The organism is Nonomuraea sp. NPDC049607 (genome assembly GCF_040675375.1).
Classification (GTDB): Bacteria; Actinomycetota; Actinomycetes; order Streptosporangiales; family Streptosporangiaceae; genus Nonomuraea.
The window spans coordinates 1-54,624 of record NZ_JBFAOV010000043.1 but is presented as its reverse complement, the minus strand read 5'-3'; the positions used below and the strand labels follow the sequence as shown (position 1 = coordinate 54,624).

60 protein-coding genes (1 of these 60 only partly in view) are annotated in these 54,624 nt (G+C 72.0%); 28 read left to right on the top strand and 32 right to left on the bottom strand.

Translation table 11 applies throughout. The features are described 5' to 3' along the window. The 11 genes from AB0J97_RS45110 to AB0J97_RS45060 all read right to left on the bottom strand — a co-directional run. Positions 1-721, bottom strand: partial view of a UbiA family prenyltransferase gene (locus AB0J97_RS45110; RefSeq protein ID WP_364101669.1) — the 5' portion only. Its footprint begins 206 nt before the window's first position; only the first 721 of its 927 coding nucleotides appear in the window; its start codon is at positions 719-721; its stop codon lies beyond the left edge, outside the window. Beyond that, positions 718-1,857: a DegT/DnrJ/EryC1/StrS family aminotransferase gene (locus AB0J97_RS45105; protein WP_364101666.1), complete on the bottom strand. Its 1,140-nt coding sequence runs from the start codon at positions 1,855-1,857 to the stop codon at positions 718-720. The genes AB0J97_RS45110 and AB0J97_RS45105 overlap by 4 nt, the downstream gene beginning before the upstream one ends. Continuing rightward, positions 1,854-3,056 carry a DegT/DnrJ/EryC1/StrS family aminotransferase gene (locus AB0J97_RS45100; RefSeq protein ID WP_357696128.1) on the bottom strand — a complete coding sequence of 401 codons (1,203 nt, stop codon included), beginning with the start codon at positions 3,054-3,056 and terminating at the stop codon, positions 1,854-1,856. Before AB0J97_RS45100 ends, AB0J97_RS45105 begins: the two co-directional genes overlap by 4 nt. Positions 3,057-3,224: 168 nt before the next feature. Next, the gene (locus tag AB0J97_RS45095; RefSeq protein ID WP_357696130.1) at positions 3,225-3,752 is read right to left on the bottom strand and encodes an EF-hand domain-containing protein; all 528 of its coding nucleotides are present in this window, start codon (positions 3,750-3,752) and stop codon (positions 3,225-3,227) included. A gap of 172 nt (positions 3,753-3,924) precedes the next feature. Then, entirely contained in the window at positions 3,925-4,383 is a 459-nt protein-coding gene (locus AB0J97_RS45090) for a hypothetical protein (protein WP_364101662.1), read from the bottom strand. Beyond that, on the bottom strand, positions 4,380-5,300 hold the full coding sequence (locus AB0J97_RS45085) for a Gfo/Idh/MocA family oxidoreductase (protein ID WP_364101659.1): 921 nt from the start codon (positions 5,298-5,300) through the stop codon (positions 4,380-4,382). The genes AB0J97_RS45090 and AB0J97_RS45085 overlap by 4 nt, the downstream gene beginning before the upstream one ends. Further along, positions 5,297-6,475 (bottom strand): Ldh family oxidoreductase, encoded by a 1,179-nt coding sequence (locus tag AB0J97_RS45080; protein ID WP_357696135.1) that lies wholly within the window; start codon positions 6,473-6,475, stop codon positions 5,297-5,299. The genes AB0J97_RS45085 and AB0J97_RS45080 overlap by 4 nt, the downstream gene beginning before the upstream one ends. After that, the gene (locus AB0J97_RS45075) at positions 6,472-7,758 is read right to left on the bottom strand and encodes a M20/M25/M40 family metallo-hydrolase (RefSeq protein ID WP_364101655.1); all 1,287 of its coding nucleotides are present in this window, start codon (positions 7,756-7,758) and stop codon (positions 6,472-6,474) included. Before AB0J97_RS45075 ends, AB0J97_RS45080 begins: the two co-directional genes overlap by 4 nt. Then, positions 7,748-8,593 (bottom strand): sugar phosphate isomerase/epimerase family protein, encoded by an 846-nt coding sequence (locus AB0J97_RS45070; RefSeq protein WP_357696139.1) that lies wholly within the window; start codon positions 8,591-8,593, stop codon positions 7,748-7,750. The genes AB0J97_RS45075 and AB0J97_RS45070 overlap by 11 nt, the downstream gene beginning before the upstream one ends. Then, positions 8,577-9,596, bottom strand: a complete 1,020-nt coding sequence (locus AB0J97_RS45065) for an oxidoreductase (RefSeq protein ID WP_357696141.1) — start codon at positions 9,594-9,596, stop codon at positions 8,577-8,579. The genes AB0J97_RS45070 and AB0J97_RS45065 overlap by 17 nt, the downstream gene beginning before the upstream one ends. Positions 9,597-9,754: 158 nt before the next feature. Then, entirely contained in the window at positions 9,755-10,627 is an 873-nt protein-coding gene (locus tag AB0J97_RS45060; RefSeq protein ID WP_364101651.1) for an alpha/beta hydrolase, read from the bottom strand. 78 nt (positions 10,628-10,705) lie between these two features. Between AB0J97_RS45060 and AB0J97_RS45055 the strand changes: the two genes are divergently transcribed. Both AB0J97_RS45055 and AB0J97_RS45050 read left to right on the top strand, forming a co-directional pair. Continuing rightward, positions 10,706-12,640, top strand: a complete 1,935-nt coding sequence (locus AB0J97_RS45055) for a BTAD domain-containing putative transcriptional regulator (RefSeq protein ID WP_364101648.1) — start codon at positions 10,706-10,708, stop codon at positions 12,638-12,640. A gap of 61 nt (positions 12,641-12,701) precedes the next feature. Next, complete coding sequence (locus AB0J97_RS45050; protein WP_364101645.1) at positions 12,702-13,139, top strand: PaaI family thioesterase; 438 nt, start codon at positions 12,702-12,704, stop codon at positions 13,137-13,139. A gap of 25 nt (positions 13,140-13,164) precedes the next feature. Here AB0J97_RS45050 and AB0J97_RS45045 read toward each other — a convergent pair whose 3' ends face one another. From AB0J97_RS45045 to AB0J97_RS45020, 6 genes are all read right to left on the bottom strand, one after another. Next, positions 13,165-13,659 carry a hypothetical protein gene (locus AB0J97_RS45045; RefSeq protein ID WP_364101642.1) on the bottom strand — a complete coding sequence of 165 codons (495 nt, stop codon included), beginning with the start codon at positions 13,657-13,659 and terminating at the stop codon, positions 13,165-13,167. Between the two features lie 52 nt (positions 13,660-13,711). Next, positions 13,712-15,034 carry an SMI1/KNR4 family protein gene (locus tag AB0J97_RS45040; protein ID WP_364101639.1) on the bottom strand — a complete coding sequence of 441 codons (1,323 nt, stop codon included), beginning with the start codon at positions 15,032-15,034 and terminating at the stop codon, positions 13,712-13,714. A gap of 144 nt (positions 15,035-15,178) precedes the next feature. Beyond that, entirely contained in the window at positions 15,179-16,147 is a 969-nt protein-coding gene (locus AB0J97_RS45035; protein ID WP_364101636.1) for a TIGR04500 family putative peptide maturation system protein, read from the bottom strand. Then, positions 16,144-17,121 (bottom strand): MvdC/MvdD family ATP grasp protein, encoded by a 978-nt coding sequence (locus AB0J97_RS45030; RefSeq protein ID WP_364101633.1) that lies wholly within the window; start codon positions 17,119-17,121, stop codon positions 16,144-16,146. The genes AB0J97_RS45035 and AB0J97_RS45030 overlap by 4 nt, the downstream gene beginning before the upstream one ends. 63 nt (positions 17,122-17,184) lie before the next feature. Beyond that, positions 17,185-17,337, bottom strand: coding sequence for a hypothetical protein (locus AB0J97_RS45025; protein ID WP_357696154.1), 153 nt, complete (start codon positions 17,335-17,337; stop codon positions 17,185-17,187). Between the two features lie 140 nt (positions 17,338-17,477). After that, entirely contained in the window at positions 17,478-18,197 is a 720-nt protein-coding gene (locus AB0J97_RS45020) for an amino acid racemase (protein ID WP_357696156.1), read from the bottom strand. Positions 18,198-18,308: 111 nt separating this feature from the next. Between AB0J97_RS45020 and AB0J97_RS45015 the strand changes: the two genes are divergently transcribed. Then, positions 18,309-19,349 (top strand): AsnC family transcriptional regulator, encoded by a 1,041-nt coding sequence (locus AB0J97_RS45015; RefSeq protein WP_364101628.1) that lies wholly within the window; start codon positions 18,309-18,311, stop codon positions 19,347-19,349. On the opposite strand, the gene AB0J97_RS45010 is transcribed toward AB0J97_RS45015, so the two are convergent. Beyond that, positions 19,350-20,525, bottom strand: a complete 1,176-nt coding sequence (locus tag AB0J97_RS45010; protein WP_364101625.1) for an amidase — start codon at positions 20,523-20,525, stop codon at positions 19,350-19,352. A 110-nt stretch (positions 20,526-20,635) separates the two neighbouring features. Continuing rightward, complete coding sequence (locus AB0J97_RS45005; RefSeq protein WP_357696162.1) at positions 20,636-21,511, bottom strand: LysR family transcriptional regulator; 876 nt, start codon at positions 21,509-21,511, stop codon at positions 20,636-20,638. A gap of 117 nt (positions 21,512-21,628) precedes the next feature. Between AB0J97_RS45005 and AB0J97_RS45000 the strand changes: the two genes are divergently transcribed. From AB0J97_RS45000 to AB0J97_RS44985, 4 genes are read left to right on the top strand one after another with little or no spacing between them, the layout of a single operon-like run. Next, positions 21,629-23,191: an amidohydrolase gene (locus AB0J97_RS45000; protein ID WP_357696164.1), complete on the top strand. Its 1,563-nt coding sequence runs from the start codon at positions 21,629-21,631 to the stop codon at positions 23,189-23,191. A gap of 14 nt (positions 23,192-23,205) precedes the next feature. Next, positions 23,206-24,165, top strand: a complete 960-nt coding sequence (locus tag AB0J97_RS44995) for an ABC transporter substrate-binding protein (protein ID WP_364101622.1) — start codon at positions 23,206-23,208, stop codon at positions 24,163-24,165. 2 nt (positions 24,166-24,167) lie between these two features. Continuing rightward, entirely contained in the window at positions 24,168-25,076 is a 909-nt protein-coding gene (locus AB0J97_RS44990; RefSeq protein WP_364101619.1) for an amino acid ABC transporter permease, read from the top strand. A gap of 29 nt (positions 25,077-25,105) precedes the next feature. Next, positions 25,106-25,852, top strand: a complete 747-nt coding sequence (locus AB0J97_RS44985) for an amino acid ABC transporter ATP-binding protein (protein WP_357696658.1) — start codon at positions 25,106-25,108, stop codon at positions 25,850-25,852. Positions 25,853-25,892: 40 nt separating this feature from the next. On the opposite strand, the gene AB0J97_RS44980 is transcribed toward AB0J97_RS44985, so the two are convergent. From AB0J97_RS44980 to AB0J97_RS44970, 3 genes are all read right to left on the bottom strand, one after another. Then, positions 25,893-26,135 (bottom strand): hypothetical protein, encoded by a 243-nt coding sequence (locus tag AB0J97_RS44980; protein WP_364101616.1) that lies wholly within the window; start codon positions 26,133-26,135, stop codon positions 25,893-25,895. Further along, positions 26,093-26,965 (bottom strand): polysaccharide biosynthesis C-terminal domain-containing protein, encoded by an 873-nt coding sequence (locus AB0J97_RS44975; protein WP_364101613.1) that lies wholly within the window; start codon positions 26,963-26,965, stop codon positions 26,093-26,095. Before AB0J97_RS44975 ends, AB0J97_RS44980 begins: the two co-directional genes overlap by 43 nt. 130 nt (positions 26,966-27,095) lie before the next feature. Beyond that, entirely contained in the window at positions 27,096-27,881 is a 786-nt protein-coding gene (locus AB0J97_RS44970; protein ID WP_364101610.1) for a hypothetical protein, read from the bottom strand. Positions 27,882-28,117: 236 nt separating this feature from the next. Here AB0J97_RS44970 and AB0J97_RS44965 point away from each other — a divergent pair, with 236 nt between their 5' ends. From AB0J97_RS44965 to AB0J97_RS44955, 3 genes are read left to right on the top strand one after another with little or no spacing between them, the layout of a single operon-like run. Next, entirely contained in the window at positions 28,118-29,758 is a 1,641-nt protein-coding gene (locus tag AB0J97_RS44965) for a PP2C family protein-serine/threonine phosphatase (protein ID WP_364101607.1), read from the top strand. Beyond that, entirely contained in the window at positions 29,755-30,858 is a 1,104-nt protein-coding gene (locus AB0J97_RS44960) for a cobalamin B12-binding domain-containing protein (protein WP_364101604.1), read from the top strand. The genes AB0J97_RS44965 and AB0J97_RS44960 overlap by 4 nt, the downstream gene beginning before the upstream one ends. Continuing rightward, on the top strand, positions 30,855-31,223 hold the full coding sequence (locus tag AB0J97_RS44955; protein WP_357696177.1) for an STAS domain-containing protein: 369 nt from the start codon (positions 30,855-30,857) through the stop codon (positions 31,221-31,223). The genes AB0J97_RS44960 and AB0J97_RS44955 overlap by 4 nt, the downstream gene beginning before the upstream one ends. Before the next feature lie 58 nt (positions 31,224-31,281). Here the strand turns inward: AB0J97_RS44955 and AB0J97_RS44950 are convergent, their stop codons facing one another. Continuing rightward, positions 31,282-31,767 (bottom strand): STAS domain-containing protein, encoded by a 486-nt coding sequence (locus AB0J97_RS44950; protein WP_364101601.1) that lies wholly within the window; start codon positions 31,765-31,767, stop codon positions 31,282-31,284. Positions 31,768-31,917: 150 nt separating this feature from the next. Between AB0J97_RS44950 and AB0J97_RS44945 the strand changes: the two genes are divergently transcribed. After that, positions 31,918-32,892 (top strand): transglycosylase SLT domain-containing protein, encoded by a 975-nt coding sequence (locus AB0J97_RS44945; RefSeq protein WP_364101599.1) that lies wholly within the window; start codon positions 31,918-31,920, stop codon positions 32,890-32,892. Between the two features lie 167 nt (positions 32,893-33,059). On the opposite strand, the gene AB0J97_RS44940 is transcribed toward AB0J97_RS44945, so the two are convergent. Continuing rightward, positions 33,060-34,229, bottom strand: a complete 1,170-nt coding sequence (locus AB0J97_RS44940; protein WP_364101596.1) for an FAD-dependent monooxygenase — start codon at positions 34,227-34,229, stop codon at positions 33,060-33,062. Positions 34,230-34,280: 51 nt separating this feature from the next. Between AB0J97_RS44940 and AB0J97_RS44935 the strand changes: the two genes are divergently transcribed. Next, positions 34,281-34,868: a helix-turn-helix domain-containing protein gene (locus AB0J97_RS44935; protein WP_364101593.1), complete on the top strand. Its 588-nt coding sequence runs from the start codon at positions 34,281-34,283 to the stop codon at positions 34,866-34,868. Between the two features lie 15 nt (positions 34,869-34,883). Here AB0J97_RS44935 and AB0J97_RS44930 read toward each other — a convergent pair whose 3' ends face one another. After that, on the bottom strand, positions 34,884-35,414 hold the full coding sequence (locus AB0J97_RS44930) for an NUDIX domain-containing protein (RefSeq protein ID WP_364101590.1): 531 nt from the start codon (positions 35,412-35,414) through the stop codon (positions 34,884-34,886). Positions 35,415-35,461: 47 nt separating this feature from the next. Here AB0J97_RS44930 and AB0J97_RS44925 point away from each other — a divergent pair, with 47 nt between their 5' ends. The 6 genes from AB0J97_RS44925 to AB0J97_RS44900 all read left to right on the top strand — a co-directional run bounded on the left by AB0J97_RS44925 (position 35,462) and on the right by AB0J97_RS44900 (position 41,792). Further along, positions 35,462-36,430 (top strand): ankyrin repeat domain-containing protein, encoded by a 969-nt coding sequence (locus AB0J97_RS44925; RefSeq protein WP_364101587.1) that lies wholly within the window; start codon positions 35,462-35,464, stop codon positions 36,428-36,430. Positions 36,431-36,583: 153 nt separating this feature from the next. Beyond that, complete coding sequence (locus AB0J97_RS44920) at positions 36,584-36,823, top strand: hypothetical protein (RefSeq protein WP_364101584.1); 240 nt, start codon at positions 36,584-36,586, stop codon at positions 36,821-36,823. Positions 36,824-37,073: 250 nt separating this feature from the next. Further along, the gene (locus AB0J97_RS44915; protein WP_364101581.1) at positions 37,074-37,673 is read left to right on the top strand and encodes an FAD-dependent oxidoreductase; all 600 of its coding nucleotides are present in this window, start codon (positions 37,074-37,076) and stop codon (positions 37,671-37,673) included. 162 nt (positions 37,674-37,835) lie between these two features. Then, positions 37,836-38,786, top strand: a complete 951-nt coding sequence (bla, locus tag AB0J97_RS44910; RefSeq protein ID WP_364101578.1) for a class A beta-lactamase — start codon at positions 37,836-37,838, stop codon at positions 38,784-38,786. A gap of 150 nt (positions 38,787-38,936) precedes the next feature. Beyond that, positions 38,937-40,193 (top strand): SigE family RNA polymerase sigma factor, encoded by a 1,257-nt coding sequence (locus AB0J97_RS44905; RefSeq protein ID WP_364101575.1) that lies wholly within the window; start codon positions 38,937-38,939, stop codon positions 40,191-40,193. Between the two features lie 90 nt (positions 40,194-40,283). Continuing rightward, positions 40,284-41,792, top strand: coding sequence for an MFS transporter (locus AB0J97_RS44900; RefSeq protein ID WP_364101572.1), 1,509 nt, complete (start codon positions 40,284-40,286; stop codon positions 41,790-41,792). 61 nt (positions 41,793-41,853) lie between these two features. Here the strand turns inward: AB0J97_RS44900 and AB0J97_RS44895 are convergent, their stop codons facing one another. Beyond that, positions 41,854-42,243, bottom strand: coding sequence for a MerR family transcriptional regulator (locus tag AB0J97_RS44895; protein ID WP_364101569.1), 390 nt, complete (start codon positions 42,241-42,243; stop codon positions 41,854-41,856). 80 nt (positions 42,244-42,323) lie between these two features. On the opposite strand from AB0J97_RS44895, the gene AB0J97_RS44890 reads away from it, so the two are divergent. After that, the gene (locus AB0J97_RS44890; RefSeq protein ID WP_364101566.1) at positions 42,324-43,514 is read left to right on the top strand and encodes an MFS transporter; all 1,191 of its coding nucleotides are present in this window, start codon (positions 42,324-42,326) and stop codon (positions 43,512-43,514) included. A 68-nt stretch (positions 43,515-43,582) separates the two neighbouring features. Here AB0J97_RS44890 and AB0J97_RS44885 read toward each other — a convergent pair whose 3' ends face one another. Continuing rightward, positions 43,583-44,746: an MFS transporter gene (locus tag AB0J97_RS44885; protein ID WP_364101563.1), complete on the bottom strand. Its 1,164-nt coding sequence runs from the start codon at positions 44,744-44,746 to the stop codon at positions 43,583-43,585. Beyond that, positions 44,743-45,207 carry a GNAT family N-acetyltransferase gene (locus AB0J97_RS44880; RefSeq protein WP_364101560.1) on the bottom strand — a complete coding sequence of 155 codons (465 nt, stop codon included), beginning with the start codon at positions 45,205-45,207 and terminating at the stop codon, positions 44,743-44,745. The genes AB0J97_RS44885 and AB0J97_RS44880 overlap by 4 nt, the downstream gene beginning before the upstream one ends. Before the next feature lie 26 nt (positions 45,208-45,233). Between AB0J97_RS44880 and AB0J97_RS44875 the strand changes: the two genes are divergently transcribed. Together AB0J97_RS44875 and AB0J97_RS44870 are read left to right on the top strand one after the other, a co-directional pair. Then, entirely contained in the window at positions 45,234-45,764 is a 531-nt protein-coding gene (locus tag AB0J97_RS44875) for a CGNR zinc finger domain-containing protein (protein WP_364101557.1), read from the top strand. Between the two features lie 479 nt (positions 45,765-46,243). Next, positions 46,244-46,729: a hypothetical protein gene (locus AB0J97_RS44870; protein WP_364101554.1), complete on the top strand. Its 486-nt coding sequence runs from the start codon at positions 46,244-46,246 to the stop codon at positions 46,727-46,729. An 82-nt stretch (positions 46,730-46,811) separates the two neighbouring features. On the opposite strand, the gene AB0J97_RS44865 is transcribed toward AB0J97_RS44870, so the two are convergent. Then, complete coding sequence (locus AB0J97_RS44865) at positions 46,812-47,225, bottom strand: nuclear transport factor 2 family protein (RefSeq protein WP_364101551.1); 414 nt, start codon at positions 47,223-47,225, stop codon at positions 46,812-46,814. A gap of 764 nt (positions 47,226-47,989) precedes the next feature. Here AB0J97_RS44865 and AB0J97_RS44860 point away from each other — a divergent pair. Both AB0J97_RS44860 and AB0J97_RS44855 read left to right on the top strand, forming a co-directional pair. Next, positions 47,990-48,487: a SigE family RNA polymerase sigma factor gene (locus AB0J97_RS44860; protein ID WP_364101548.1), complete on the top strand. Its 498-nt coding sequence runs from the start codon at positions 47,990-47,992 to the stop codon at positions 48,485-48,487. Positions 48,488-48,491: 4 nt separating this feature from the next. Next, positions 48,492-49,475, top strand: a complete 984-nt coding sequence (locus AB0J97_RS44855) for a hypothetical protein (protein WP_364101545.1) — start codon at positions 48,492-48,494, stop codon at positions 49,473-49,475. A 346-nt stretch (positions 49,476-49,821) separates the two neighbouring features. Here AB0J97_RS44855 and AB0J97_RS44850 read toward each other — a convergent pair whose 3' ends face one another. Together AB0J97_RS44850 and AB0J97_RS44845 are read right to left on the bottom strand one after the other, a co-directional pair. Further along, positions 49,822-50,247, bottom strand: a complete 426-nt coding sequence (locus AB0J97_RS44850; protein WP_364101542.1) for an SRPBCC family protein — start codon at positions 50,245-50,247, stop codon at positions 49,822-49,824. After that, positions 50,244-50,582, bottom strand: a complete 339-nt coding sequence (locus AB0J97_RS44845) for a metalloregulator ArsR/SmtB family transcription factor (RefSeq protein WP_364101539.1) — start codon at positions 50,580-50,582, stop codon at positions 50,244-50,246. Before AB0J97_RS44845 ends, AB0J97_RS44850 begins: the two co-directional genes overlap by 4 nt. Positions 50,583-50,669: 87 nt before the next feature. Here AB0J97_RS44845 and AB0J97_RS44840 point away from each other — a divergent pair, with 87 nt between their 5' ends. Both AB0J97_RS44840 and AB0J97_RS44835 read left to right on the top strand, forming a co-directional pair. After that, positions 50,670-51,158 carry a DUF1579 family protein gene (locus AB0J97_RS44840; RefSeq protein ID WP_364101536.1) on the top strand — a complete coding sequence of 163 codons (489 nt, stop codon included), beginning with the start codon at positions 50,670-50,672 and terminating at the stop codon, positions 51,156-51,158. A 245-nt stretch (positions 51,159-51,403) separates the two neighbouring features. Next, a complete protein-coding gene (locus AB0J97_RS44835) occupies positions 51,404-51,604 on the top strand; it encodes a hypothetical protein (RefSeq protein WP_364101533.1) in 201 nt (66 codons plus the stop codon). Positions 51,605-51,777: 173 nt separating this feature from the next. Here the strand turns inward: AB0J97_RS44835 and AB0J97_RS44830 are convergent, their stop codons facing one another. Beyond that, complete coding sequence (locus AB0J97_RS44830; RefSeq protein ID WP_364101530.1) at positions 51,778-52,179, bottom strand: nuclear transport factor 2 family protein; 402 nt, start codon at positions 52,177-52,179, stop codon at positions 51,778-51,780. 145 nt (positions 52,180-52,324) lie between these two features. On the opposite strand from AB0J97_RS44830, the gene AB0J97_RS44825 reads away from it, so the two are divergent. The 3 genes from AB0J97_RS44825 to AB0J97_RS44815 all read left to right on the top strand — a co-directional run bounded on the left by AB0J97_RS44825 (position 52,325) and on the right by AB0J97_RS44815 (position 54,183). Next, positions 52,325-52,939: a TetR/AcrR family transcriptional regulator gene (locus tag AB0J97_RS44825; protein WP_364101527.1), complete on the top strand. Its 615-nt coding sequence runs from the start codon at positions 52,325-52,327 to the stop codon at positions 52,937-52,939. 120 nt (positions 52,940-53,059) lie between these two features. Beyond that, positions 53,060-53,743: a hypothetical protein gene (locus tag AB0J97_RS44820; protein ID WP_364101524.1), complete on the top strand. Its 684-nt coding sequence runs from the start codon at positions 53,060-53,062 to the stop codon at positions 53,741-53,743. After that, complete coding sequence (locus tag AB0J97_RS44815; RefSeq protein ID WP_364101521.1) at positions 53,662-54,183, top strand: hypothetical protein; 522 nt, start codon at positions 53,662-53,664, stop codon at positions 54,181-54,183. Before AB0J97_RS44820 ends, AB0J97_RS44815 begins: the two co-directional genes overlap by 82 nt. Positions 54,184-54,624: the final 441 nt, after the last annotated feature.

The following is a 54,624-nucleotide window of genomic DNA, read 5'->3' as shown; positions in this document are numbered from 1 at the left end:
CGGCCGCGGTCACCGCGGTGACGAAGGCCGCGTTGACCCGCGGGGACGTCCGGGCCGCGACGGTGAACCGCCCGGCCTCCCGGTCCCCCCGGGCGTCGTTGGTGTTGGAGTACAGACCGAAGATCATCGGCCCGAGGCCGAACAGCACCGCTTGCACCGCCACGAACCCGCCGGCCTGCCCCGTCAGCAGCCCGTACGGCACCAGCACCCACCCCACGCCGAGCCCGACGAGGAACAGCTCCTGGAACCCCCGGTAGCTGAGCTTGAGCCCCCACGAGTACTGCACGGCCGCGACCACGCACGCCGCCGCCGTCACGACCACCCACGCGGGCCGGTACGGGGCGGCGGCCACCACCGCGGCCCAGAGCACGACGCTGATCGCGGTGGCCGTCCAGGCGAACCGCAGCGCCTGCGGCTCGGTGAGCGTGCCGGCGACCAGCGGTTTGCGGGCCAGCCTGCGCCGGGCCGCGTCGGAGGAGTAGTTGGCCGCGTCGCTGCCGTCGCGGTGGCCGGTGATGTCGTCGAACCCGACCATCGCGGCCACCACGACCGCCTCGGCGATGAGCACGGCCAGCAGCAGGCCGACCGCGTACGGCTGCCACCGCCCGGCCGCCGGCAGCAGCGACCACACCAGCGGCAGGCCCAGGTAGTAGTCGTAGATGTCGAGCTTGGCCAGCCGCGCGTAGGGCCCGAGGCCGCGGGTGACCACCTGGTCGGTCATGGGTTCTCCTGCGGGGAGCCGTGGGCGAAGGCGCAGACCGCGTCGGCGATCCGTTCGACCTCGGCGTCGGCGAGCCGCGGATGCAGCGGCAGCGACAGGTTGCGCCGGGCGGCCGACTCGGCCACCGGCCAGGACGCGCCGGGCGGCGCGAACCGGGTGAAGGCCGGCTGGGCGGGCAGCGGGCGCGGGTAGTAGACGTGGGTCGCGATGTCGCGGGCGGCCAGGTGGGCCGCCAGCGCGTCCCGGCGCTCGGTGAGCACGGTGTAGACGTAGTGGAACCGCCCGTCCCCTCCGACGGGCGGTGCCACGATCCCGCGTTCCACCAGGGGCGCGAAACGGCGGGAGTAATAGGAGGCGATCTCGGCCCGGCGCGACAGGCGGTCGTCCAGGCCGGTGAGCCGGTGGAGCTGGAAGGCCGCCATCACCTCGTCGAAGCGGCTGTTGTAGCCGACACGGTGGTGGTGGAAGCGCCGCGCGGCGTCCTGCCCGTGGTTGCGCAGCACCCGTACGTGCGCCGCCAGCGCCGGGTCGTCGGTGATCACCACGCCGCCCTCCCCCGGCATGCCGAACGTCTTGACCTGCACGAACGAGTAGACGCCCGCGTCCCCCCACCGCCCGGCCGGCCGCCCGCCCAGCGTGCCGCCCTGGGCCAGCGCGGAGTCCTCGACCAGCCGCAGGCCGTGCCGGTCGGCCAGGTCGCGGAAGCGCGGCATGTCGGCCATCACGGAGAACATGTGGGCGGGCATCACCGCCTTGGTGCGCACGGTGACCAGCGACTCGGCCGCGGCGGGGTCGGCGGTCAGCGTCACGGGGTCGATGTCGGCGAAGACCGGCCGCGCTCCGGCGCCGACGACGGTGGCGGCCAGCGGGGCGCAGCCGAAGGCGGGCACCACGACCTCGTCGCCGGGGCCCACGTCCATGGCGGCGAGCAGCAGGGTGAGCGCGGAGGTGCCGCTGGAGCAGGCCACGACGTCGGCCGCGCCGAGCCGGCCGCGCAGCTCGCGTTCCAGGCGGGCGGTGTGCTCGCCCAGGATGAACTTCTGGGCGTCGCCGGTGCCGACGGCGTAGACCGTCCTGAGCAGGGTCGCGCGGTCGTCCTCGAAGAGGTCGGCGGCGAAGAAGGGCACCCGGCTCATGCGCGCCGTCCTCGGTAGAAGCCCACGATCTCGTCGCACACCCGGTCGGCCTCGGCGTCGGACAGATCGGGGTAGAGCGGCAGGGCGAGCGCGCGCTCGCAGGCCGCCTCCGCCCTCGGGAAGTCGCCCCGGACGTGGCCGAGGTGGGAGAAGCAGGGCTGCAGGTGCAGTGGGAGCGGGTAGTAGATCTCGGTGCCGATGCCCGCGGCGGCCAGGTGCGCCGCCAGGGCGTCGCGGGACTCGACCTCGACGAGGTAGACGTAGCAGACCCGGTTGCCGCCCGGGTGCGGCGGCACCGCGCCCGGCACGGCCAGCACGCCGGGCAGGTCGCGCAGCCGGACGTCGTAGCGGGTGGCCAGCTCGGACCTGCGGGCGATGTCGGCGTCGAGCCTGGCGAGCTTGGCCAGCAGGACGGCGGCCTGGAGGTCGTCCATCTTGCTGTTGCAGCCGGGCAGGACGGTGGGGTTGGCGATGCCCGGGAAGTGGTCGAGGGTGCGGCCGCCGCGGCCGTGGTGGCGCAGCGCCCGCGCGGTGTCGGCGATGTCGTCGTCGTCGGTGAGCAGCGCTCCGGCGTCGCCGATGGCCCCGAGGGTCTTGGAGGGGAAGAACGACAGGACGCCGCCCGCCCCGACGAGCCCGGCGTGCGTGCCGTCGAGGCGCATGCCGATGGCCTCGGCGCTGTCCTCCAGCACGGTCAGGCCGCGCCGCCGGGCCACCTCGCACACGCCCCGCAGGTCGGCCAGGCGGTCGAACAGATGCGCCGGCATGACCATGCGGGTGCGCGGCCCGGCCACGGCGTCGACGGAGGCCGGGTCGACGCCGTGGCCGCGCTCCTCGATGTCGGCGAAGACCGGCACGCCGCCGGCCAGCACGACGGAACTGGCGGTGGCGATGAAGCTGTAGGCGGGCACCACGACCTCGTCACCGGGACGCAGACCGGCCGCGCGCAGCAGCAGCACCAGCGCGTCGGTGCCGGAGTTGACGCCGACGACGTGCGTGGCGCCGGTCCACAGGGCGAGCCGTCGTTCGAGCTCGGCGACCTTCGCGCCGTGGGAGAACTTGCCGCGGTCCAGCACGTCGACGCAGCCGGTGCGGATCTCCTTCCACAGCCGGTCGAACGTCGCCGCCTGGGAGAAGAAGGGGATGGGAGCGGCGGCGCGGGGCGGTGATCCCCCGGGCGGAGAGAGTGTTGTCTCCAAGGTTCCCGTCCTGGTGCGGTGGTGGGCGGGGCCGCCCGGGGATGCGGCCCCGGACGGCCCCCTTCGGGCGGAGCCGCCCGGGGACACACGGCCCCCGGACGGCCCTCTCGGCAGAGCCGCCCCGGAGACAGCGGCTCTGGGCGACCCTTCGGCCTGCTCCGGCCTAGGTCACCTGCCGAGCAGAGGGATGTCGTTCTTGCCGAGGTGGTAGTCGCGGACGGCGTCGACCAGCTCGGAGACGGACAGTCTGCCGGTGCCGTCGGTGTCCATCTGCCGGAACGCCTCGTCGGCGACGTGGCCGTCGAGGCCGATGGCCGAGAACCACTTGGCCATCTCGGAGGAGTCGACCTCCCCGTCGTCGTCGCGGTCGAGGACGTTGACGATCGCCTGGATGGTCGGGCGCACGACCTGGGCGAAGCCGGCGTCGCCGCGGCTGATGATCTCCTGTTCGGCAGCCCGGACGAACTGCTCCTGGTTGAGCCTGGACGCGCCCACCGCCCCGGCGAGGTGGTCGAACATGGCCAGGTACGCCTGCTTCAGCTGCTGCGCCTGTGGCGTCCCCTGCACGCCCAGGCCCTCGATGATGCCGTCGGCCTCGTTCTCGAAGTCGGAGCGCTCGATCGCGCCGGAGCCGTCGTTGTCCCAGAGGCGGAAGCGCTCTTCCAGCCGGCTGGTCGTCTTGGTGCCCGCAGCCATTGTCTGTCCTTTCGTGACACGCGCCCGCCCGCCGTCGTGGGGATCATCGGGGGGAGGGACGCGACCTCTAGTGGGAGTCCGAAACGAGCGATTCCCACTACTGTGCGCAATCAACAGATTACCCTGTGTGACTATTGGTAAACCAGAGGTCACGGAAAGTAATCGAAACTCTCTAGAGCAGCGGCCAGCGGAACACGCGGGCCCCACCCTCCTCAGGGTCGCCGGGCAGGGGCTGGCTGAACACCAGCGGCTCGCCCGGCATGAGGCCCAGCTCGCGGCCGGTGGCCGCGGGGTCGGCATGGATCAGCACGTTGTAGTGGTTGGGCAGGTGGCAGCCGTCGAAGCCGAGCAGCACCCCGACCCGGCGTCCGCCGATCCACACCTCGTCGCCGCGGTCCAGCACGCCGGCCGCGACGATCTCGGCGAACCCCAGGAAGGCGACCCGGTCGATCCTGGCCCCCGCGTCGGTCTCGGTGTGGTCGGTGGCCACCAGCTCGTGCACCTCGCCGGCGCGCACGCACCGGCTGGCGTGCGGTTCGAGCAGCATGCCGCGGTCCTGCCTGCGGTGCACCAGCACCTTCAGCAGCGTCCCGGTGACCGCGATCTTGGGGCCGTCCTCGTCGGGGTTCACGCGGCCCCCCGTCCGGCGCCGGCCTTCTCCAGGCGGTAGACGTCCTCGACGAAGCGCAGGGCGGGCAGGCCGCCCTCGCCGTCGGGGGTGCCGTAGCGCACGCAGCGTTCGAACGCGGCCAGCACGCCCTCGTACTCGTGCCACAGGGAGTTCTTGAAGCCCGCGTGGCCGGCCAGCATGTCGGCGTACAGGGCGCGGCCGTCGGCCAGGCGCAGCTCCAGGTCCTTGCGCTCGCCCGGGTAGGACCAGTCGAGCAGGATCCGGGCGCGGGCCGCGCCCGCGCGCAGCTCGACGTCCGCCTGCCGGTCGACCCCCGCGGCGTCCCGGTCGACGTGCGCGGAGACGACGTGCGCCGGGCCGAGCAGCAGGTCGACCAGGTCGAACGCGTTGGGCCCGTTGTCGGCGACGCAGCCGCCGCCGCAGCGCCGTGCGTCCAGGTACCAGGAGTCGCCGCCCGCGTGGTCCTCGATGCGTTCCAGGTAGCGCACGGTCAGCTCCTCGACGCGGGCGCCCGCGCACGCGGCGCGCAGCCGTCCGACGGCGGAGTTGTAGCGGCGGTGGAAGGCGGTGAACAGCGGCACGTCCGAGCCGGTGGCCAGGTCCGTGAGCCGCCTGCCCTGCGCGGCGTCGAGGGCGAGCGGCTTCTCCACGCAGACCGGGATCCGCCGCGCCAGCGCGTCGGCGCAGACCCGGGCGTGCAGGTCGTTGGGGACGGTGACCACGACGGCGTCGGGCCGTTCCTCGTCGAGCAGCCGCAGATGGTCGCGGTAGGCGGGGACGCGGTGACCCTCCAGGGCGCGCGGGTCGGTGTCGCAGACCGCGACCAGCCGCAGGCCGGGCGAGGCGTGCAGGGCCGCCAGGTAGAACCGCGAGATCACGCCGAGCCCGATGACGGCGACCCGCAGCCGGGCGCTCACCGCTCCACCACCAGGGCGGGGGCGTCGAGTCCGGTGGCGGCGGCGAGGGCGGCCAGCTCGTCGTACAGGTCGGCGCCGAGCGGGACGCCCGAGCGCCGGTGCTCCTCGGCCCGGCGATGCTCGTGCCAGCCGGGATAGCTCACCGGCAGGCCGGAGCCGGCGGGCGGGCAGCCGAGCAACGCGCCGAACAGCGTGGCCGCGTCGCCCTCCAGGCCCTCGCGCAGCACCCCCGGCGCGATCGCCAGGGCGAGGAAGCCGATGTCGTCGTCGCGCCCGCTCGGGCCGCCGTCGCCGTCGTACGCGTCGGGGTGGGCGCCGAGGCCCGCGCCCGGCACCAGCGCGGCCAGCACCTCGACCGCCACCCCCAGCCCGAAGCCCTTGTACTGCCCCGCCTCGCCGCCGAGCCAGAGCAGGTGAGCCCGTCCCTCGTCGAAGGCCGCGGCGTCGGTCACGGGAGCGCCGTCCTCGTCGGCCAGCACCCCTTCGGGCAGCTCGTCGCCGTGCCGCGCGGCCTGCCTGACCCGTCCGGTGGGCATGGCGGTGGTGCTCATGTCCAGCACGAACGGCGGATGCCCGCCGGCGGGGGCGGCGACGCTGATCGGGTTGGTGCCCAGCATCGCCACCGCGCCCCCCGGCGGTCTGGCGATGCGCTGGCGGCCGCAGTTGCTGGCGATGACGCCGACCATGCCGTACTCGACCGCGCGCAGCGCGTGGTGGCCGGCGCAGCCCAGGTGGGTGCCCCCGCGTACGGAGACCAGGCCGACGCCGTACGTCGAGGCCCGCCCGGCGGCGATCTCCATGGCCAGGCCGGCGGCCCACAGGCCCAGCGCGCGACCGGCGTCGAGGAGCACGGCCGCGCCCCGGTCGGCCAGCACGGACGGCTCGGCCAGCGGGTCGACCCGCCCCTCGTCGAGCAGCGGCAGGTAGAGCCGGGTCAGGTTGGCCAGCCCGTGGGAGGTCATGCCGACGAGGTCGCCGTAACACAGTGCGGCGGCGGCCTCGCGGGCGCGTTCGGGGGCCAGGCCGCGGGTGGTGAACACGGCGGCGACGAAGTCCAGCAGGTCGTCGTGGCGCACCCGTACGGCCGCCCGCTCCTGTCGCGGTGCGGCCCTCGGGACCGGCGGGTACGGATGCGCGGGCGGTGCGTCCGTCGCGGGTGAGGCAGTGGGGTTCATGCTCCTCGTCCAATCCTGTCGTCGGTGAAGGCGATCATCAGGCGGGCCACGGCGGCGGCGAACCCGGCGAGTTCGTCGGCCCGCGCGAACTCCCCTTCGGCATGGGCGTTGTTGCCGGCCAGGTCGCCCGGCCCCAGGACGACCGTGCAGGCGTCCTCGACGCCCGCCATCCAGATGGCGTCGCAGGTGAACGCCGGCTCGCCGGCGGGCCAGGGCGGGATCCCGGCCCGGTCGCGCAGGAGCGCGTGCCCCCACGCGTCGCGGTCGTCGAGCACGGGCAGGCCGCGCTTGCGCCACTCCAGCCGGGTGACGGCCCTGGCGTCGCGGGCGGTCCTGGCGAACAGGGCGGTGCCGCCGAAGGCCGCCGTGAAGGCCGCGAGGCCGTCGTCCAGGGCGCGGGTGAGGTCCTGTTCCAGGCGCCGTCCGGTGGCGGGGGTGGCGTAGGGCAGGTTGAGCAGGAGGGAGCCGCGGCCGTACACCTGGTTGTGGCGGGTGCCGGTGTGCAGGCCCGCCACACACACGGTGTCCGGGTCGAGCGCCCTGGCCAGGTGCTGGGCCAGGAAGCCGAGCAGGACCGTGGCGTTGTGCCCGGCGGCCGGCCGGTCGTCCACGGCGTGCTCGCCGTCCACCACGATCCGGGCGGTGGCGGCGGCCGTGCTGCGCGGCAGGAACCGTACGCCGGTGGGCTCGCAGAAGACGTTGAGCCGCCCGACGTAGCCGCGTTCGACGAGCGGGCGGGTGCCGAGCACGCCCATGGCCCCGCCCTCCTCGCCCGCCACGGCCTGGATCAGCACGCCGACCTCGCGCCCGATGGCCGGCCGGCGGGCGCGCGCCGCCCGCAGCCCGGCCAGCAGCGCGACGGCCGGGCCCTTGGCGTCGATCGCGCCGCGGCCGTGGAACCGCTCGCCGTCGAACCTGGCCGCCTGAAGGCCGGCGACCGTGTCGAGATGCACGTTGAACATCACCGTGCGGGACGTCGGCAGGCCGGGGCCCAGCCGGAGCACCAGGCTGGGCTGGGCGTCCAGGAAGCCGGGCAGGTCCAGGGCCTCGCGCACGGGCGCGGGGACGTCGGCGCGGTGCAGCTCGGCCGGGCGCACGCAGGTGTGCCGTACGGTGCGGAAACCGAGCGGCGCGGCGGCCCGCGCGTACTCGTCCTGGGCCTGGCGCAGCCGCGGGCGCGGACCGGCCGGCCCGGTCTCCAGCGGGCCCGCCGTGGGCAGCCGCAGCAGCCTCAGCAGCAGGTCGCGCTCCGCCGCGTCGAGGGGCACGGCGTCAACGTCCATCGACCTGCCCCACCAGCCGTTCCAGCGCCCGCCCGTACCGGACGAACGCGGCCTGGTCGCCGCGGCCCGGGTCGTCGAGGTGGGGGCGCAGCCGCAGGTGCGGCTCGATGGACAGGGCGCCGGTGTAGCCGTGGGCGGACAGCAGGCGCAGGCACTCGGCGACGCCCGCGCGTCCCTCGCCGGGCAGCACGTAGACGACCTCGCCGCCGGGGCCGGTGACGGCGTCCTTGACGTGGACGTGCGCGACGTACGGGACGACCTCCCGCAACATCGGGGCCGCCGGGTAGCCGTGGGCGACGCCGTTGCCGATGTCGAACAGCAGCCGCAGCGCCGGGCTGCCGATCCCGGTCACCAGGTCCAGCATGCGGTCGGCGCGGTCGCCCGCCCAGCCGGCGCAGTTCTCGTGGACCAGCAGCAGGCCGGCGTCCTCGGCCCGGCGGGCCAGCTCGCGCAGCCGGTCGCGGACCCGCCGCCCCCACTCGGGCTCGGCCAGCCCGCCCGAGGGGAAGGACATGATCCGCACCAGCCGCGTCCCCAGCGCCGGGCAGCGGCGTGCCAGCACGTCGAGCTCGGCGAGGTCGAGCGCGAAGTCGCCGGTCACGGGCCGCGACCAGTCGCCGATCTTCGAGGCGACCGCGACGACCTCGGCCCGCGCATCGCGCAGCCGCCGCGCCGCGCGCAGGAACGCCGCCTCGCCGAGCCCGGCCACCGGCACGCCGTCGATCGTGCGCAGCTCCAGCCGGTTCCAGCCCAGCTCCCCCACGGCGGCCAGCTGGCCGTCGAGGTCGGGGGCGGCCTCGTCGCCGATGCCGGCCAGCTCAGGTGGTGCCTGCACGCGGCGCCTCCTCAGGCCCGGGCTCGTGCGCCGCGCACAGGTGCTTGGCCTCGGTGAGCAGCCGCACGGCGTCGACCTGGACGGGCAGCGCGCCGGGCGAGCAGCGGGCGCGGGCGTAGCGCCGGTAGGCGGCCAGCAGGAAGGCGGGCAGGGCGTCGTCGGCGAACACCGAACGGCGCTCGCCCTCGGCCGTGGCCACCCTGAGCTGGGCGGTGTGGTCGGCGTCGCTGCACGGGTAGTGGCCGGTGAGCGTGCCCCGCTCGAAGTGCAGAGTGATGCGCCGCTCCCGTACGGGTGAGGTCAGGTCGGAGTCGATCTCCGTGCGCACGCCGGAATAGTGGTCGAGCCGCAGCCTGGCCCGTCCGAGCCGGGGCAGGCGGTGGCGTTCGGTGACCATGTCCTCCCAGGACGCCTCGGAGATCCGGGCGCCGCCGGCCAGGCTGAGCACCACGGCGAGCGCGTGCGGCACCTCGATGTCGAAGGCCGTGGTGGCGTCGGGACGCGCGGCGCTCCGGGTGAACCTGGGCTTGTTCTGCACGACCCGGATCTGCCTCAGCGGGCCGAACTCCTCGGCGTGCATCGCCGCCCGGAGCCGGCCGGTGAGCGTGCTGTCGAGCCAGTGGGTGGCGACCGTGAGGTCGAGGTTCCAGCGCCGGCGCACCCGGGCCACGGCCGCCAGCCCGACCAGGTCGAGGGCGAGCGGCTTCTCCACGATGAACTTGCGGTAGCCGAGCGGCGCCAGCCGGGCCAGCATCCCGGCTCTGACGTGCGGCGGGGTGCACAGGTGCACGACGGTCCGGTCGGGGGGCGCGAGCGCGGCGGCCTCCTCGGGCGACCCGGCCGGCACGGCTCCCCGTACGCCGCCGGGCGGCAGGAGGGGGTCGAGGACGACGACCGGGCCGGGCGCCAGCAGCCCGGGGGCCGCCTCGCGCACCTTGGCCAGGGAGGGCAGATGCAGCCCTGCGCCGGATCTGCCCATCCCGACGATGAATGCGTGCAACATGCTGGAGAGCGCCTCTACTCCGTCGCGTGCTCGGCTTTCCGGCCCGTACTTTTCTCACTGGAAGGACGACCTCATTTGGCGCTGCCATTGTCGAATAACTTACCGTGACATGTCAATTACTTTAAGTTACGACTATCGGCTCTGACCAGCACGACCGGCTACCGGGACACGAGGTCGCGCAGCGCCCGCGCGATCTCGGCGGGAGACTCCTCGGCCATGAAATGTCCGCAGGTGACCGTGTCGTGCCGCAGGTCGGGTGCCCAGGCCCGCCACAGCGCCGCGGCGTCGTAGCCCAGGGCGGCGCCCCAGTCCTGCTGGAGCACGGTCACCGGCATGCGCAGCCGGTTGCCCGCCGCCAGGTCGGCGCGGTCGTGCTCGACGTCGATCCCGGCCGAGGCCCGGCAGTCGGCCACGATCGACGGGACGGCGGCCCGGCAGGCGTCCAGGTACACGGCCCGTACCTCGGCCGGGACGGCCGCCGGGTCGTTGATCCACAGGTCGAGGAAGTGGCCGAAGAAGGCGTCCGGGCTCGCGCCGATGAGCTGCTCGGGCAGGCCGGGCGGCTGGGCCATGAGGTAGAGGTGGAAGCCGACGGCGGCGGTGACGCCGCGCATGACGTCCCACATGTCGAGGGTCGGCAGCACGTCGAGGCAGGCCAGGTGGGTGATCGCGGCCGGGTGGTCGAGGCCGGCGCGGAAGGCGACCAGGGCGCCGCGGTCGTGCCCGGCCAGGGCGAAGCGCTCGTGACCGAGCGCCCCGGCCAGGGCCACGACGTCGGCGGCCATGGTCCGCTTGGAGTAGACGGACGGGCCGGTCTCGGCCGGTTTGTCGCTGGCGCCGTAACCGCGCAGGTCGGGGCAGATGACGGTATGGTCGGCGGCGAGGTCGGCGGCGACGTGCCGCCACATCAGGTGGGTCTGCGGGAAGCCGTGCAGCAGGACGATCGGGCTGCCCGAGCCGCCGACGGCCGCGTGGATCGTGACGCCGTCGGCGACGGCGACACGGCGGTGGTCGAATCCGGGGATGTTCATGATGGTGCCCTCCTTCGTGGGTGACCGGGTCGGTTCCCAGCGTGCCGGGGGCGGATGAGCATCCGGTGAGCAGAAAGGATGGGGGGCGTGTTCGGGGTGCTGGGGCCCGTGGTGGCCTGGGACGACGAGGGCGAGCCGATCCCGCTGAAGGGGCCGCGGCATCGCGCCGTGCTGGCCCGCCTGATCGTCGCCCGGCGCCGCGTCGTCCCGGTGACGCGGCTGGTCGAGGACCTGTGGGACGATCCGCCGCCGGACGCGGTGGGCGCGGTGCGCACGTTCGTGGCCGCCCTGCGCCGGGCGCTCGAACCTGGACGCCCGCCGCGCGCCCCCGCCCGGCTGCTGGTCACCGAGGGCCCCGGGTACGCCCTGCGCGCCGCCCCCGACGCCGTGGACGCCTGGCGCTTCGAGCAGGCCGTGACCGGCGGCCCCCCGGAACCGGCCCGGCTGGAGGAGGCGCTCGGCTGGTGGCGCGGCCCCGCCTACGCCGAGTTCGCCGACGAGGACTGGGCGCGCGCCGAACGTGCCCGCCTGACCGAGCTGCGGCTGCACGCCGTCGAACGCCGGGCCGAGGCGCAACTGGCACTGGGCCGGGCCGCGGAGGCGGTCCCCGACCTGGACTCGCACGTCGCTGAGCACCCCTGGCGCGAGGACGCCTGGCGGCTGCTCGCCCTCGCCCTCTACCGCACCGGGCGCCAGGGGGACGCGCTGGCCGTGCTGCGCCGGGCGCGGACGCTCCTCGTCGAGCAGCTCGGCGTGGACCCCGGGCCCCGGCTGCGCCGCCTGGAGTCGGACATCCTGCACCAGGACCGCGGGCTCGCGGCCCCCGCCGACGCCACGGCCCGGGTGTGGGCGCAGGCGGCCGAGGCGTACGACCGCACGGTGGGGGCCGGGGCCCGGGCGCGGCTGGAGTCGACGGTCGGCCTGCTGCGCAACCTCGCGGTGACCGGGGGCGGCGGCCTGGAGGCGGCGCGCGGGCATCGTACGGCGGCCATCGAGGCGGCCGAGGAACTGGGCGATCCGGAGCTGACGGCCCGGGTGATCGGCACCTACGACGTGCCGGCCGTCTGGACCCGGTCGGACGACCCCGAGCAGGCGTCCCAGGTCGTCGTCGCGGCCGAACGCGCCCTGGACGCCCTGCCGCCCGGCGCCCCCGAGGCGGCCCGGGCGCGGCTGCTGGCCACGATCGCCGTCGAGTCGCGCGGCACCCGTTCGGCCCGGGGACGGCGGGCCGCCGCCGAGGCCGAGCGGATCGCCCGCCGCCTGGACGACCCGGCGCTGCTGGCGTTCGCGCTCAACGGGGTGTTCATGCAGGCGTTCGAGCGGGCGGGGCTGGCCCCCTACCGGGACGGGATCGGGGCCGAGCTGGTCGCCTTGTCGTCGCGGCACGGGCTGGTCACGTTCGAGGTGCTGGGGCATCTCGTCCGCGTCCAGGCGCGTGGGGCGCTCGGCGACTTCGGGACCGCCGACCGGCACGCGGACGCCGCCGACCGGCTGGCGGAACGGAACGAGCTGCCGCTGGTCAGCGTGTTCACCGAGTGGTACCGGGTGTTGCGGGGGGCGGCCTCCGGGCGGGTTCCCGCGGCCGAGGAGGAGGCGGCCTACCGGGTGGCCGCCGCGCGGCTGGACGACGTCGGGATGCCGGGGTTGCGACAGGGGCTGCTGCCGCTGGCGCTGCTGTCCGTACGGGTGCGGCACGGCCTGCCCGTCCTCGGCGGGGAACCCGTGGAGTGGGGGCCGTACGAGCCGTGGGTGCGGCCGCTCGTCCTGCTGGACGAGGGGCGGGGCGCCCAGGCTGCCGAGGCGGTCGGCCTGGTCCCGGAGCCGCCCCGGGACCTGCTGTTCGAGGCCATGTGGTGCCTGGTCGCGCGGGCCGCGGTCGCGGTCGGCGACCGGCGGACGGCGGCCCGCGCCCGCGAGGCCCTCACCCCCGCCGCGGCGGAGCTGGCCGGAGCCGGCAGCGGCCTGATCACGCTGGGCCCGGTCGCCGACTTCCTCACCGCCCTCGGCACCTGATTTCCTGCCTCACCACGCCATGGCCGCCGGTCTGTCGGTGGCGGGCTGTTCAATGGAAGGCATGACGGCGGACGCGGGCAGGCGTGGGATGTTCTGGGACATGCTGGCGGGCAAGGTTCCGCCGCCGCCCGCGGCGGCGCTGCTCGGCTGGGAGCTCGTCGAGGTCGATCCGGAGGCGGGCACGATCGAGGTGGCGTTCCAGGCGGGCGAGCGGTTCGCCAACCCGGTCGGCGTGGTTCAGGGCGGCTTCCTGGCCGCGATGCTCGACGACACGATGGGGCCCGCGCTGGTGGCGACGCTGCCGGAGGATCAGTTCGCGCTGACCCTCGACCTGCAGGTGCAGTTCCTGCGTCCCGCGCGGCCCGGGCGGCTCGTCGGGCGGGGGCGCGTGGTCAGGCGCGGCAAGGACGTGTGCTTCCTCGCCGGCGAGCTCCTCGACCCCGACGGCAGGACCGTCGCCACGGCGACCGCGACCGCCATGGTCCGGACGACGGGCTGACGGGCTCTTCGTGTCCGGCCGGGCGTCACCCGGCGAGCGGCCAGGTGACGGCGTAGAGCGCCAGGGCGACGCCGGCGGTGACGAACCGGACGGCGCGCGGCAGGTGCGGCATGGTCGTCCAGGCCGCCGCGGGGAAGGCGATCACGCCGCTGAGGAGGATGAGGTAGAAGCCGATGACGAAGTCGGCCGGCATGAGCAGCAGCGCCACCTGCCAGATGGCCACCAGGTACAGCGCGGCCATCAGGGCGGCCGGCCACGCCGGGCGTACGCGGAGCAGGTGGAGCAGCGGCCAGGCGGCGACCAGCGCGACCCACCGGCCGTACTCCCAGGTCAGGAAGAGGTAGCCGATGCAGCCGGTGTACTCGCCGCAGTAGCGCGCCTCCACCGAGGGGATGAGGTTCGGCATCAGGACGGCCCACGCGACGAGGGCGACGGTGAGGACGATCCCCGCCGCGCCGGCCAGGACCAGCCTTCTGGCCACGCTCCGCGCGGAGGGTGCGACGGCCTGGGGGGCGATCATCCTCGCATCGTGACACCCGGGCACGGCGCTGTCGACGGGTGCGGCGGGCGGGTCAGGGGACGTCCCACTCCAGTTGGCCGGCGACCGCCTTCGGCTTCATGTAGCCGATCGTTCCGCCGGTCTCCAGGGCGTCGGCGGTCGCCTTCAGCAGGGCGTGGTACGAGCGGATGCGGATGCCGCCGGGGGCGAAGCTCATGCTGCCCTCCTGGTCGGTCTCGCCGACGTCACGGCGTACGGAGTCGATCACGAGGCTGTCGCCCGAGCCGTCGGAGGCGACGGGGATCATGCGTCCGTCCCACCATTCGTCGCGGGGGTCGTCCGTGTCGTCGGTGGCGTCGATCCCGCACAGGACGCGCCAGTGGTCGCGGATCTCCCGGATGCTCTCGTTCCGGTTGCCCAGGAAGCCGAAGGGCCAGGTGCCCTCGGTGATGGCGGAACCGTTGTGGCGCAGCAGCGAGGCCCGCAGGTCGTCGGGGAACGACAGGCCCGTCTGCGCCTCGGCGACCGCGATGGTCGTGGCCTTTCCCGGGGCGCCGAGCGTGCGGTAGCTCTTGGGGGCGTTGGCCTTGAGCCACGTCTCGATCCGCCGCCACTGCCGGTCGACCGCGCGGGTCACCTTGGGGTCGATCTCGCGTACGTGTGGCTCGGCCGGCCGTGGACGGCAGTCGGCGTCGACCATCTCCTGGACGGAAGGCGGTTCCTGGGGTTCGGCGGGCTGCTGGTCGGCGGGCGCCGGCTCGGCGGCCTGGTCCCACCAGGTGTCCGGCTCCGAACCGCTTTCCACCGCCAGGTCGAGGTCCGTCACGCAGCGGACGCCGGCGTCCGCGTAGGCCGGGGCGCAGGGCACATTCTCGACCTCGGTCGCGGGGTCTCCTCCCTTGGAGAACACCGCCGACTCCAGGGCCTGCGCGGCCCCGGCCAGCACGACGATCGCCAGGCCCACCATGGCCCACCGGTTCAGGCGCCGCCGGGTGGCGCCGTCGAGGGGCGTCCTGTCGGCGAAGAAGGCGGCGAGGGCGGGGTTGTCGAAGAAAGTGGCCGATCTGGTGGCGTAGCGCTCGACGTCCGCCTTCGTCGGCGTCCCGAGGATGGGGGCGGGCGGCCACAGCGACGGCGCGCTCCCGGCGCCCGTCTCAGAGCCAGGCCGCGACGAACCCGGCCGCTCAGTGCCCGGCCCCTCAGTGCCTGACCGCCCAGAGCCTGGCCGCCCAGAGCCCGGCTGTTCGGGAACCGGCCGGGCGGAGTCCGGCCGGTTCGCCGGCGGCGGCGGTTCCGGTGTTCGGGAACGGCGGACGAGCACGATCGCCGCCACCGCCGCGGTCACCGCCACGGCCGCCGCCGAAAGCGCCCACCATAAGCCCCGAGATGTGATCATCCGCCGCACGTGCGGCACAGTATCGGAAGGCACCGACACGTCCCGATGAATCACACCAACTGGACGAATCCCGCCAAGACGAGCGCCGGACGCCTCTGAATCACACCAACCGGACGAACCCCGCCAAGACGAGCGCCGGACGCGTCAGAGCCAGTGCCAGGTGATGTGCGCCTCGCGGGCGGCGTCGGTCACCCATTCGTCGAAGGCGGCCTCGCCGGCGGCCTTCAGGGTGACCGCGTCCGCGACGGCCTCCTGTCGTTCGAGGACCTGGCCGGTCAGGAAGCCCTCCTCGAAGGGGACCGGACCGGCGGCGCCCCCGGCCGGCACGTCCCGCAGCGGTTCGGGCAGCTCGCCCGCCAACGTCCGGGTCCTGGTCAGCCGCAGGTCCCACCGTCCGGCCAGGGAACCGTCGAGCTCGGCGGCCTCGACCGGGGCGTCCGACAGCACCCAGGCCGCCCGTACCTGGGCGAACCGGTCACGATGGCGGTCCAGGTACGCGGGAGCCAGCTCGGCCCGCATCCGGCCGCGGAACCGCTGGTCCTTGGCGGTCATGGTCATGTGCTCGTGGAACGCCTCGGCGGTCATGCCCATCCGGTCCAGCCACTCCAGCATCGCGTCGTGCCCGAGCAGGCCGCGCCGCCTGCGGAACCCGTCCGCGGCCGCCTGGACCTCCTCCAGGCCGACGTCCTCCTGTTCGGCGGCGTTCCGCAGCACGCAGAACCGGACCAGTTCCTCCTGCGGCGACAGCCCGGGACGCGTCAGCGAACGCAGCATGAGCATCGCCTCGGACGCCGACACGTGCGTCCCGTCCACGGTCAGCACGTAACCGGCGGCCCAATGGGTCGAATGGTCCACCAGCCAGGACGTGCCGTCCTCGGCCTGCACGGCGAGCATGATGGTGCCGCCCGACGGGTGGTCGATCAGCAGGTCGTAGTCGACGACCGGCGAGCCGGGACGCGGGCTGGTCACGAGCTGGGCGCCGAGCCGCGGGTGCGCCTGGGCCCAGGCCGCGGCGGTGCGGCGGGCCTCCTCCACGGCAGAACGCCGGCGGGCCAGCCCGCGCAGCAGGTTCACGCCGCTTTCGAGGGCCGGGCCGAGGGAGAGCTGAGTCATTGCGCGTCCGTTTCTCCGGCCGTGAGCCAGTCGGCGATGGCGTCGCTGATGGGCAGGCCGGTCAGGTCTTCGATCCAGGCCCACTGGCCGTTGGGGTTGATCTCCAGGAAGACGTACTGGCCGTCGGGGGTGAGGATGAGGTCGATCGCCCCGAACGACACACCCAGCGCGGCGACCAGGTCCACGCAGCGGCGGGCGACGTCGCCGGGCAACCGGTGCACGCTGTGGCGGGCGCGGGCGAAGTCGTAGTGACGCCAGTCGTCGCGGGTGCGCGGCGAGTCCTGGGAGGCGATCTCGGCGGTGAACACCTGCCGTCCGACCACGGTGGCCCGCAGCTCCACCGCCTTGGGCACGTACGGCTGCAGGATGACCGGTTCGTGGACCATGCGCCCCCGGCCGCCGAGCGACCGCCGGTTCACGACGGTCGTGTAGACGGCGTGCGCGCCGCCGTCGATCGCGAAATTGGTGTGCTCCATCGCCTTGGCGATCAGCCGCCCGCCCGCGTTCTCGTAGGCGGGCACCAGCTCGGACGGGTCGTTGGTGACCACGGTCCGCGGCACGTCGAACCCCAGCCGCCTGGCCAGGGCCAGGTGGACCAGCTTGTTGTGCGCCCTGCGCAGCGCCGGCTGGCGGGCCGGCAGCCAGCGCGCGTCCAGCAGGTCCCAGAAGCCTTCCGTGAACCACTCCGACAGCTCCGCCCCCCGCTCGCGGAGGTCGTCGGCGGTGACGTCGTCGGCGGCGCGCGGGCGTCCGGGACGCCGGGTCCAGACGGCCGTCGTCGTGGAGAGGTCGAAGACCTGCCCGTCCCTGGTCAGGACCAGCTCTTCCCCGTCCGCGCCGAACCGGACGGTGAGCCGGGCGGCGGACGGGTACTCGCCCGGGTCCCACCACAGGACGTCCGCGCCCCGGGCCTTCAGTTTGGGCAGGACGAGGTCCACGGTCGCGTCGCCGGGCTCGCTCAGAATCAGTAGCACGTGTCCCCCCAGCCGCGTGGGAGGAGGGCAAGCCCCCTCCCACGCGGCCGCGAATCGTCTCTATCAGTAGTCGGAGACCCAGTCGGTGGGCGGGTTGCCGTTGGTGCCGTAGCAGCGCTGAGGACGCATGCCACCCGCGACGAGGCCGAGATCGACCTCCTCGATCACCGCCAGTTCGTCACCCAGATCGTCCAGACTCACGATCTTCTTGCTCATGGTCGTCACCTCCTTTCACAGTGAGCTGCGAGCCCCCCGGCTCGCGGACGTGCGAACACGTCCTCAGCTCATGTGCCAAGCCCACCATCCGGGGTTTGAAGGCGACTTGGATGTGACTTGAGAGGCAGGAGTGACCGGCGTCAGGCCCCCCGGGCCAGCGCCACGCGGACGACTTCGCGGGCCAGCAGGCGGGCCGGGTCCATGACGGGGACGGGGACCGTGGCCGGGTCCAGGGCGAGCACCACCTCGGTGCACGCGGCCACCACGCGCTCCGCGCCGCGGGCGGCCATCGAGCGGGCCTGCGCCGCCAGCGCCTCGGCGTGCTCGCGGCCGGCGCGGCCGCCCTTGACGGCGGCGATGGCGTCCATGACCTCGCGCTGGCCGGGCTCGTCCGGCTCGACCGGGGTGACGCCGTGCCGGCGCAGCGCGGGGCCGTACAGGTCGGCGCGGAGCGTGCCGGTGGTGGCCAGCAGCCCGGCGGCGCGGACGCCGTCGGCGGCGAGGGCAGCGGCGGTGACCTCGACGATGCTGACCAGCTCCAGCCCGGCCTCCTCGGCCAGGCGCGGCACGAACGCGTGCGCGGTGTTGCACGGCACGGCCAGCACCTCGCACCCGGCCCGGCTCAGCGCCCCGATGCCGTGCCGCAGTTGCGGGGTCGGGTCCTCACCGTGCCCGAGCAGGCTCGTCGACCGGTCGGGGACGCGGGGATCGCCCCAGATGACGACCGGCACGTGCTCCTGGTCGCCGGTGGCGCCGGTCGCGGCGGTCTCCTCCACGAGCTTGCCGTAGAAGTCGACGGTGGCGGCGGGGCCCATGCCGCCCAGCACGCCGACCATCCTGGCCCGGCCGAGCGCGGTCATCCGTGGGGCCTCCCTTTCCTGTGGCTTCCTCCGACGGCGGTCGGGCCCAGGATCGCGGTATAGGGTGTGCCGACCTCTGGAACGCAGTAATCAGACATCAAGGGAGGATCAGTGCAGGATTCCGGCGCCGAGCCGCCGTCGTTGCTGGCCGAGTCCGACCTTGAGCTCATCGACGCGCTGCAGATCAGCCCGCGGGCGAGCTGGGTGGAGGTGGGGGCGGCCGTCGGCGCCGACCCGGTGACGGCGGCCCGGCGCTGGCAGCGGCTCACGAGCACCGGCGAGGCCTGGACCTCGGCCGCCCTCGGCCCGCGCCAGATGCACGCGCTGAGCATGGCGTTCCTGGAGATCGACTGCGCGGCGGGCGCGGCGGCCGACGTCGCGGCGGCGCTGGCGCGCGAGCGCCACCTGATCACCGTGCAGCACGTGGCCGCCGGGCACGACCTGTTCGTGATCGCGGTGGCCCCGTCGCTGCCGGCCCTGGCCGACCACGTACTCACGGCGCTGCCCCGGGTGCCGGGCGTGGCCAAGGTCCGCACGCACGTCGCCACGCGGGTGTTCGAGGCGTCGTGCCGGTGGCGGCTGCGGGTGCTGCCGCCGCGCGCCGCCGCCGCGCTGGCCAGGCGGCCGGCCGCGCCGGAGTCGGCCAAGGAGATGGACGAGATCGACCGGCGGCTGTTCACCGCCCTGCTCGCCGACGGCCGGGCGCCCTACGCCGAGCTGGCCAGGGCGGTGGGCACGTCCGAGCGCACGGTGCAGCGCCGGCTGACCAGGCTGGTGGCCACGGGCGACCTCGACTTCCGCTGCGACCTGGCGCGTTCGCACGCGGGCTGGCACTCGGCCGCGCTGCTGTGGCTGCGGATGCCCGACGCGCTGCTGGAGGAGACCGGCCGCGCGCTGCTCGGCTGGCCGGAGACGCGTACGTGCGCGGCGCTGGCCGGGCCGCGCAACATGCTGCTCACGGTGGGCCTGCACGGCGTGGCCGACCTGCATCCGCTGGTGGTGCGGCTGGAGGAGCGCTTCCCGCACGTGAACGTTGCCGACCGGCAGATCGTGCTGCGCCAGTCGAAGCTGTACGGGCGGCTGCTCGACCCGTACGGCCGGTGCGCCGAGGTCGTCCCGGTGGACCCGTGGAGCCTTCCGCGGGCCGCGTGATCAGCGGGGCTCGGGGACCGTCCCGCCGCGGGACTCCCTGCACATGCCCGCGCGCAGCACGGCGGCCTCGCTCGTGGCGACGAGCTGCAGGTCGCCGACGGCCAGGGCGGGCAGGCCGAGCGCCGACACCGTGGCGGTGATCCGGCCGACCTCGCCGCGTACGCGTGCCTCGTCGCAGCCGACCCGGGGCGCGGGGGCGCCGAGCGTCGGCATGACCAGCAGGTCGATCCCGGCCGTGTCCGCCGCGAACGCGGCCCGCAGCGCCGCCAGCCGCTCGACGGCCCGCCGGTGCTCCTCATGGCCGATGCCGCCGGCGGCCGCCAGCTTGGCGCGTACCCCGGGGCTGTAGCGGGCGGCGCACTCGGGGAAGGTGCCCTCGTGCGTCCGGCGCGCCTGCGCACTCACGATCGTCCAGTACGGTTCCAGCACCTCGGCGGGCAGGGCCACCTCGCGCAGCCGCGCGCCCAGCTCGGCGAAGTCCCCGGCCTGCCCGCAGCCCTCGGCGACGCCCACGACCAGCCCGGCCAGCGAGTCGGGCGGCTCGACGACCTCGCCGGTCAGCGCCTGCCAGACCCGGGCGCAGTCTGCGACCGAGGTGGTCATCGGGCCGACCACGTCGAAGGCCGGCGCGAGCGGCGCCACCCCGGCGGCGGGCACGGCCCCCGAGCGCGGGCGCAGGCCCACCACGCCGCAGCAGGCCGCGGGCATGCGCACCGAGCCGCCGGTGTCGGTGCCGAGCCCGAACCGGGCGATCCCGGCCGCGAGCGCCGCGGCGGTGCCGCCGCTCGAACCGCCGGGGGTCAGGTGCGGGTGGCGCGGGTTGCGCACGTCTCCCCAGTGCGGGTTCTCGCTGGTCACGCCCCAGGCGAACTCGTGCTGGTTGGCCTTGCCGACCAGCAGCGCGCCGGCCTCGTCCAGCAGTTCGACGCAGCGGGCGTCGGCCAGGGCCGGTTCGGCGCCGTACAGGGCGGAGCCTCGGGTGGTGGGCAGGCCGGCCACGTCGATCATGTCCTTGACCACGTACGTCCAGTTCCGCAGCGGCCCGTCCGGCGTGGGACGGACGTCGCGCCCGAGCCGGTCGAGCACGGGCTCGGGACCGGCCTCGATGAGGATGTCGTGCCCGCTGTGGAGGCGGATTGCCTCGGCGGACTGGGCGATCGCCGCCTCGCGTTCCACGGTGGAAGATCTCCTTAACCTTGCGCGGGCACGGCGACGCCAGGTGGTCGCGGCCCGGGGGTGATCCGGCACATGCTGGCAGATCGGCCCTGGCCGCGTCGAGAGGCGGGTCAGACGGTCAGCGCGTCCAGGAGCCACTGGAGGCGGGCGGTCTCCCGGTCGGGATGGACCAGCGTGAAGATGCTGCGGCTGATGTTGAGCCATGGCACGTCGACCACCACGACGTCCTCGCCGTGGCCGCGCAGTGCGAGGTCGGGGATGAGGGCCGCGCCCACGCCCGCGCCGATCAGCGACAGAGTGATCTTGAAGTCGTCGGAGTGGCAGACCACGCGCGGGTGCAGGGACCAGTGGGCGAACAGGGCCTCGAAGAGCGTGGCGTCGCTGCTGGCCGGATGGTGCATGATCCACGGCAGGTCGACGAGCTGCTCGGCCCGGTACGGCGACAGGTCCGGCCAGAGCCTGGGCAGGACGAGCTTGTACCGGTCCTCGGCGATCCACCGCCTGTTCAGCACCGACGGCCACGACAGCCCGGTGTTGCCCACCTGGTAGACCACGGCGGCGTCCATCTCGCCGCCGCTGCCCAGACGGGCGATGAGCTGGGACGACTCGGCGACCGACAGCCGGATCCCGGCCCGGTCCTCCGGTTCCATCTCCCGCAGGACCCCGGCCAGCACGTCGGTGAAGCTGGGGAACAGCCCGAGACGGATCTGCGGCTCGCTGTTGCGGTGCACCGCCTGGACGGTGGCCACCATGCGCTCGATGTCGGCGAGCACCGTCTCGGCCTGCCTGGCCAGCACCTCCGCCGCGCTGGTCGGCAGCACGCTGTGCGCGAAGCGGTCGAACAGCCGCACGCCGGTCTCGCGTTCCAGCGCGGCCATCTGCTGGGAGACGGCCGAAGAGGTGTATCCGAGACGATTCGCCGCGGCCGCGAACGACCCCAGACGCACTACCTCACCCAGTGTGCGCAGATGTTCTGGCTTGAGCATAAGCGTTCCTTGCCCTCAGCGCTGCTAAATGTCGTGTTTATATCGCTTCCTACTTCTTTCTGCCACTTCTACAGTGAGCCGCACCACCCCACCCGAAACCCCTGAGAGATCCATGACATGCGCGTATACCGCAACGCCACCATTCGCACCGGCACCAACGGCGCCCCCGCCGCCCAGGCCATGGCCGTGGACGGCGAGCTGATCGTCGCCGTCGGGAACGAGGCCGACGTGCGTGCGGCGGCGGGCTCGGGAGCCGAGCTGGTGGACCTCGAAGGCGCCGCCGTCCTGCCCGGCCTGTACGACGCCCACATCCACACGGCCCAGTACGCCCAGAGCCTCGGCGCGGTCGACCTGCGCGACGTGCGCTCCCTGGACGAGGCCCTGGCCAAGGTGGCCGAGCACGCGGCGACCCTGCGGCCGGGCGCGTGGCTGTTCGGCGGCCGGTGGAACAGCAACATCTGGAACCCGCCCGTCCAGCCCGACCGCAAGGCCCTCGACTCGGTCTGCCCCGACCTGCCCGTGGCGCTGCCCAACGTCGACGGCCACACCGTCTGGGCCAACTCCGCCGCGCTGCGGATGGCCGGGATCGACGCCTCCACCCCCGACCCGGTCGGCGGCGAGATCGTCCGGGACGAGTACGGGGAGCCCACCGGCATCCTGCGCGAGTCCGCGTCCTATCCGCTGCGCGCCCTCATGGTCTCCGGCGACCTGCGCGACCTGCTGCGCGCCGGCCAGGAGGAGCTGCTGTCGTTCGGGCTGACCAGCGTGCACGACATCGACGGCGAGGACTGCCGGGCCGCCTACCTGGAGCTGCGCGACTCCGGCGAGCTGAAGATCCGCGTGCACAAGGCGATCCCCACGGTCGCCCTGGACGCCGCCATCGCCGAGGGACGCCGTACCGGCCAGGGCGACGACTGGGTCCGCACCGGCCCGGTCAAGGTGTTCAGCGACGGCGCGCTGGGCTCGCACACCTGCCACATGCACGAGGCGTTCGCCGGTGAGCACGACAACACCGGCATCGCGGTCACCCCGTACGAGGACCTCGTACGGATCTTCAGCAAGGCGGCGGCGGCCGGCATCGCGGTCGCCACGCACGCCATCGGCGACCGCGCCAACCGGCTGGTCCTCGACGCCTACGAGGCGATCGGGACCACCGCCGGCCTGCGGCACCGCATCGAGCACGCCCAGCACCTGCGGCCCCAGGACCTGACCAGGATGGCCAGGCTGGGCGTCGTCGCCTCGATGCAGCCGGTTCACTGCACCACCGACATCGCCCTGGTGGACTCGCTGCTCGCCGGCCACGACCTGGCCTCCTACGCCTGGCGAGGCATGCTCAACGCCGGGGTCGCGCTGGCCTTCGGCTCCGACGCGCCGGTGGAGAGCCCCGACCCGTGGGCCGCCCTCTACGCCGCGGTCACCCGTACCAGGCAGGACGGCACGCCCGCCGGCGGCTGGCAGCCGGAACAGCGGCTGAGCATGGCCGAGGCGATCACCGCACACACCCTCGGCGCCGCGTACGCGGCCGGCGAGCAGGACCGCAAGGGCGTGCTCGCGCCCGGCATGCTCGCCGACTTCATCGCCGTGGACACCGACCCGTACCTGGAACCGCCGGAGGCGGTGCTGCGCACCCAGGTCCTCACCACCGTCGTCGGCGGCGAAGTCCGCTGGCAGCGATCCTGAAGGAGCACCCCCTCGTGAACATCCGCACCATCTCCGCCCTCGCCGCCGGCGCGCTGCTGGCCGCCACCACCGCCTGCGGCGCCCAGTCCCTGGACGGCGGCGGCGACGCCGCCCCCGCGGACGGCGGCACGGCGGCGGTCACGCTCGACCAGGCCCCCACCGAGGAGAAGGCGGCCGACGTGATCAACGCCATCACCCCGGACAAGGACCTGGCCGCCAAGGCGCCCGCCCGCCTGAAGACGCAGGGGCTGAAGGTCGTCACGTCCGTCGGCTACCCGCCCATGGAGGTGTACGCGAGCGACGGCAAGACGGCGATCGGCTTCGACCCGGCGCTGGCCAGGGCCATCGCCAGGAAGCTCGGCGCCAAGGTGACCATCTCCGACGAGGAGTTCAACTCCCAGATCCCCGGCGTGCTCACCGGCCGCTACGACTTCGTCATCTCCTCGATGAGCGACACGCCGGAACGGCAGAAGCAGGTCACGTTCGTGGACTACGTGCAGGCCGGCGCCGGTCTGCTGGTCAAGAAGGGCAACCCGGCCAAGATCAACGGCCCGGCCGACGTGTGCGGCAAGACGGTCTCCGTCGTCGACAACGGCTCGTCCATGGAGCTGGCCGAGCAGTACGACGCCGACTGCAAGAAGGACGGCAAGCCGGCCGTCAACATCCTGAAGTTCCCCGGCGACCAGGAGGCCCTGATCCAGCTCACCGGCGGCCGGGCCCAGGCCACCATCACCGACTACGTCGTGGCCGCCAGCAAGGCCGCCGACCCCAAGCTGGACGTCGAGGCGATGGCCCTGGAGGGCACCGAGAGCCCGTGGGGCATCGGCATGAAGCCGGACGACAAGGAGCTCGTCGAGTCGGTGAAGGGCGCCCTGGACTCCCTCATCGCCGGCGGCGAGTACGCGAACCTGCTGAAGGCGTGGAACCTGGACAAGCTGGCCGTCCAGTCCGCTGTCGTCAACGGCGGTAAGTGACCATGCGCACGGAACCCTTCACCGGGCCGTCCGGGGAGCACATCCCGGTCGCCAGGGCGCGGCACTGGGGACGCCTGGCGGCCGCGGCCGTCGTGACGGCGATCGCCGGCTGGCTGGTCTACCTGGTCGTGGTGAACCCGCGCCTCGACTGGGGCAAGGTCGCCGAGTACCTGTTCAACGACCGCATCCTCGCCGGGATCTGGGTCACCATCGAGATCTCGGTGCTGGCGACCGTGCTGGGGCTGGTGCTCGGCGTCGTCGTGGCGATCATGCGGCTGTCGCACAACCCGGTGCTCAGCGGGCTGGCCACGCTCTACATCTGGTTCTTCCGCGGCACGCCGGTGCTGGTGCAGCTCATCTTCTGGTACAACCTGGCCTTCCTGTTCCCCGAGCTGGTGCTCAAGGTGCCGTTCACCACGATCGGCGTCAAGTGGGACACCAACCTGGTGATGACCGGTTTCACCTCGGCCATGCTGGGGCTCGGGCTGAACCTGGCGGCGTACTTCGCCGAGACCGTACGGGCCGGGATCCAGGCCGTCGACCACGGCCAGACCGAGGCCGCGTACGCGCTGGGCATGACGCCGGCCAAGCGGATGCGCGTGATCGTGCTGCCGCAGGCGCTGCGCATCATCATCCCGCCCACCGGCAACGAGTTCATCTCCATGCTGAAGACCACGTCCCTGGTCTACGTGGTGGCCGGGCACGACCTGATGACCAACGCCAGCCAGATCTACAAGGCCAACAACCTGATCATGGAGCTGCTCATCGTGGCGAGCCTGTGGTACATGCTCATGACCGCCGTGGCGACCTTCCTCCAGGGCCGGCTGGAACGCCGGTTCGGCTCCGAGGCCGTACGGCTGGTCCGCGGCGGCGGGCTGGCGGCCCGGATCCTGCCCAAGGCGGCGGCGTGAAGCCCGTCGTGCACGCCACGGGCGTGCGCATGGGCTACGGCGACACGCAGGTGCTCAACGGCGTGGACTTCACCGTCGCGCCCGGCGAGGTGAGCTGCGTGATCGGGCCGTCGGGATCGGGCAAGTCGACCTTCCTGCGCTGCGTCAACGGGCTGGAGCAGGTGCTCGGCGGCAGCCTGCGGGTGCTCGACGAGGAGGTCGGTCACAGCCTGCGCGAGGGACGCTACCGGCCGTGGACGCCCAAGGAGTTCGCCGTCTTCCGCCAGCGGATCGGCATGGTGTTCCAGCGGTTCAACCTGTTCGCCCACCAGAGCGCGCTGGAGAACGTGGCCTGCGCCCCCGTCCACGTGCTCGGCGTCCCGGCGGATCGGGCCCGGGTGACCGCCATGGAACACCTGGACCGCGTCGGCCTGGCCGCGCACGCCCACAAGCGGCCCCACCAGCTCTCCGGCGGCCAGCAGCAGCGGGTCGCCATCGCCAGGGCCCTGGCGATGAGCCCGGAGCTCATGCTGTTCGACGAGCCCACGTCCGCGCTGGACCCCGAGCTGGTGGACGAGGTGCTGGAGGTCATGCGCGGCCTGGCCGCCGACGGCATGACGATGGTCGTGGTCACCCACGAGATCGCCTTCGCCAGGGAGGTCGGCGACCGGCTGGCCTTCTTCGCCGACGGGGTCGTGGTAGAGAGCGGCCCGCCGGCCGAACTGCTGGCCAACCCGGGGCACGAGCGGACCAGGGCGTTCCTGTCCAGCGTCCTGAGCTCGGACAACCGCTCCTGACGACGGCCCGGCAGCCCGACCGCGGCTGCCGGGCCTCCGATCAGCGTGCGCTGAACCGCAGGAAACCGGCCGTCTGTGTCGTGGCGGCGATCAGGGAGCCGGCGATCAGCGCCAGCCACAGGCCGTTCAGCCCCCACGCCTGCGCCGCCGGGCCCGCCACGGCGGCGAGCACGCCGTTGCCGAGCACGGCCGACCCCAGCGTCCAGGACGACCGCCGGAGCGCCGTCAGACCGGCGGACATCACGATCGCGCAGTGGTCGGCCAGGGCGTAGACCACCGACAACGGGCGACGGCGGCCAGCCCGAGCAACCCGTGCAGCGACAGCAGGACGGCGTGGGCCGCCGCCCCCTGGGCCCCCGTCCGCGCGGCGGCGTAGGTCACCCCGCCCAGGACCGCGAACTTGACGACGAGCGTGGCCGACATCGGCAGGCCCACCCTGGCCATCCGCAGGATCTCCCGGGGACGGGGGCGTCCCGGCCACGGCGACCGTCCGCGCAGCTCGGGCAGGCGCAGCAGGAGCGCGTTGGACACGGCGACGGCCACGGCGGTGGACGCCAGCAGCGCGACACCGCTGCCCTGAACCCCCATCCGCGGCACCAGGACGAGATGCAGCACGATGTTCGCAGCCGTGCTCGACAGGCCGGACCTGAGCACCAGCCGGCTGCGTCCCAGCGCGACCAGCATGCCGCCGGCGCCGCTGCCCGCGGCGTACAGCAGCACCTGGGCCGCCATCAGCGGCGGCAACGCGCCGAACTCGGCCGCCACCTCGCCGGGCGCCCCACCGATCCGCGCGATCATCGGGACCCCGAGCATGACGCCCGCGCCGGCCGCGCCGAGTCCGAGGGTGAGCCAGCGCGCGTCCTTCAGGACGGCCAGCGCCTCGCCCGGACGGTCCCGGCAGGCGGCGACGAACGGCGCCATCCCCCGCAGCCCGCCCGACACCGCGGCCGTGACCGGGGTGAGCACCGCGTTGACGAGGGCGAACGCCGCCAGTTGCGCGGTGGCCTGGCGTCCGAGTAGGGCGGTGCCGACGAGCTGGGCGACGACGCCGGCACTCATGGACAGGTAGAGCGGAACGGCGGCGGCGAGAAGCGCACGATGTGGGGAGGGCATGAAAGGCAAGATCCCGGGGGCGCCTGCCCGCCGGGATGCATGATCATTATACCGGTACGCCGCCCGTCCCGTCTGCCCCTTCGCCTCTCAGCCGCCCATGTCCGTCGAGGTCGTCCGCGGCACGGCGGGTTCAGGCAAACCTGACCTCCAGCCTGATCCGCTGGTTGGTCCCGCTCTGCTCGAAGTCGGCGGTGACCTGCGAGCCGAAGGAGGAGCTGCCGGTCAGCTTCACCTGGAGCGGGTAGACCTTGCCGCTGCCGGCCGAGCGGTAGGTCGCGGTGATCCGGTACCGCCCCAGGGGCACGTCCACCACCGCCCAGCCGCTGTCGGTGTAGACCGGTTCGCGACCGGAGACGACCCTGCCCTTGCTGCCGTCGATCAGCGGGCCTACCGGGGTCATCGTCAGCCGTACGTTCTCCTGGTCGACGTTCTCCGGGAGGTTGTCGAACCAGAGGTTCGTGGCGACCAGGCCGCCGTAGTAGCGGCCGTCGGTGCCCGGCCGCCTGCCGGTGACGCGCCAGGTGAAGTTCCGTACGCCGCCGGCGCTCGCCCGGACGGAGGCGGTCGAGGAGGGCTCAAGGTCGAAGGTGTACTGCCTGCCGTTGAACTGCCGCGTCACCGAGGCGCTGACCACCCAGGACGACGGTTCGTGCGGCAGTCGCGTCCGGTAGAGGCCGTTACGGTCGCTGAGCAGCACGATGTCGCTGTTGTAGTAGCGCCGGTCCTTCACCACGACCTTCGCGCCCTCGACCGGCCGCCCGGCCGAGTTCACCACCCGTCCCTGTACGGCGTAGGCCGCCGCCGCGATGCTCACGTCAGCCGCGTCGGCCGGGCCCGGCGCGCACCCGAGCACCGCGCTCAGGACGAGCGTCGCCCCCGTCCTGCCCAGAACCGACCGTTTCCTCGTCTCCCCCACGCCCATCTTCTCCCCGTCCACCGAACGCGTCCCGTCCTGCCGGCCAGAAACGAGATCACCCTGGCACCGGCCCCTTGGAAACGGCTGGAAAGCACTGGAGACGGCCAGTGGAGTGCCCTCGGCCGGATGGTCCTCGGCTGGGGCGGCGGGCGAGCCTCGGCTACAGTGGAGAGGAGATTGTGCATAAGCACCTATGACTTTGGGGAGGCAGAGCCCGCCGCGGCGGGCTCGTTGTCGTGAGAGGTCTGACGAGCAGCCTGGGGCAGGACGAGTCCGGGGCCGTGTGGCGCGGCGCCCCCCACCCGGTCCTGCTGGTGGACACCGCCGGTGTCATCGCGCAGGCCAACGACGCGGCGCTGCGGCTGCTGCCCGAGGCGGTCCCCGGTGCGGCGCTGGCCGACAGCGCCCCCGCCTGGCTCTCCCGGGCCCACGACGCCCCCGGATCTCCGGATGCCTCCGCCGATGCCGGCGTGCGCGGCCTGATCGGGGAGTCCACGTTCGAGGCCCGTCCGGTCCGCGACGGCGACGTGACCGCCTGGTGGCTCACCGACGCCACCGACCTCGTACGCGCCACCCAGGCCCTGCACCTCGAACGCGAGCGCACGTCGTTCCTCGACAAGGCCTCCGGCGAGCTGCTGTCCTCGCTCAACCTCGACCGCTGCCTGGAGGTGACCGCCCGGCTGGCCGCCCGCCACCTGGCCGACGCCGCGCTGGTCATCCTGCCGCCGTACCGGCGCAGGCACTCGATCGCCTACTGCGGCCCGGACGGCGCCGTCGTCCGGGAGGAGCTGGCCGTCGACCCCGAGGCCGTGCCGGGCCTGGCCGAGGCGTTGCAGGGCTATCCGCCCCTGCCCTCCCGCTGGATCGATCCCGCCGCCGCCCCCGGCTGGCTGGCCCGCGACGGGCTCGGCGAGGTCGGCTCGATGGTCGTGACCGCCCTGCCCGGCCACGGCGTCCCGGCGGGGGCGCTCGTGCTGCTGCGCGGCAACGGCCAGGCGGGCTTCTCCGACGGCGAGGAAGTCTTCGCGCGGCTGTTCGCGGCCCGCGCCGGGGCCGCGATGTCCGCCGCCCGCCTGTACGCCGAGCAGGCCGACATCACCGAGACCCTCATGCGCGAGCTCCTGCCGCCCCGCGTGCGCAGCCTGCAAGGCGTCGAGGTCGCCGCCCGCTACCGGCCCTCCGAGCACACCGCCCGCGTCGGCGGCGACTTCTACGACCTCCACCCGCCCGCCGAACCCGGCCAGGAGTCGCTGGTGGTGCTCGGCGACGTGGCCGGCAAGGGCCTTGAGGCCGCCGTGCTCACCGGCAAGATCCGGCACACCCTCCAGGCCCTGCTGCCGCTGGCCGACGACCATCAGCGCGTGCTCGAACTGCTCAACGGCGTCCTGCTCAAGAGCAGCGACCGCTCCCGGTTCGTCACGCTCGTCCTGGCCTCGATCCGGCGGGCCGGCAACCGCGTCCTGGTCCGGGTCACCAGCGCCGGGCACGCGCCGCCCGTCGTCGTACGCGGCGACGGGCGCGTCGACGTGGCCGGCACCAAGGGCACCCTCATCGGCATGCTCGAACGCGTCACCAGCGTCACCGACACCGTGGTCCTCGAACCCGGCGAGACCTGCCTGCTCTACACCGACGGCATCACCGAGGCCGTCGGCGGCCCGCTGGGCGACGAGATGTTCGGCGACGAACGGCTGCTGGAGGAGTTGCGGCAGTGCGGCGGCATGCCGCCCGAGGCGATCACGGAACGTGTGGAGATGTTGTCCTCCCAGTGGGTAGGGGGTGGCGATCACGATGACATGGCCGTGATCGCCATCACGGCGCCGCGCGGAGCACATCTGAGCGCGGTGGGAGGACACGGACGGGGAAGGTTCACCGCATGACGCACGCAGACGGATTCTCCGCCTGGCGCGAAAAACTCTGGAACGCCGCTGTCGCAGGCGACGAATACGCCGCCACCGACGCCGCGCTCGCCGCGCTCGACCAGGACATCCCTCTGGAAACCCTGCTGCTGAAGGTCGTCGCCCCCGTACAGGCCCGGGTGGGCCTTGAGTGGGAAACCAATCGCATCACGGTGGCGCAGGAGCACACCGCCACCGCCGTCAACGAGCGGGTGCTGTCCGCGCTCGCCCACCATCCGGCCGCCCGCGCCGCCGCCGCGAACGGCCCGGTCCTCGGGCGCATCGCCGTCGCCTGCATCGACGGCGAGTGGCACGCCATGCCCGCCCGGATCCTGGCCGAGGTGCTGCGGCTGCGCGGCTGGCGGGTCGACTACCTCGGCGCCCAGGTCCCGACGCCGCACCTCATCACGCACCTGCACCGCACCGCCTGCGACGTGGTGGCGCTGTCCAGCTCCATCCCCACCCGGCTGCCCGGCGCGCACGCCGCCATCACCGCCTGCCAGGCGACCGGCACGCCGGTGATGGCCGGCGGCGCCGCGTTCGGACCGGACGGCCTCTACGCCCGCCTCCTCGGCGCCGACGCCTGGGCCGCGGACGGCGCCGCCGCCGCCGACCGGCTCGCCGCCGGCCCGCTGCCCCGCCCCACCGCCCCCCGCCAGGCCGTGGACGACCTGCCGCACCTGGACGACCAGGAGTACACCCTGGTCAGCCGGTCGGCCCGGCGCCTGGTCAGGGACGTCATGGGCGGCCTGGAGGAACGCGTCCCCGCGATGGCGGCCTACACGCCGCAGCAGCGCCGGCACACCGCCGAGGACGTCCTGCACATCGTCGACTTCCTGGCCACCGCGCTCTACGTGGACGACCCCGCGCTGTTCGGCCGCTTCCTCACCTGGACGGCGGGCGTCCTGACCGCTCGCGGTGTCCCGGCCGGTGCGCTGCTACCGGCCCTCGACCTGCTGGGCGGCCGACTGGAGGACTTCCCGCGCGCCTCGGCCCTGATCGCCCACGGGCGCGATGCCATACGCGCCGCGTCCTCCCCCACCGACGACCCCCCTCTCCCCGGCCACGGAAAGATCGCATGACCGCCTTCGCCCCCGATCCGCTGACCCTCGCCCAGGACACGCCCCACCCGGGGGTGCTGCGCGTCCACGTCAACGGCGACCTGGACTACAACACCGCGCGCGAGCTGCTGGCCACCGCCGTCGCCGCGCTCGCCGACGGCGCCCTGACCGACCTGCACCTCGACTTCGACGGTCTGCACTTCTGCGACTCCAGCGGGCTGTCGGCGCTGCTGATGATCCACCAGCACGCCGTGTCGGCCGGCACTCGGCTGCATCTGGAGCAGCGCCCGCGGGTGCTGGAGCGGCTGCTGGACGTCAGCGGCACGTACGAGCACCTCACCGGCGCCCCGGCCGCCGTCACCCAGCATTCCTTCACCCAGGACTGAACCTCGCCGGGGACCGTCCCGCCTCTGGAACCCGTCCGGAGCCCGCCTTCGGCCGGGTTCAGCCTGCCGTGACCCAGCCGGCTGCCGGGAGGCCCCTCTCGCGGCCCGACGCGCGACGGAAGACCGCGGCTCCGGCCGTCGCGGCGAGCACGGTGTCGCCCATGGCGATGTGCTCGGCCATCCCCGTACGGCGCATCATGTTGGCGCAGTTCGACGGGGGCCTGGCCACCGCCAGGTCGCCGCCGGTCTCATGGGCGTGCTTCCACAGCGCGATGACGACGGCCAGCCCGGTGGAGTCGAAGAACTCGACGCCTTCGAGGTCGAGCACGATCATCCGTATCGGGGCCCGGCCGCCCCCGTCGCCGTCTCTGTCACCGTCGCCGGCCACGATGCCGAGCGCCCATTTCCGGAACTCGGGTTTCTGCGTGAAGTCGAGGTCTCCGCTCAACTCCATGACCAGGCAACCGTCCGCCTGTCTCGTCTCCGCCCGCAACCGGGGCCCCTGCCAGCTCGTCTCAAGCTCTTCGCCGTCGATGCCGTCCACCTCCAGGTGCCTGCTCTTCTACCCGTCTGCTTCGGGCCCACGCCGCCGTTGGTGAGAAGCGTACGCATCCCGGGTGGTGGACGCCGCCCATCGGGGGATACGAGCTGAGATGTCCGGGATCAAGCCGTGGGACAGGTAGGTTGGCCGACCATGGACGACCTCCGACGCCCGTTCCGCGCCCGCCCGCCGATGTCCCGCACCGGCCGCGGCCGTACGCTCGCCTGTCTCCTGCTGCTGGGCGCGGCGGTCGCCGGGACGGCGGGATGCGGCAGCGCGGACGCCACCGGCACGGCCGCGCCCGCCCCCGAACCCGCCCCCGCATCGGCGACCGCGACGGCGACGGCGAGCGCCGGGGCCTCCTCCGGTCAGGCGCTGCCGGCCCCCGCCGCGCCGCTCCCGACCGACCCCGCCCGTCTGGCGACCGCGCTCCGCGAGACGGCCACCGCCCTGAACGCGGCCATCGACCGCTGGCGGCCCGCGAACGGAACCCCGCCGCGGGACGTCGAGCTCCTGGCCCTCTACCAGCAGCGCCTCTACCGCCACGCCGCCCGCCACCGCGACCTGGCCGACCGCGCCTTCGCCCGCCTGCCCGCCGCGCTCGCCGCCCAGGCCAGGGACAACGTCACCGCCCTGCGCGAGCTGCTCGCCCTGACCCGGCCCATCAAGCCGTCCGCCGTGTTCAAGGTCCAGCGGGCCCGCCCCGCCGACGAGCTGCTCGGCCACTTCAAGCGGGCCGAGCGCCGTTTCGGGGTGGAATGGGAGGTGCTGGCGTCGGTGATGCTCGTCGAGAGCAAGTTCGGCCGGGTTCGCGCCGACAGCCATGCCGGAGCCCAGGGGCCCATGCAGTTCATGCCGGCGACCTGGCGGGCGTACGGGATGGGCGGCGACGTGCAGAACCCCCGGGACGCCGTCATGGCCGCGGCCAACTACCTGCACGCCAGCGGCGCCCCCGGCGACAACCGGCGCGCGTTGTACGCCTACAACCGGTCGCGGGCGTACGTGGACGCCGTGCTCCTGCACGCCCGGCAGATGCGGCGCGACCCGCGCGCGTACTACGCGTACTACAACTGGCAGGTCTTCGTGCTCACCACAGCCGGGGAACGCCGCCTGACCGGCCCGAAGTGACCCCGCGGGGGTCTCAGTGTCATTGCACTGTCACCGCGACGTCCGAGCGGACCTCGCCGCGTCGGCCATCTCCGTCAGGACGTCGTCGAGCGGCGTGGCGGCCACTCGGCCGCGCCTGCCGGGCGGTCTTCACCCGCGCGAGCGCGGGGCGCTGATCGCCGGACGGCTCAGCGACGCGGGCCGTACACCGGCAGGGGACGGGCGTTCCTGCCCTGGACGCGGCGCTCCACCGCGCCGACGGCCTTCATCAGCGGCAGCCGGACCAGGGCGTCACGGACGCAGCGCCCGCCCTCGGTTCTGGGCACCATGAGCCGCACGTTGGGCCCGATCTGCTGCTTCTTCTCGACCAGCGGGCGATGGACGGCGTCGTACCGGGCGAAGGCGACGCGGTGATCCCCGCCGGCCGCGGCCAGCTCCCCCGCCAGCCGGTACGCCCCCACCAGCGCCAGCTCCGCGCCCGCCCCCGAAGCCGGGGACGCGCACCAGGCGGCGTCGCCGACGAGCACGACCCGGCCTTGGGACCATGAGTCCATGTGCACCTGGCCCAGCGCGTCGAAGTAGAAGTCGGGGTCGGCCAGGGCCGAGTCGAGCAGCTCCCTGGTACGCCAGGACGTCTCGTCCCCGAACGTCCGGCTCACCAGCCGTTTGTGCTCGGCGACGTCCCGGTGGTCGTAGTCCAGCGGCGCGGACCGGAAGATGAAGTACGCCTTGGCCTGGGCGTGGTTGCCCGACCGGTAGATCCCGGCCATGCGGCCCGGCGTGTTGAACATCGTGACCCAGCGGTCCTCCCCGAGCGCCGCGTCGGCGTCGGCGAAGGCGAAGTAGTGGTCCTTGTGCCTGACGAACTCCTCCTCCGGCCCGAACACCAGCCGCCGCACGTGGGAGTGCATGCCGTCGGCGCCGACGACCAGGTCGAAGGCGCGGGCGGGCGCGTGCTCGAAGGTGACCCGCACGCCGTCGTCGTCCTGCTCAAGGCCGCGGATCGTGTCGCCGAACAGGATCTCCACGTCGGTCGCCTCGTCCAGCAGCGCCACCAGGTCGCCGCGCATGATCTCCACCGAGCCGGGGTCGCGGAACTCGACGCGCGCCACGGGCCGGTCGCCGGCGTCCACGAACTTCATGCCGTGCACGTCGGCGGCCAGCTCGCGCACCCGCGGCATGATGCCCATCCGCGCGGCCACCTCGACGGCGTCGCCCCGCACGTCCACGCCGTTGCCGCCGGTGCGCAGGCGGGGAGCGCGCTCGACGATCGTGGGCCGGAAACCGTGCCGGGTCAGCCAGTGGGCCAGGGCGAGCCCGGCGATGCTCGCGCCGGAGATCAGGACGCGCTCGTTCATGGGGACTCCATCGCGCTAGAGTTAACTGAAATAAGCGTTCCAGTTAACTATGTGGAATGGACATTCCAGTTGTCAACACCCGCCGAGCCCAGACGCCGCGCCGACGCCGTGCGCAACCGCCGACTCGCCCTCGACGCGGCCATGACGCTGCTGGCCGAGCCCGGCGCGCCCCTCACGGTCGAGGCCATCGCCAAGCAGGCGGGGGTGGGGGCCGCGACCGTCGTACGCGCCTTCGGCGGCAAGGACGCCCTGCTGGACGCCGCGGTCTCCCGTCTGCTCGAACCGGTCGTCCGGCGCGCCCGCGACCTGCTCGCCGAGACCACGCCCTACCAGGCCCTGCGCACCTTCCTCCGCGAGCTGGTCGCGTTCCAGACCGCCCACCACGCCGTCAACGACCAACTGGACGGCCTCGACCTGCCGGCCACCACCGCCCTGCGCGCCGGCCTGGTCGCCGCCGTGGAGGAGATGATCGAGGGGGCGCGGCGCGAGGGCGCGATCCGCACCGACCTCGACCCCGCCGTCGTCACGACGCTCATCGGCCGGACCGCCCTGGCCGTCGCGCGCACCCAGCCCCCCTCGCAGGTCCTCGCCGACGCCTACCTCACCGTCCTGCTGGACGGCCTGCGCCCCGCCCGGTGACCCCGTCGGCTCGCTCTACACGCGCAGGACCCGCGGCTCACCCGACGGGCGTCCCCCCGCCGCCAGCACCTCCGCCAACAGGCCCGGAAGCCCCACGGGCCGCAGGGACTCCGTGGCCTCGGCCGCGGCCAGCTCGGCCGACGACCACCATCGATGCCCCACGATCCCCTCCTCCTCCCCCGGCTCCAGGTGGGCGCGGGTGACGGCCTGCGTGCCCCGCGTCCGCGCGAGGAAGTACCGCTCCTGCACGTGCACGGGCTCGCCGTCCCACCGGACGACCCCGTCGAGGATCCACAGGCACGGCCCCCACTCGACCTCCGCCAGCCCGGTCTCCTCCAGCAGTTCCCTGCGAGCGGCCTGAAGGAAGTCCTCGCCCGCCTTCAGCCCTCCGCCCGGGGGCACCCAGAACAACTCCCGGACCGGGGACCCGGGAACGACGATGACGCCGTCGTACCTGTGCTGGATCATCAGAACGCGATCGTGCCGGTCCAGCAGCACAGCCCGGGCACCTCGTCGGCTTCGCGTCGGCGAATTTGTCGTGGCCATACGCCATGATCGGCGATCACCCACCCCGTACGCCCCCAAGGAGTGTCATGGTCGCCGACGACAGAACCGGATGGTCCGGCATGGACCGGGACAGCTGGACGAACCTCAGCGTGGTCCGCTCCCGGCTCGACGCGGGCGCCGACCCCAACTCCGGCGTGTACTTCCACGAACGGCCGCTGCACGCCGCCGCCGAACGGGGCTCGGCCGAGGTGGTCACCGAACTGTCCCGGCGCGTCGACGACGTCGATGCCGAGCAGGAGGGCCGTACCGCCCTCTGGGAAGCCGTCTTCAACAACCGTCCCGACAACGCCCGCAGCCTGGTCGCCGCCGGGGCGGACCCGTGGCGGCCGATGATGAACGGCTGGTCCCCCGGACGGCTCAGCCTGGCCACCCCGACCCCTGACCTGTTCCCCCTCCCCGCCGGCGAGACCGGCCTGTCGGACGCCGAGGCCGCGGCCGTGGCCGACGCCAGGCACCTGATCGACGTGCTGGGCGAGCCGGAGGACGACGGCTTCAGCCTCGCCTGCGTGGCGGGCGTCGGCGCCGCCGAGGCGGCCCGGCGGCTGGAGGCCGTACCGGCTGACGACGCCGACGTCGAAGAACTGATGGAAGACCCGTTCGCGGACTTCGACAACAGCCTGGCCATCATCGGCGTCACGGACGTGCCCGGCGGATGCGTCGTCTTCCAGCCCGAGGGGTACAACGCGTCCACCCCGGGCGTCATGAAGCGCCTGTCGGCCGGCTCCGTCTGCTACGGCATGTTCGCCAACCCCAAGAGCGGCAACCAGGGAGCCGTCTGCCGCGACGGCGCCATGGAGGATTGGGACACCCATCCCGGCGGGGGCTCCGTCTCCGACGACGAGCCCGCTGAGGAGATCCTCGCCACCTACCTCTACCACCACCGGGCGGTGGCGTACTGCTTCGCCGGCGCGGGCCTGCGACCGGCCGACGCCCGATCGCTCACCTTTCGACCTGACATGTGGCTCAGGCTTCCCGAGCGGGACTGGTGGAGCTGATCAGGGCCGATCGCCCCGCGCAAGGGCGCGCCCTTCTTCGCGCATCGGAAAAAAGAGACAAGATCCACAAAACGCACCAATGAAGATCAACGAGCGCTACCGTGGAAATGATCACTGCGGCGGCGTGTGCCGCCCCACGAGGAAGGACCATGCATGCGACAGAAGGCCGCACGGTTCGGTGTGACACTGGCCATGGCCGGAGCCCTCGCCGCCGGCACCCTCGCCACCGCTGCTCCGGCCGGCGCCACGGCTACGAGCTGGGCCCCTTACCAGGCGTACCGCACCCTTCAGAACTGCGTCTCGGCCGGGACCACCCTGCTCGTCACCAAGGGGTACAAGGAGTACGAGTGCCGCTGGGACAGCCCGTTCTACATGCTCTGGCTGAGGAAGTAGCTCACCGGCGCGGCCAGGTGTCCCGCCGCTGAGCCGCTCGCCCGGCGGCGTCACCCCCGCGATCCACGAGGCCACGGACGACGTCGCACGTGTCGTGCGGCGCCGTCCGCCTCCCTCACCCGTACGGCGAGCGCACGGATCTCATCGCGCGACCGCGATCCCCTGGACGCCCCTCCACACCCGATGACCCGATGCACCCGCCCCTACAATCGGCGGTCGGGCACGGATCCGAGAAGGGCAGGGCCGGAGGGTGGAGTCGACCGGCGCGTTGGCGGAGGCCGACTGGCAGGTGCATCGTCCCGCCGTCTTCGGGACGGCCTACGAGATCGAAGCCGCACTGGACGAGCTGGGCCCCGAACGCCGTCTCGGGACGACGGTGACCGAGGTCGGCGACGGGTACGCCGCCCTGTCCGACGGCACCGAGGTCGAGGCGGACGCGGTGGTCCGGTCGGTGGGGATGCGGGCCGACGACCTCACCCGGCAGATCCGCGACGAGCTCGACCACCTCGGCCGGACACCGGTGGATCGGTGGCTGCGCGTCCTTCCCGAGGTGTTCGTCGCCGGGTACAACGCGGCGGCCGACCTGCTCGGCGTGCCGCTGCGCGACTCCACCCCCGGCCCGTACGTCACCTGCCTGGACCTGGGCGCCGCCGGCGGGGTCTTCACCCTGGGCCGGGACCGGCGGGTGATGGCCTCGGGCGACGACGGCAAGGAGGTCAAGGTACGGATCAACCAGGCGACCCACCCGCCGGTCGACGACGCGGAGAAGATCCTCGCCGCGGCCGACCGCGTCCACATCGAACTCCCCTTCTTCCCTCGCGACGAGAAGAAGCCCACCCCCGCCGCCTGACCTCCGCCATGTGGCCTGCGCGGATGCAAATTCGGCACTCGCCATCCGAGTAGTGCTCATACAGAAACCGATATCGGCCTATTTCCGATATCGATATTAGACATCACCTGATCACACCTGCTTTGCTGCTGTCCTCTGATCGACGACCAGCAAGGATTCGACATGCGACATCTCCACGCCCGCCGATTCTCTGCCGCTCTGCCCGCGACCGCCCTGGCGATCGCCCTCGTGTCCGGTGGCACCCTCGGCGGCGGCACCGCGTCCGCCGCCGCCACCGTGGTGATGGCCCCGGCGGCGGTTCTGGGAGAGGGCCAGGTCAGGAAGGACCTGCGCGCGCTGGAGGCGTCCTTCAAGGGCCGTATCGGGGCGTACGCCATCGACACGGCCACCGGCAAGACCGTGGCGTACCGGGCGAGCGAGCGTTTTCCCCTCTTGTCCACGTTCAAGGCGCCTCTGTGCGCGGCCGTGCTGAACAAGGCGCGCACCTCCGAGCCCGGCCTGATGAGCAAGGTCGTCAAATGGACGGCCGCCGACATGAAGCCCAACTCGCCGGTCACCGAGAAGCACATCAAGGACGGCCTGACCGTCGCCCAGTTGTGCGAGGCGGCCATCACCCGGAGCGACGGCACCGCGTCCAACCTGCTGCTCAAGCAGATCGACGGGCCCGCCGGACTGACGAGGTACTTCCGCACGCTGAAGGACCCGATCTCCCGCATGGACCGCTGGCACCCCGAGCTCAACGACTGGACCCCCAAGGACAAGCGCGACACCACCACGCCCGCGGCCATCGGCCGCGACCTGCACCTGCTCACGGCGGGGAACGCGCTGCACGCCGAGGACCGCGAGCAGCTCGTCGCCTGGCTGCTCGCGAACAAGGTCGGCGATGAGCGCATCCGCGCCGGCCTGCCCAAGACCTGGACGATCGGCGACAGGACCGGCACCAACTCCGACGGCTTCGGCGGCGGGAACGACATCGCCGTCATCTGGCCCGAGAAGGGGGCCGCCCCCATCATCATGGCCGTCTACACCAACCGCACCCCGGGCCTGGCCACCGACAACGGGACCATCGCGAAGACCGCCACCATCCTGGCCCGCGGCCTCGGCAAACTCTGACCTCACACCCGGAAACGTCTCCCGGGCGCCCGCCTCGTAGGTGGCGCGTCCACTGACTGCCGCCTCCGGGACATCTGCGGTGCCGGCTGACGCGCGCCATAGATCCGTCAGCCCTCCTGCGTCTTAGGGTGCGAGACACGAGGAGAGCCCTTGCACCCTGACCATCAGCGCGACTTCACCGAGTTCGTCGCCGGCCGATCCGACAGCTTGATCAGGCTCGCCTACGTCTTGACCGGCGACCAGCACGCCGCCGAGGACTTGCTGCAGACGGCCCTGGCCAAGACAACCGCCCACTGGCGGCGTATCCGCGACAACCCGGAGGCGTACGTCCGCCGGGTCATGTACCACGAACAGGTCGGGCGGTGGCGCAGCCCGCGCTGGGGCCGCGAACGCGTGCTCGAAGCGCCTCCCGATCACGGCGTGGCCGACCGCACCTCCGAGGTGGAGACCCGGATCACGCTGGCCAAGGCGTTACGGGTCCTGCCCGCGCGCAAACGAGCGGTGCTGGTGCTGCGCTACTACGAAGACCTCCCGAAGTCCGAGGTCGCCAAGATCATGGGCTGCTTGCACCGGATGGCCGACGAGGCCACCCCCGTGAACCCGCTGGCCTACGCCACGCGGGCTCTCGCCAGGCGCCGGCGCCGGGCGTGGTCGGTCGCCGGACTCACGGCGGCGGCCGTGGCCGCCACCGTGGCCGCCACCGTGGCCGCGGCGGTGGTTCTGCCCTCCCCGGGCACCTCCGGCCCGGACACCGCGGCCGGTGTGGCCACCCTGCCGGACAACACCCCCGAGCAGTTGCGGCTGGTACGCGAATGCATGCCCAAGGGCGGACCCGTGCACGACATGGACGGGAACCTGCGGATCCCCGAGCACGGGGTGACCGACGACTTCCGGGTGCTGGTGGAGTACCGGGACAAGGGCGGGGTCACCGCCCTGGTGGGCAGTGACGCCGGTTTCGTGCTCTGCACGCCGACCGAACAGAAGGACATGGCCGAGCGCGCCGTCTTCACCTACTGGGGGTTCAGGCCGCCCGGGAACCTGGCCGGGTTCTCCGGTGATCTGCAGGTGGACGCGTACACCAACCACACGTATCCGTACACCGTCGGCAAGCAGCGGGTCCAGTACGACGACGTGTACCGGGTCGTCACCGGGCGGGTCAGCGACGCCGTGCGGCGGGTCGAGGTCGACTGGGCGGACGGGCGGCGCACGTCCGCGCGGATCGCCGACGGGTTCTTCATCGTACGGATCATCGGCAAGCTGGTGCGCGACCCTGAGGACCCCAAGAGAAAGGAGGCCACGATCCTGGACTCGCCGCCCGTCACGGTGACGGCGTACGGGACCGACGGGAAGATCCTTCGGCAGCAGAAGAACGTCGTGTTCGGGCCGCTGGGGCGCGGCAGCGACTGACGGCAGCCGCTGGAGCCGCCTGGCGCGGACGCGGCGACGGCTGCCGGCCGACTTGTGTTCGCCTATGGACGAACTTCTAGCGTCGATGCCATGACGCAAGACGATCTCAGCGGGCGGCAGACGTGGGCACGCGCGATGCGCCCCCCTCCGGGCGGCGGATCCGGCCGGTCGGGCATGAGCAGGCTGACAGGTCCGGAGCTGCGCGCCGCGAGCGTGCTGGCGTCCGGCGGGTTGATGGCGGTGCTGGACGCCACGATCGTCGCGGTGGCGCTGCCGCAACTGATGGCGACGTTCGACACGTCGCTGACCGCCGCCCAGTGGATCATCACCGCGTACACGCTCGCGATGGTCGCGACGATGCCGCTCGCCGCCGGTCTTGCCGGACGGTGGGGAGCCCGCCGCGTGTACGTGGGGGCGCTGGCCGGTTTCGCGGCCGCCTCCGCCGTCGCCGGCCTGGCCGGCGACCTGGGCTGGCTGATCGCCGCACGAGCGGCGCAGGGCCTCGGCGCCGGCCTGATGGCGCCCTTGGGAATGGCGATCGGGTTCGGCGCCGTGGCGGCCGAACGCCGTGGCCGGATGATGACGGTCACCGGCCTGCCGATGCTGATCGGGCCGATCCTGGGCCCGGCACTGGGCGCGCTGCTCCTGGGCGCCGGGTCGTGGCGGGCGTTGTTCTTCGTCACGGTGCCGCTGGCGCTGCTGGGCGTCGCGGGCACGATGGCCTGGCTGCCGGCCGACGCCGCACACAGGCGTCCTGGCCGGCCTGACCTGGCCGGAGCGATGCTGCTGGTTCCGGGCATCGTCCTGGTGGCGTACGGCATCAGCGCCCAGGACGGCCCGGCCTGGACGCGGATCGCCACGGCCGTCCTCGGTGCGGTGCTGGTCGCGGTGTTCTCGGCCCGGGCGCTGGCCCATCCTGAACCGCTGTTGCGGATCGCCCTCCTGCGGAACCCGACGTTCGGCCGGGGCGCCGCGGTTCTCGCCCTGTACGCGGCCCCCTACTTCGGCTCGGCCCTGTTGGGGCCCGCCTACGTGCAGATCCTGCGTTCGGACGGCGCCTCGGTGACGGCCGCGTTGATGGTCCCCGGTGCGGTCGGCATGGGCGTCAGCCTGCAGGTCGCCGCCCGGCTCCTGGAACGGCTCGGTCCCCGGCTGGTCGTCGGCGCCGGGCTCGGCGTCGCGATCGCTTCCGGCCTCCTCCAGGTGATCGTTCTCCGGCCGGACACGTCCTACCTGGTGCTCGGCGTGCTCGGATTCCTCCAGGGAGCGGGCACCGGCGCGATCATGATGCCGACGATGTCCAGCTCCAGCCGCGACCTCAACGGCTCCGACCTGGCCTCCGGCTCCGCGCTGTTGTCGCTGGTGAACACGGTCGCCAACGGCATGGGCACCGTGGCGGTCAGCGCGCTGTTCGCGGTGCTGACCGCCGCGATGACCGGCGGTGGGTCGCTCGCTGCCCTGTCCGGCCTGGGAACGGCGGACAGAGCGACTCAGGTGGTCACCATCGTGGATGCGCTCCGGTTCACTCAGGTGGCGGCCCTCGTCGTCATGTCGCTCGCCTTGGTCGTACGGTTGCGCTCCCCGAGACGAACCCCATGACCCGTCCCCGGGCCGTCGGTGGGCCGAGCCGCCGATCCGCGGATCATTCTGTTGGGACTTCTCACGCGTTGAGTGAGGCCAGGGCCCGGCGGGTGACGTCGGCCGGGGCCGCGGCGATGACGTCATCGAGCGCGTCCATGGAGGTCTGAAGGTCGCTGATGGCCTGGGCGATGCGGTCGCGCTCCCGATGGAGGTCGGCGACCAGGTCCGAGCAGGTGGGGACGAGGCGGTCGCCGGTGTCCCGCAGGCACGGCAGGACCGTGGTGATGGTCGAGGTGTTCAGCCCGGCGGCCAGCAGGCTGCGGATGCGGCGGACGACGGCGACGTCCTCTTCGACGTATTCCCGGTAGCCGCTGGCCCGCCGCTGCGGGTGGAGCAGCCCCTGCTCTCCGTAGTAACGCAGCAGGTGGACGGCCACGCCGGTCCGCCGGGACAGCTCACCGATGCGCACGACGCCCCCTGACGGCGAGCCGGGCATCACCCCGCCTCGACTTGACTCTCATACCGATATGAGACTTTAGCGTCTGCCGCATGAAGATGAACAAGGGGTTCGCGACGCTCGCGGCATTGTGCTCAAGCGTCTTCGTCGTGGGCACGTCGGAGTACCTGATCGCCGGGTTGCTGCCCCAGGTCGGAGCCGACCTTGACGTCTCCGTGGGAACCGCCGGACAGGCGGTCACCGCATATGCGCTCGGAGTGGTGGCCGGAGGACCGCTCATGGCCCTGCTGACCTCGCGCCTGCCGCGCAAGGGGCTCGCCATCGGACTGATGCTGCTGTTCGCGGCAGGCAGCGCGATCAGCGCGGTGGCGCCGTCGTTCGGCCTGCTGCTGGTGGGACGCGTGGTGTCCTCGCTCAGCCACGCCGCCTTCCTGGCTCTGGCACTGGTGACGGCGACCCGGGTGGTCCCGGCCGAGCGGACGGGCTCGGCCATCGCCACCGTGGCCTCCGGCTTCACCGTGGCCACGCTCCTCGGGGTGCCTCTGGGGGCACTGCTCGGGGAGGGCGCCGGATGGCGGGCTCCCTTCGCCGTGCTGACCGTTCTGTCCCTGGTGGGCACCCTGCTTCTGGCCGCCGTCCTGCCCCGGCAGGAGGCGCCGTCCACGCGACTGCGTGACGAGATCCGCGTGGTGACGCGCCGGCCGGTCATGCTCGCCATCGCCACCACCGCGGTGGGCTTCTCCGGGGTCGCCACGGTGTTCACCTACATCGCCCCGCTACTGATCCGCGTCTCCGGCTTCTCCCCCGCGGCGGTCTCCGGTCTGCTGCTCGCCTACGGCGCCGGTAGTTTCATCGGCAACCTCACCGCCGGAAGGCTGACCGACAGGTCGATGAGCGCCACCGTACGGGGGGTCTTCGGCGGGCTGGCGGGAACGCTCCTGCTCGTCCCGTTCGCCGTGGTGTGGCAGCCCACCGCCGTGGCCGCGGTCCTGGTACTCGGCCTGCTCGCCACCGCGACCATCGCCCCGCTGCAGGGACTGATCCTGCACCACGCGGGCGCCGCCCCGAACCTGGCGGTCTCCGCCAACGTCGGCGCCTTCAACCTCGGGGCCGCAGCCGGCTCGGTCATCGGCGGCGCGATCGTCGCCGCCGGCGCTCTGCGGTGGACCGGCCTGGCGGGGGCGGTGCTGAGCCTGATCGGACTGGCCCTCACCTGTCTCGTCCTTCCCCGGACGCGGACGCCGACGGAGGACCCCGGACAGGAAGTCCCGATCGCCGTCTGATCCCCCGTCACCCACCCAAGGGGACAGTACGTCTCCATGACCAGGATCATCTCGCCCAGCTCGCGGCGTCACAGTCGGGCGGTCATCGTCATGGTGGCGGCGGCCAGCGCGGCGAGCAGGGCCCAAGCGGGTGCGAAGCTGCCGGTCAGGTCCGTGAGCAGGCCGAGCACGGGAGGCGCCAGGATGATCGCCACCTGACTGACGGCCATGGCCAGGCCGAGGACGAATCCGGTCCGGTCCGGCGGCGCCGATTCGGCGGCGTAGGCGACCCAGGGGCCGTACCAGCCGATTCCGAAGAAGCCGAGCCAGACGAAGACCAGGCAGGCCGCGACGGGAGACCGGCCGATCGGCGTCGTCAACACCATCATGGCGATGATCACGGCGGCCAGGCAGGTCATGACGCAGGCGTGGCGACCGGATCCGTGACGGTCGCTCCAGGCCGCCAGGCAGACCCGGCCCAGCGCGCCCGCGCACTGGACCGCGACGTAGACCAGGGCCGCCGAGGCGGAGTCCATGGACGCCACCTCGTGCAGGTACAGCACGGTGAGAACGCCCACACCGCTGTGCACCGACGCCATGCTCGTACCGGACAAAATGATCTTCTTCATGTACGGTTCGCGGAGCAGTCCCAGCCGCACGCGGGACGTGTCCGGCATCGGACGCCGGTCCGGTGGACGGCGGTAGAAGACCATGAAGGCGACGGCACCCGACAAGGCGACGAGCGCGCCCGCCACGAGCGTCGACCGCCAGCCGAAGGCCGTCGCCAGTACGGGAAGCGCAGAGGCGGCGACGACGCCGCCGAGCGGAAGTCCCGCCTGACGGACACCCATGGCCAAGCCACGCTGCGAGGCGTCGAACCAGGACGCCACCGATTTGCTCCCACCCGGCTGAATGGTGCTGTACCCCGCGCCGACGACCAGCAGGGCGACGAGCAAGGAGACATATCCCGGGGCCGTACTGCCGACGGCCAGCGCGGCGGCGACCACAAGAGCGCCGGTCCCGACGACCCAGCGTTCGTCGTGGCGGTCCAGCAGTCGTCCCGCCACGAGCAGTCCGGCCAGAGGAAGCAACTGAGCCGCCGACTGCAGCAGGCCCAGTTGGGTCGTGTTCAGCTCCAGGTCTCGTCGCAGGTGGACGCTCATCGCGCCGATGCCCTGCACGAAGAACGCGGCCGTGGCCTGGGTGAAGGTCGCGACAGCCAGAATGACCCAGCGGTACCGCGAGGTCCTCACGGCTTCCAGCACAACAGGGGATCCGGATGGTCGGAGAAGCCGAGCTGCCGGTAGAGCGGTTCCGCCTCACGAGAGGCGGTGAGGTCGACCCGTACGGCGTCGCGGTCGCGGAACCAGTCGAGCAGACCGAGCATGATCGACCGGCCGTGCCCACGCCGCCGGTACGACGGGTCGGTGACCATGCCGATGACGTGGCCGATCCGCCCGTTGCGGGAGTGTGGACCGGGGAACCACTGCTCGATCGTGCCGATGCCGCAGGCGGCCAGGCCGATGTCGCCGTCCGCGACCAGGATCCGGCAGTCGGGTTCGGTCAGCTTCTGCTGGAAAACCCGTGCGAGCGCGTTACGCCAGTCATCCGCGGCGTTCGCGGGGTTGAAGAAGTCGCCGCCGAGGTCGTCGAAGAGCAGCGCCCGGAGGCGGACGAGTTCCGGAATGTCGCGCTCTGTCGCTGTTCGCGTCATGACGTACAGGCTGATGTAATGGGCTTGTGCACCTCAACCCTTACGGCGCGGACGTGGTGAACTTCGCCGCGGAACTGGCGAACCGCCCGCCGGCGAGCGCACCCGAACTCGCCGACCGCTGCCGCACGGCCGGGCTGGTGCTGGAACTCCCCGTCGAACCATCGGATCTCGACCAGACCCTCGCCGTCATCGACGCCTGGACGAACGTCGTCGACGCCCCGAACGAGCGCGAGAAGGCCAAGCTGGTCAACGAGATGCTGGCCCGGTCGGCCGCCTATCCCCGGCTGACCGACCACGCTCACGGCTGGCACCTGCACTATCGCGACGACCTGCAGCCGCTCGGCGCGGTGCTGTTCGCGCTGATCTCCGTGGGCACGGCGATGCACCTCGTCAGCCGGGGGATGGACCGGCTCGGACGGTGTGCCGCCGCCGACTGCGAGACGATCTTCGCGGACACCTCACGCACCGCCCGGCAGCGTTACTGCTCCCAGCCGTGCGCCAACAGGGACGCGGTACGCCGCCACCGCGCCCGCCAGTCCACGCCGACGTCAGGGTGATCGAGGCAACCCCGCACGCCGACGCCATGGCCTGGCCCAGCATTTCGGGGGCACTCACGGGCGAGGGCCGTCACCTGCCACCGCCTCGTCCAGAGCACGGAAGGAAACCCGGGTCGCGGCAGCACGGTCTCCTCGATCGTCTCCGTTCCTTCAGGACGTCCTGCGGGGAAACCCCAGTGCTCGCCGTCATGGCTGATCAGGACCAGCTCGTCGGCAGCCGTCACGCAGATGCCGGCGGCCCCGTGAGGCCTGCCTTCCTGCGGGTCGTCGACAGAGTGCCAGGACACCAGCCAGTCCTGGCCGTTCGAGTACGTCAGCATCCGCTCCCGGTCCCGGGCAGGGACGACAGATGTCATATGGCTCTCCTGCTGAGGTTCGCGATCAGAAGGACCAGCGAGGCCCTTGAGGCGGCTGGAGCGGCGATCATCTCCGAACCGGTCCGGGACCCCGGGGCGATCTGAAACTGCCACTCTTGTGCCATGGTTCGCACATCACTGATCGCATGCTGCTTAGCCATCTCGCTCGCCGGCTGCGCAGATAGCCCGGCACCGGTGGCGTCATCCGAGTCCGCTCAGCCGAAACCCGCCGCCGCCCCGCAGACTCCCCTGCAGCAGAGCACCATTCCCGGCACGCAACGGTATTACGCCACCGATCTACGACCCGGCGACTGCATCGAACCTCTTCCCCAGACGTACATGGTGACCGTCGTCCCCTGCCACGTGCCGCATTCGGCTGAGTTCGCCACCACATACGTCCTCCCCCAGGGACCGTATCCGGATGCGGACATGACGCGGCTCGCGGAGAACGGATGTCTTCCCAGAATGCGCATCAAAAAGTCGAAAACGGATGAGATCGGCATGGCGTGGCTTGGGCCGGCCTTGGAGGACTGGCCGCGTTACCGGACCGTGTACTGCCTGGCCGTACGCATGGACGGAAAGAAGACAACGGGACGAGTGGTCGAGTAGCGACCCGTCGTCTCCCTCATGAGTGACCAGGGCATCCCGATCGCGACCATCGCCGACCTCGTCGGCCACGCCGCCACCAGCGTCACGTAGGCCGCCCACCTCCCCGGACCGCCGAACCTCCGCCCACGTGACGGGTGGAAGCGTGGTACTGGTGAATGAGCCAGGTGCCGGCCGCCCTTTTGGCCACGACGGACAGGCATATCAGGTGGACGTCACCGGTAGGCGCGGTGAAGGTCACCTCCGCGAATCCGTGCACGATCTCCTCGCTCAGCCGGCCACCCGACACCACCTCGACCTGTGCCGTCGTGCCGCGAACGACCCTGGCGTAATAGTCGAAGACCTCCTGCGGACCGTGTCCCAGCTGCGGACTGATGCCCTGGAAAAGCGCGTCCTGGCTGAACAAGGCGGCGATCTCGGCCGGTCGGTGTGCGTTGAAGGCCTGCTGCCAGTCGTGGAGCAGCCTGGTGAGAACGTCTGTCGCCCCGGTGCCGGTCATCGCGGGGAACCTGCGCGCAGAGCTTCCCGCGTCCACCGGTGTCGTGGCCGGGTGACCAGGGTACGGACACCTGCCGGCTTGGGCTCGGGCATCCCGCCCGTGGTGAGGATCGTTCCATTCCCGCGGGCCACCGTGGCGGGCGCGACGTGAGCCGCAGCGTTGACCGCGGCTCGCAACGTCCGGTCGCTCCGGGCGATCAGTGCTGTCGGCAACCGCTCCCTGGCGAATCTCCGAGCCACCGCCTGCCCGATCCCCGGACCTGCCCCCATGATCACGGCACCTGGCATTGATCTACTCCTTACCTGCTGAATCGATGCTCGGGACGGTAAGGCATCACATCCATGTGAAGGTCAAGGAGAAGAAACCGGATACGGATCGGCGAACTGGCAGGACCTCCTCAGGCGGGTCCTGCTGGACAACGGCCACCACGGCGGATGCTCAGGAACGTCGCCGAGCCGGTCACCACGCCCAAGGGCACGAACGGACGTCCCAGCAAGGCACACACCCGACAGCGAGCGGAGGCCGTACTCAGCCACGCTTGGCACGGAGGGAGCCCGCCCTGCGCTGGGTGCGGTAGAGGCGCGGCCTGGAAGATCGCTTCCCGGACAACCGCTGATCGTTTCCCGCGCCGGCGGACAGCAGTTGGTGCCGAGAACATCACCAACTGCAGAAGTGTGAAAGAAGTCAGCTTCTTGAGCCTGAGCAACCTTCAGTTCTTCCGGCGGCGTAAGGACGGGTGACTGTCGCCTGAGAAAGGACCGTACATGGCGGATGGATCGGAGTACGACGCGTTCGTCGAGGCGTCATGGCACCGGCTGCTCCGCACCGCCTACCTGCTCGCCCGTGACTGGGGTGTGGCCGAGGACCTGGTGCAGACGGCGCTGCTGAAGGCGTGGCAGGCCTGGCCGCGCCTGGGCGACGAGCGTGAGGCGTACGTCCGCAAGATCATTGTGAACCTGCACGTCTCCTGGTGGCGGCGCCGCTGGAGACGGGCCGAGCTGACCAGCGAGTCGCCGCCCGACCAGACGCAGGCGGCCGACCACATGGGACAGGCCGACGATCGCGAACTGGTCTGGCAGGCGCTCGGCCGCTTGCCTGCCCGGCAACGGGCCGTCGTCGTGCTGCGGTTCTTCGAGGACCTGACCGAGGTCCAGACCGCTTCGACGCTCGGCTGCAGCGTCGGGACGGTCAAGAGCCAGGCGAGCAGGGCGCTGGCCAAGCTTCGGGTGGACGAGTCATTCGCGTACGACAGGAGGGGGTAGCACCGTGCATATCGACCAGGGAGAACTCCGCGACCTGCTGGATGAGCGCAGCAGCCCTGCGCTCGACCGCCCGATCCCGTGGCACTCACTGCGGACCAGGACACGCGGCGCGCGACGGCGCCGGTTGTCGGCCGTCGCTGTCGCTGTCACTTTCGCCGTCGCGGTCGTCACCGTGGGAACGATCGTCAGCCTGCGCGGGCCGGAGCAAGTCGATCAGCCGACCACCGCGACAGTGAGCGAGAAGTTCCCGATCCAGTACGAGGAGTCCGACGGCACTGTCTACCGCAGGCTCGCCATTGCGGCCTTCGACCCATCACGCGAGGAATCGACGACATTCCAGGTGAAGGTGAGCGGCAAGCCGGTGGCCATCCTGCCTGACTGCCCGCATCCCAAAGCGGGGCCACCACGTGTCAGCGTGCGGGTGCCGGGCCTGAACAAGGACTTCACGCTGTCACTGAAGAACTCATGCGAGCGGGGCAAAGCGGTCGACACGCAGCTCTTCCCCGCCGGGACTCGGACGGTGAGATTCTCCGTCACGACCTACCCTTGGGTGACGCCTCCGGGTAAATGGCGGTTCGGCGTGTACGAGTGGACGCCGCCGGCCACGATGAGGACCGCCTCGCCTCCGGTCGAGCCGCTCGCGAAGATCGGGGAGGACCTCAGCCTGGTCGCCAAGGGCAGCGCCACCTGGCCCGGCACCCGTGAGGTGACGCTCACCGTGCCGAACAGGGGCCACGGCCTGGCCATCGTCACCTACTGCGGGGACGGCCTCGCCGAGCGGCTCAGCCGGAAGCTGTGGGTGAACGGGCGCCTGAAGGACTTCGGCGTCTGCTCCTTCCCGCCGTCCGGGGCCGGGTTCCTCCATCTGGGCAAACGGCCGAGCAGTGAGAAGACGACAACGATCAGGGTCCGGTTGGAGACGTCCATCCCCGAGTACCTGCGGCGCCCCGGAACGCTGACAGTGGCCGTCTATGACGGCGACCTATGACAGTGCGTGATCGTGCCATGCGGTAACCGGCTCAGGGGCATGGTCGGCATCAGTGTCCTCAGCCGGTGACGGTGGTGGCGATCGAGTGTCTTCTCTGCTTGATCACGGCGTCGTCAAAGCAGGCCGGTATGCGCTTGATGCGTATCGCTATGACGGTGGATCAGAGAGCCATGTGTCGGCCGGTTTGAGAGCCACTTGCCGATCAACTGCCTTGGAAGTTCATTGAAAAGAGAGCCATGCCCGTGGGTCTGGGGCATGGCTCTCGTGACGCTGTGTGTTGTCGGCGTACACATCCCGCTGCGGAGGCGGCAGCAGGGGTGCGACGTAAGCGCATGTTCGACCAGGTTCAGCGGAGTTCCTGGCGTTCTGCTGTTTCGCCCAGACGATGGAGCAGGTGCGCCCAGCCGTCGCCGGTCTCCTCTTCGAGTGCGGCCGGCAGACCACTGTGGCGCAGGGTGAGCTCGGTGCCATCACCGTCCGGGGTCAGGGTGACCTCGACTCGGGATGCCTCGGGTGCCATGTCGGGCGCTCCTGGTGTGGCCTCCCAGCCGAAGGTGAAGACGAGACGTTCGTACGGCACGAGCTCCACGAACCGTCCGCGCATCACCGGGCGTGGGCCCTCGTGCATCGCAACCTGCAAGGTGCCACCAGGGCGGGCGTCCAGCTCGGCCGTTCCCCACCATTGCGCCAGGCGTGCCGGGTCGGTGAAGAACCGCCAGACCGTCTCGGGACGCGCACGGATGTGCAACGTCTGCTCAATCGTCCTGCTCACAGCGATCCCTTCATGTCCTGGTCACCAGTGTGGGCGCGTTCTTCTCGCTCGGCTTCGTGCTGGAGGCGGCTGAGCGAGGTGGACCACATGGTCTCCAGGAACGTCACCGCCTCGGCCAGCCCCTCCGGACGTAGCCGATAGAAGCGGCGATTGCCTGCGCGGCGGACGTCGACGAGGCGGGCTGCCGTCAGCGTTCGCAGATGCTGGGATACCGCAGGGCGACTGATCTCGGGAAAGCGCTCGGCGATCTCGCCTGCCGATACCTCGCGATCCCGCACCAGGACGAGGATGGCGCGGCGGGTCGGGTCCGCCACAGCGCGAAGCGCGTCGTCCATGGGCCACCGCCTTCGTTTGCGCACTGCCGGGACGGCATGTAAGTGTTTAAGCAACATCTTACACACTATCGATGACGGGGATTCACCATGTCAGGAGACGACAACACCCGTGCCCCGCGATCGGAGAACCAGCGCCTGAATGCGCTGGTTGGCCGTTGGCGTTCGCAGGGGCGTATAGCGGCCACCGCGATCGACCCGGCGATCCGCATCGCCGGGTCGGACACCTACGAGTGGCTGGCCGGCGAGCACTTCCTCATTCACCGTGTGGACGTGCGCATGAATGAGGAGCACGTCGAGTTCATCGAGATGATCGGGCCCTACGATCCAGCGAGCCGGACCTACCCCATGCGCTCCTTCGACAATCACGGTAACTTCGTCACCATGTGGGCAAGCGTCGACGACGAGGGCGTCTGGACGTTCGCCGGTGACACGGAGCGGGCGACGCTGGTGATCGCCGAAGACGGCGACTCCATGACGGCGGAATGGGAGCGCACCGACAACGGCTCAAACTGGCGGCACTGGATGGACATGAGCTTCACGAGGGCTTCCAGCCCCAGCGCCATCCCTCGCCGCTGAATCCCTCGCAGACCAGAAGCCCCACCGTCGAGCTCGCTCCTGACAGAGGCGCCACAACACCATCACGCTGCGCGCGTCTATCTGTACGCGCCTTTGCGCATAGAGGTGTATGCCGACAAGTGTGGTCAGCTGGCTTGTTCGGCTCTGGCTCGGGTCCGGGCAAGGCGGTAGGAGTCGGTCGAAGGTGAGCCGGTCGACGATCGCGGCGCCGAGGCGCGGGTCGGTAGAAGCCGGAGAAGGACTCGTTGCCGGCGACGGCGACGCTGTTCTTCTCTCTGCGTCCGGTGGGGACCTGGAAGAGCGGTCTCTCCATCGACGAGATCGCCCAGCTGTGCGGCCATGCCGACACCACCGTGACTAAGACCGTCTTCCGCCACCAGATCCGGCCCGCCATTCAGACTGGCGCGCCGGCCATGGACCGGATCTTCGACGGCAGGGATGCCTAGCCATGCAACATGTCACCCAGAAGATCACAAAGGCCCTTCCGGAAGATCCGAAAGGGCCTTTGACCTGGGTGGGGTGTTCACGAGTGGGGCCGAACAGCACGGATATGGCGGTGGCAAAGATCGCCTCCCGGGTCTTTCGTGATCGTTTCCCACGCCCAGGGGGCAGAATTGCCTCACCTGCCTAGGGGAGCGCGTCGTGCGAGGATCTTGCGGTAGCTGATGCGCCATCCCTGGTCCGTGCGTACGGCGGTGTCTTCGTAGGTCACGCTCCCGCTCGTGCCGTCTGCGTTGATGCCGATCCCCTTGGACAGCGCACCCACAGTCCCGTCGGCGTTCTCGGTGAGAACGATGTTGGTGACGTGGTGACCGACCGGATTCAGCTCGCCCAGAGCCCGGCCAGCCTCGGCGCAGGCCGCCACACCTTTCAGGGGTCGCTGCCCGAGATCGGTGGTGTCGTAGGTGACATCCACGGTGAAGACCTCATCGAGACGATCGAGTTGCCCGCTGTCGCAGAGATGACCGTGCATCGCGATCAGTTCGGTGATGGTGAAACGGTCCTGGTCGCTGAGTGCCATGACGGATTCCTCTCCTGAAGAGTTCGACGGAGGCATGTCCACGTCGGGTCGCGAGGTGTGCCTCGAACAAAAGCGGGGACGTCCCCGATTTCTCGGCTCTACACTAAACGGGGAGTTCCCCGTTTTTCAATCCTGGAGTGAACGGATGACGCACACGGACAAGACGACCAGGCCGAGGCGGGCACGGCGAACCGATGCCGCACAGAACGCCGAGCGGCTGCTCACCGCCGCCAAGGACCTCTTTGATGAACACGGTCCCGATGCCCCGCTCGATGAGGTGGCGCAGCGCGCCGGTGTGGGCAATGCGACGCTCTACCGGCACTACCCCACCCGGGGCGACCTTCTCGTGGCCGTGTATTCAGACGAAGTGACAGCGCTGTGCGATCAGGGGCGTGCGCTGCTCGCGGAACCCTCCACAGCCGAGGCCCTCTTCACCTGGCTGGACGGCTTCGTCGTCCACATCGCGACCAAACGCACTCTGGCCCTTGCCGCGAACGAACACAGCGGCACGCCGCGTACCGAGCTCTTCGAACGCTGGCACGACTCTATGAGATCCATCGCGGAACGGCTCCTTGCCCGGGCTCAACGAGCTGGTACGGTCCGCGCCGACCTCTCCGTTGCCGATGTGCTCGCGCTGACCAGCGGCGCCGCGCTCACCAGCACCAGCACCCGGCATGCGCAACAGCTCCTGCAGATCTTGCGGAACGGCTTTGTCACCACCAAGGCCTCCGCTCCGCCGGACGCACCGTCAGTTCGATGAGGGGCGGAGCAAGCAGCCCTGACGATGGTTTCATTCGAGAGCCGCCAACACCAAGGGATCTCGCGGTCTTCGCGGTCAGCGATGCCATTGCCGCCTACAGTGTGGAGTTGCAGTTATGCGTTGAGTGATGTCAGCGGTCCGGGGCGCAAGCGGGAACTGCTGCGGGACATCGTCACCGCGCTGGTGCTCACCCCAGTGCGCTGGGTCAAAGGCCGGGGCTACCTCCGTCATTTCCGCGGCGACGTCGGCATCGACACCACCGCCACCCCGGTCTTCGCCCGTCCGCCCCAAGTTCGCCGCTCCACCGGCGAACTGATCGCCTCCACCGAGATCACCGCGGGCTGGCATCACTCGGCCGGAAACGGCCCACCCGAGTACGGCTACAGCGCCACCCTCACCGTCGCCGCCCGCGCCCGCTCCGTGCTCGGCTCCTTCCCGCAGTTGGCGCTCGGCCTGGTCCTCGACACCCCGCACAAACGTATCGGCGCCCACGCCATCACCACCCTCAAACCCCTGCCCACCCTCGGCTTGCCCGCAGCATTCGCAGTCGTCGACCGCGCCTACACCGACCAGCAGAGCGCCCATTTCGCCCAGCCCGCACGCGAGCTCGGCTACCGGCTCGCCCTCGATTACAAAGCGGATCAACTACCGGTCTGGACGACGCCGCCACTCGCAGCCCATCGGAAGAACTCACCGCGCTCATCAGCGCGCGAGAGCCGTACTTGCTGCGCCTCAAACAGAGCCCGAACGCAGGCGGCACCGTCCGCTTCCAGTGCCCGGCAGCAGGCACCTCCCCATCGCTGACCTGTCCCCGCTTCGACCGCCTCCACCAGCGCGGACCCAACCGGCCCACCGCAGTCGACCTCACCAATACCCGGCAACGAGCCGCTCACCCGGCGGCCAAACCCCGCGTCCTTCCCCCACAGCCCGACCTGAAGGCCGGCGAACTGCCGAAGATCTGCCACCAGCACACCATCACCGTCCGCAAGGACGACCTCGGCCACCTCGACAAATTCCGCCAGGACCTGGCCTACCTCAGTCCTGCCTGGATCGGAACCTACAAGTCCGTCCGGGCCAACACTGAGGGCCTCAACGGCAGGATCAAGGGACACGACCTTGACCTCGGCGACCCCAAGAACCGGCTCGCCCACGGCCGCGTCGCCCAGACAATCCTGGTCGCGCTGCTCGTCACCGTCGCCAACGACCACTTCCTCGACCAGTGGCGCCACGTCCACGAGCCCTAAGACGAGCCCGTCACACTCGCCGACACTCCGCAGACTCCAGCCGGGCCCTTCGACGGCACACCACCCGCAGGCCAGGGCAGGCCGCCACCCGCCCCATAAGCCACACAACCCGCCACCCTGTCGCAGCGCCCCACTCACCGTCGGCTTCGCCATGCCCAACGGCCGGATCTCGCTCCCCCACCAGCGGCCTGACACCACCCGGGCCTTCCCAGACACCAGCTCCGCGGCCACCAAACCAGGACGAACCAAATTCGGAAACCCCTGAAATGACAAGATCCCGCCTGATCGCGATGATCAGACGGGATCCCGTCAACTTCGGTCCAGCCGTCTCATGAACGGCCCTGGGTGGGGTGTTCACGAGTTGGTCTGACCTGGAACTGAGTGGAGGCTCGGAAGATCGCTTCCCAGGATCCTTGTGATCGTTTCCCTGGAGGGAGGTGG

Excerpts from the sequence above, each read along its gene's own strand:
- AB0J97_RS45105 (WP_364101666.1), bottom strand. The coding sequence starts at position 1,857 with ATGAGCCGGGTGCCCTTCTTCGCCGCCGACCTCTTCGAGGACGACCGC.
- AB0J97_RS45095 (WP_357696130.1), bottom strand. The coding sequence starts at position 3,752 with ATGGCTGCGGGCACCAAGACGACCAGCCGGCTGGAAGAGCGCTTCCGC.
- AB0J97_RS45080 (WP_357696135.1), bottom strand. The coding sequence starts at position 6,475 with ATGAACCCCACTGCCTCACCCGCGACGGACGCACCGCCCGCGCATCCG.
- AB0J97_RS45075 (WP_364101655.1), bottom strand. The coding sequence starts at position 7,758 with ATGGACGTTGACGCCGTGCCCCTCGACGCGGCGGAGCGCGACCTGCTG.
- AB0J97_RS45065 (WP_357696141.1), bottom strand. The coding sequence starts at position 9,596 with ATGTTGCACGCATTCATCGTCGGGATGGGCAGATCCGGCGCAGGGCTG.
- AB0J97_RS45060 (WP_364101651.1), bottom strand. The coding sequence starts at position 10,627 with ATGAACATCCCCGGATTCGACCACCGCCGTGTCGCCGTCGCCGACGGC.
- AB0J97_RS45055 (WP_364101648.1), top strand. The coding sequence starts at position 10,706 with ATGGGGGGCGTGTTCGGGGTGCTGGGGCCCGTGGTGGCCTGGGACGAC.
- AB0J97_RS45050 (WP_364101645.1), top strand. The coding sequence starts at position 12,702 with ATGACGGCGGACGCGGGCAGGCGTGGGATGTTCTGGGACATGCTGGCG.
- AB0J97_RS45045 (WP_364101642.1), bottom strand. The coding sequence starts at position 13,659 with ATGATCGCCCCCCAGGCCGTCGCACCCTCCGCGCGGAGCGTGGCCAGA.
- AB0J97_RS45040 (WP_364101639.1), bottom strand. The coding sequence starts at position 15,034 with ATGATCACATCTCGGGGCTTATGGTGGGCGCTTTCGGCGGCGGCCGTG.
- AB0J97_RS45035 (WP_364101636.1), bottom strand. The coding sequence starts at position 16,147 with ATGACTCAGCTCTCCCTCGGCCCGGCCCTCGAAAGCGGCGTGAACCTG.
- AB0J97_RS45025 (WP_357696154.1), bottom strand. The coding sequence starts at position 17,337 with ATGAGCAAGAAGATCGTGAGTCTGGACGATCTGGGTGACGAACTGGCG.
- AB0J97_RS45020 (WP_357696156.1), bottom strand. The coding sequence starts at position 18,197 with ATGACCGCGCTCGGCCGGGCCAGGATGGTCGGCGTGCTGGGCGGCATG.
- AB0J97_RS45005 (WP_357696162.1), bottom strand. The coding sequence starts at position 21,511 with ATGCTCAAGCCAGAACATCTGCGCACACTGGGTGAGGTAGTGCGTCTG.
- AB0J97_RS45000 (WP_357696164.1), top strand. The coding sequence starts at position 21,629 with ATGCGCGTATACCGCAACGCCACCATTCGCACCGGCACCAACGGCGCC.
- AB0J97_RS44990 (WP_364101619.1), top strand. The coding sequence starts at position 24,168 with ATGCGCACGGAACCCTTCACCGGGCCGTCCGGGGAGCACATCCCGGTC.
- AB0J97_RS44985 (WP_357696658.1), top strand. The coding sequence starts at position 25,106 with ATGGGCTACGGCGACACGCAGGTGCTCAACGGCGTGGACTTCACCGTC.
- AB0J97_RS44975 (WP_364101613.1), bottom strand. The coding sequence starts at position 26,965 with ATGCCCTCCCCACATCGTGCGCTTCTCGCCGCCGCCGTTCCGCTCTAC.
- AB0J97_RS44960 (WP_364101604.1), top strand. The coding sequence starts at position 29,755 with ATGACGCACGCAGACGGATTCTCCGCCTGGCGCGAAAAACTCTGGAAC.
- AB0J97_RS44955 (WP_357696177.1), top strand. The coding sequence starts at position 30,855 with ATGACCGCCTTCGCCCCCGATCCGCTGACCCTCGCCCAGGACACGCCC.
- AB0J97_RS44945 (WP_364101599.1), top strand. The coding sequence starts at position 31,918 with ATGGACGACCTCCGACGCCCGTTCCGCGCCCGCCCGCCGATGTCCCGC.
- AB0J97_RS44940 (WP_364101596.1), bottom strand. The coding sequence starts at position 34,229 with ATGAACGAGCGCGTCCTGATCTCCGGCGCGAGCATCGCCGGGCTCGCC.
- AB0J97_RS44930 (WP_364101590.1), bottom strand. The coding sequence starts at position 35,414 with ATGGCCACGACAAATTCGCCGACGCGAAGCCGACGAGGTGCCCGGGCT.
- AB0J97_RS44925 (WP_364101587.1), top strand. The coding sequence starts at position 35,462 with ATGGTCGCCGACGACAGAACCGGATGGTCCGGCATGGACCGGGACAGC.
- AB0J97_RS44920 (WP_364101584.1), top strand. The coding sequence starts at position 36,584 with ATGCGACAGAAGGCCGCACGGTTCGGTGTGACACTGGCCATGGCCGGA.
- bla (WP_364101578.1), top strand. The coding sequence starts at position 37,836 with ATGCGACATCTCCACGCCCGCCGATTCTCTGCCGCTCTGCCCGCGACC.
- AB0J97_RS44900 (WP_364101572.1), top strand. The coding sequence starts at position 40,284 with ATGACGCAAGACGATCTCAGCGGGCGGCAGACGTGGGCACGCGCGATG.
- AB0J97_RS44890 (WP_364101566.1), top strand. The coding sequence starts at position 42,324 with ATGAAGATGAACAAGGGGTTCGCGACGCTCGCGGCATTGTGCTCAAGC.
- AB0J97_RS44880 (WP_364101560.1), bottom strand. The coding sequence starts at position 45,207 with ATGACGCGAACAGCGACAGAGCGCGACATTCCGGAACTCGTCCGCCTC.
- AB0J97_RS44870 (WP_364101554.1), top strand. The coding sequence starts at position 46,244 with ATGGTTCGCACATCACTGATCGCATGCTGCTTAGCCATCTCGCTCGCC.
- AB0J97_RS44865 (WP_364101551.1), bottom strand. The coding sequence starts at position 47,225 with ATGACCGGCACCGGGGCGACAGACGTTCTCACCAGGCTGCTCCACGAC.
- AB0J97_RS44860 (WP_364101548.1), top strand. The coding sequence starts at position 47,990 with ATGGCGGATGGATCGGAGTACGACGCGTTCGTCGAGGCGTCATGGCAC.
- AB0J97_RS44845 (WP_364101539.1), bottom strand. The coding sequence starts at position 50,582 with ATGGACGACGCGCTTCGCGCTGTGGCGGACCCGACCCGCCGCGCCATC.
- AB0J97_RS44840 (WP_364101536.1), top strand. The coding sequence starts at position 50,670 with ATGTCAGGAGACGACAACACCCGTGCCCCGCGATCGGAGAACCAGCGC.
- AB0J97_RS44830 (WP_364101530.1), bottom strand. The coding sequence starts at position 52,179 with ATGGCACTCAGCGACCAGGACCGTTTCACCATCACCGAACTGATCGCG.
- AB0J97_RS44825 (WP_364101527.1), top strand. The coding sequence starts at position 52,325 with ATGACGCACACGGACAAGACGACCAGGCCGAGGCGGGCACGGCGAACC.